The organism is Pseudomonas sp. LAMO17WK12:I5, from assembly GCF_900215165.1.
Classification (GTDB): domain Bacteria; phylum Pseudomonadota; class Gammaproteobacteria; order Pseudomonadales; family Pseudomonadaceae; genus Aquipseudomonas; species Aquipseudomonas putida_A.
The window spans coordinates 1-57,671 of sequence record NZ_OBDS01000005.1 but is presented as its reverse complement, the minus strand read 5'-3'; the positions used below and the strand labels follow the sequence as shown (position 1 = coordinate 57,671).

General features: G+C 60.4%; 45 protein-coding genes (1 of these 45 running past the window's edge). 28 read left to right on the top strand and 17 right to left on the bottom strand.

The genetic code is table 11. The annotated features are described in order from the left end of the window. The 5 genes from CRO59_RS09960 to CRO59_RS09940 all read right to left on the bottom strand — a co-directional run. Positions 1–326 carry the beginning of a lactonase family protein gene (locus CRO59_RS09960; RefSeq protein ID WP_097087150.1) on the bottom strand. The gene continues 850 nt to the left of window position 1, outside the view, so the window shows 326 of its 1,176 coding nt (coding positions 1–326); its start codon is at positions 324–326; its stop codon lies beyond the left edge, outside the window. Then, positions 323–625: a DUF5629 family protein gene (locus CRO59_RS09955; protein ID WP_097087149.1), complete on the bottom strand. Its 303-nt coding sequence runs from the start codon at positions 623–625 to the stop codon at positions 323–325. The genes CRO59_RS09960 and CRO59_RS09955 overlap by 4 nt, the downstream gene beginning before the upstream one ends. Before the next feature lie 169 nt (positions 626–794). Further along, positions 795–2,375 (bottom strand): aldehyde dehydrogenase (NADP(+)), encoded by a 1,581-nt coding sequence (locus CRO59_RS09950; protein ID WP_097087146.1) that lies wholly within the window; start codon positions 2,373–2,375, stop codon positions 795–797. A 9-nt stretch (positions 2,376–2,384) separates the two neighbouring features. After that, positions 2,385–3,377: an AraD1 family protein gene (araD1, locus tag CRO59_RS09945; RefSeq protein WP_097087144.1), complete on the bottom strand. Its 993-nt coding sequence runs from the start codon at positions 3,375–3,377 to the stop codon at positions 2,385–2,387. A 158-nt stretch (positions 3,378–3,535) separates the two neighbouring features. Further along, positions 3,536–4,858 (bottom strand): MFS transporter, encoded by a 1,323-nt coding sequence (locus CRO59_RS09940; protein WP_097087143.1) that lies wholly within the window; start codon positions 4,856–4,858, stop codon positions 3,536–3,538. A gap of 194 nt (positions 4,859–5,052) precedes the next feature. On the opposite strand from CRO59_RS09940, the gene CRO59_RS09935 reads away from it, so the two are divergent. Both CRO59_RS09935 and CRO59_RS09930 read left to right on the top strand, forming a co-directional pair. Beyond that, positions 5,053–6,789 (top strand): IlvD/Edd family dehydratase, encoded by a 1,737-nt coding sequence (locus CRO59_RS09935; protein WP_097087141.1) that lies wholly within the window; start codon positions 5,053–5,055, stop codon positions 6,787–6,789. A gap of 186 nt (positions 6,790–6,975) precedes the next feature. Then, entirely contained in the window at positions 6,976–7,695 is a 720-nt protein-coding gene (locus CRO59_RS09930; protein WP_027613080.1) for a FadR/GntR family transcriptional regulator, read from the top strand. A 181-nt stretch (positions 7,696–7,876) separates the two neighbouring features. Here CRO59_RS09930 and CRO59_RS09925 read toward each other — a convergent pair whose 3' ends face one another. Next, the gene (locus tag CRO59_RS09925; RefSeq protein ID WP_097087139.1) at positions 7,877–10,261 is read right to left on the bottom strand and encodes an RND family transporter; all 2,385 of its coding nucleotides are present in this window, start codon (positions 10,259–10,261) and stop codon (positions 7,877–7,879) included. After that, complete coding sequence (locus CRO59_RS09920; protein WP_027613078.1) at positions 10,258–11,301, bottom strand: YCF48-related protein; 1,044 nt, start codon at positions 11,299–11,301, stop codon at positions 10,258–10,260. Before CRO59_RS09920 ends, CRO59_RS09925 begins: the two co-directional genes overlap by 4 nt. Before the next feature lie 462 nt (positions 11,302–11,763). On the opposite strand from CRO59_RS09920, the gene CRO59_RS09915 reads away from it, so the two are divergent. From CRO59_RS09915 to CRO59_RS09885, 7 genes are read left to right on the top strand one after another with little or no spacing between them, the layout of a single operon-like run. Further along, complete coding sequence (locus CRO59_RS09915; RefSeq protein WP_097087137.1) at positions 11,764–12,354, top strand: amino acid synthesis family protein; 591 nt, start codon at positions 11,764–11,766, stop codon at positions 12,352–12,354. 31 nt (positions 12,355–12,385) lie between these two features. Next, a complete protein-coding gene (locus CRO59_RS09910; protein ID WP_096797226.1) occupies positions 12,386–13,219 on the top strand; it encodes an alpha/beta fold hydrolase in 834 nt (277 codons plus the stop codon). After that, entirely contained in the window at positions 13,216–14,697 is a 1,482-nt protein-coding gene (locus tag CRO59_RS09905) for an aldehyde dehydrogenase (protein ID WP_097087136.1), read from the top strand. The genes CRO59_RS09910 and CRO59_RS09905 overlap by 4 nt, the downstream gene beginning before the upstream one ends. Before the next feature lie 12 nt (positions 14,698–14,709). Then, the gene (locus CRO59_RS09900) at positions 14,710–15,195 is read left to right on the top strand and encodes a flavin reductase family protein (RefSeq protein WP_003225715.1); all 486 of its coding nucleotides are present in this window, start codon (positions 14,710–14,712) and stop codon (positions 15,193–15,195) included. A gap of 46 nt (positions 15,196–15,241) precedes the next feature. Further along, on the top strand, positions 15,242–15,631 hold the full coding sequence (locus CRO59_RS09895) for a carboxymuconolactone decarboxylase family protein (protein ID WP_007968634.1): 390 nt from the start codon (positions 15,242–15,244) through the stop codon (positions 15,629–15,631). A gap of 58 nt (positions 15,632–15,689) precedes the next feature. After that, positions 15,690–16,442 carry a GntR family transcriptional regulator gene (locus CRO59_RS09890; RefSeq protein WP_007968636.1) on the top strand — a complete coding sequence of 251 codons (753 nt, stop codon included), beginning with the start codon at positions 15,690–15,692 and terminating at the stop codon, positions 16,440–16,442. Between the two features lies 1 nt (position 16,443). Then, on the top strand, positions 16,444–17,007 hold the full coding sequence (locus CRO59_RS09885) for an NUDIX hydrolase (protein WP_095136393.1): 564 nt from the start codon (positions 16,444–16,446) through the stop codon (positions 17,005–17,007). A 123-nt stretch (positions 17,008–17,130) separates the two neighbouring features. Here CRO59_RS09885 and CRO59_RS09880 read toward each other — a convergent pair whose 3' ends face one another. Further along, positions 17,131–17,427: a DUF1330 domain-containing protein gene (locus CRO59_RS09880; protein ID WP_097087134.1), complete on the bottom strand. Its 297-nt coding sequence runs from the start codon at positions 17,425–17,427 to the stop codon at positions 17,131–17,133. 69 nt (positions 17,428–17,496) lie between these two features. Between CRO59_RS09880 and ribBA the strand changes: the two genes are divergently transcribed. The 5 genes from ribBA to CRO59_RS09855 all read left to right on the top strand — a co-directional run bounded on the left by ribBA (position 17,497) and on the right by CRO59_RS09855 (position 22,853). Continuing rightward, the gene (gene ribBA / locus CRO59_RS09875; RefSeq protein ID WP_041062555.1) at positions 17,497–18,606 is read left to right on the top strand and encodes a bifunctional 3,4-dihydroxy-2-butanone-4-phosphate synthase/GTP cyclohydrolase II; all 1,110 of its coding nucleotides are present in this window, start codon (positions 17,497–17,499) and stop codon (positions 18,604–18,606) included. Positions 18,607–18,928: 322 nt separating this feature from the next. Beyond that, positions 18,929–19,954, top strand: a complete 1,026-nt coding sequence (locus tag CRO59_RS09870; protein ID WP_097087132.1) for an ABC transporter substrate-binding protein — start codon at positions 18,929–18,931, stop codon at positions 19,952–19,954. Next, positions 19,951–20,865 (top strand): ABC transporter permease, encoded by a 915-nt coding sequence (locus CRO59_RS09865; protein ID WP_097087131.1) that lies wholly within the window; start codon positions 19,951–19,953, stop codon positions 20,863–20,865. The genes CRO59_RS09870 and CRO59_RS09865 overlap by 4 nt, the downstream gene beginning before the upstream one ends. A 6-nt stretch (positions 20,866–20,871) precedes the next feature. Then, complete coding sequence (locus tag CRO59_RS09860; RefSeq protein ID WP_025111627.1) at positions 20,872–21,681, top strand: ABC transporter permease; 810 nt, start codon at positions 20,872–20,874, stop codon at positions 21,679–21,681. A 17-nt stretch (positions 21,682–21,698) separates the two neighbouring features. Next, positions 21,699–22,853 carry an ABC transporter ATP-binding protein gene (locus CRO59_RS09855; RefSeq protein ID WP_097087129.1) on the top strand — a complete coding sequence of 385 codons (1,155 nt, stop codon included), beginning with the start codon at positions 21,699–21,701 and terminating at the stop codon, positions 22,851–22,853. Positions 22,854–22,985: 132 nt separating this feature from the next. On the opposite strand, the gene map is transcribed toward CRO59_RS09855, so the two are convergent. Both map and CRO59_RS09845 read right to left on the bottom strand, forming a co-directional pair. Next, the gene (gene map / locus CRO59_RS09850; RefSeq protein ID WP_097087127.1) at positions 22,986–23,777 is read right to left on the bottom strand and encodes a type I methionyl aminopeptidase; all 792 of its coding nucleotides are present in this window, start codon (positions 23,775–23,777) and stop codon (positions 22,986–22,988) included. Beyond that, complete coding sequence (locus CRO59_RS09845) at positions 23,774–24,001, bottom strand: ParD-like family protein (RefSeq protein ID WP_025111624.1); 228 nt, start codon at positions 23,999–24,001, stop codon at positions 23,774–23,776. The genes map and CRO59_RS09845 overlap by 4 nt, the downstream gene beginning before the upstream one ends. Positions 24,002–24,298: 297 nt before the next feature. Here CRO59_RS09845 and CRO59_RS09840 point away from each other — a divergent pair, with 297 nt between their 5' ends. Then, positions 24,299–25,234 carry a Ppx/GppA family phosphatase gene (locus tag CRO59_RS09840; RefSeq protein WP_097087126.1) on the top strand — a complete coding sequence of 312 codons (936 nt, stop codon included), beginning with the start codon at positions 24,299–24,301 and terminating at the stop codon, positions 25,232–25,234. 125 nt (positions 25,235–25,359) lie between these two features. Here the strand turns inward: CRO59_RS09840 and metE are convergent, their stop codons facing one another. Continuing rightward, positions 25,360–27,648 (bottom strand): 5-methyltetrahydropteroyltriglutamate--homocysteine S-methyltransferase, encoded by a 2,289-nt coding sequence (gene metE, locus CRO59_RS09835; protein WP_097087482.1) that lies wholly within the window; start codon positions 27,646–27,648, stop codon positions 25,360–25,362. A gap of 392 nt (positions 27,649–28,040) precedes the next feature. Between metE and CRO59_RS09830 the strand changes: the two genes are divergently transcribed. The 5 genes from CRO59_RS09830 (at position 28,041) to yecR (ending at position 32,489) form a co-directional block, all read left to right on the top strand. Further along, positions 28,041–29,417, top strand: coding sequence for a cystathionine beta-synthase (locus tag CRO59_RS09830; protein WP_097087124.1), 1,377 nt, complete (start codon positions 28,041–28,043; stop codon positions 29,415–29,417). Next, positions 29,414–30,586 (top strand): cystathionine gamma-synthase, encoded by a 1,173-nt coding sequence (locus CRO59_RS09825; protein ID WP_041062583.1) that lies wholly within the window; start codon positions 29,414–29,416, stop codon positions 30,584–30,586. Before CRO59_RS09830 ends, CRO59_RS09825 begins: the two co-directional genes overlap by 4 nt. Positions 30,587–31,118: 532 nt before the next feature. Then, on the top strand, positions 31,119–31,649 hold the full coding sequence (locus CRO59_RS09820; protein WP_256581061.1) for a phage infection protein: 531 nt from the start codon (positions 31,119–31,121) through the stop codon (positions 31,647–31,649). Between the two features lie 184 nt (positions 31,650–31,833). Beyond that, positions 31,834–32,148, top strand: a complete 315-nt coding sequence (locus CRO59_RS09815) for a hypothetical protein (protein WP_027613061.1) — start codon at positions 31,834–31,836, stop codon at positions 32,146–32,148. A gap of 32 nt (positions 32,149–32,180) precedes the next feature. Beyond that, positions 32,181–32,489 (top strand): YecR family lipoprotein, encoded by a 309-nt coding sequence (gene yecR / locus CRO59_RS09810; RefSeq protein ID WP_027613060.1) that lies wholly within the window; start codon positions 32,181–32,183, stop codon positions 32,487–32,489. Between the two features lies 1 nt (position 32,490). Here yecR and CRO59_RS09805 read toward each other — a convergent pair whose 3' ends face one another. Continuing rightward, entirely contained in the window at positions 32,491–34,116 is a 1,626-nt protein-coding gene (locus tag CRO59_RS09805) for a hybrid sensor histidine kinase/response regulator (RefSeq protein WP_097087122.1), read from the bottom strand. Between the two features lie 113 nt (positions 34,117–34,229). Between CRO59_RS09805 and CRO59_RS09800 the strand changes: the two genes are divergently transcribed. Together CRO59_RS09800 and CRO59_RS09795 are read left to right on the top strand one after the other, a co-directional pair. Continuing rightward, positions 34,230–34,844 carry a response regulator transcription factor gene (locus CRO59_RS09800; protein ID WP_097087120.1) on the top strand — a complete coding sequence of 205 codons (615 nt, stop codon included), beginning with the start codon at positions 34,230–34,232 and terminating at the stop codon, positions 34,842–34,844. 54 nt (positions 34,845–34,898) lie between these two features. Continuing rightward, on the top strand, positions 34,899–35,093 hold the full coding sequence (locus CRO59_RS09795) for a PLD nuclease N-terminal domain-containing protein (protein ID WP_027613057.1): 195 nt from the start codon (positions 34,899–34,901) through the stop codon (positions 35,091–35,093). Positions 35,094–35,176: 83 nt separating this feature from the next. Here the strand turns inward: CRO59_RS09795 and CRO59_RS09790 are convergent, their stop codons facing one another. Beyond that, complete coding sequence (locus CRO59_RS09790) at positions 35,177–36,175, bottom strand: bile acid:sodium symporter family protein (protein ID WP_097087118.1); 999 nt, start codon at positions 36,173–36,175, stop codon at positions 35,177–35,179. Between the two features lie 84 nt (positions 36,176–36,259). Here CRO59_RS09790 and CRO59_RS09785 point away from each other — a divergent pair, with 84 nt between their 5' ends. From CRO59_RS09785 to CRO59_RS09770, 4 genes are all read left to right on the top strand, one after another. Then, positions 36,260–37,048, top strand: coding sequence for a helix-turn-helix domain-containing protein (locus CRO59_RS09785; protein WP_027613055.1), 789 nt, complete (start codon positions 36,260–36,262; stop codon positions 37,046–37,048). A gap of 139 nt (positions 37,049–37,187) precedes the next feature. After that, positions 37,188–38,900, top strand: coding sequence for an amidase (locus CRO59_RS09780; protein ID WP_097087480.1), 1,713 nt, complete (start codon positions 37,188–37,190; stop codon positions 38,898–38,900). A 225-nt stretch (positions 38,901–39,125) separates the two neighbouring features. Beyond that, entirely contained in the window at positions 39,126–39,614 is a 489-nt protein-coding gene (locus tag CRO59_RS09775; RefSeq protein ID WP_097087116.1) for a hypothetical protein, read from the top strand. 273 nt (positions 39,615–39,887) lie between these two features. Beyond that, the gene (locus CRO59_RS09770; RefSeq protein WP_097087114.1) at positions 39,888–40,865 is read left to right on the top strand and encodes a TerC family protein; all 978 of its coding nucleotides are present in this window, start codon (positions 39,888–39,890) and stop codon (positions 40,863–40,865) included. Between the two features lie 245 nt (positions 40,866–41,110). On the opposite strand, the gene CRO59_RS09765 is transcribed toward CRO59_RS09770, so the two are convergent. Further along, positions 41,111–42,211 carry a polyamine ABC transporter substrate-binding protein gene (locus tag CRO59_RS09765; RefSeq protein WP_047598364.1) on the bottom strand — a complete coding sequence of 367 codons (1,101 nt, stop codon included), beginning with the start codon at positions 42,209–42,211 and terminating at the stop codon, positions 41,111–41,113. Positions 42,212–42,508: 297 nt separating this feature from the next. Further along, positions 42,509–43,930: a cytosine permease gene (locus CRO59_RS09755; RefSeq protein WP_027613050.1), complete on the bottom strand. Its 1,422-nt coding sequence runs from the start codon at positions 43,928–43,930 to the stop codon at positions 42,509–42,511. A 324-nt stretch (positions 43,931–44,254) separates the two neighbouring features. Here CRO59_RS09755 and CRO59_RS09750 point away from each other — a divergent pair, with 324 nt between their 5' ends. Both CRO59_RS09750 and CRO59_RS09745 read left to right on the top strand, forming a co-directional pair. Next, positions 44,255–44,740 carry a flavin reductase family protein gene (locus CRO59_RS09750; protein ID WP_003225754.1) on the top strand — a complete coding sequence of 162 codons (486 nt, stop codon included), beginning with the start codon at positions 44,255–44,257 and terminating at the stop codon, positions 44,738–44,740. 159 nt (positions 44,741–44,899) lie between these two features. After that, positions 44,900–45,943, top strand: a complete 1,044-nt coding sequence (locus CRO59_RS09745) for an LLM class flavin-dependent oxidoreductase (protein ID WP_097087111.1) — start codon at positions 44,900–44,902, stop codon at positions 45,941–45,943. 125 nt (positions 45,944–46,068) lie between these two features. Here the strand turns inward: CRO59_RS09745 and CRO59_RS09740 are convergent, their stop codons facing one another. Both CRO59_RS09740 and CRO59_RS09735 read right to left on the bottom strand, forming a co-directional pair. Continuing rightward, a complete protein-coding gene (locus tag CRO59_RS09740; protein ID WP_097087109.1) occupies positions 46,069–46,323 on the bottom strand; it encodes a hypothetical protein in 255 nt (84 codons plus the stop codon). 7 nt (positions 46,324–46,330) lie between these two features. After that, positions 46,331–57,671: filamentous hemagglutinin N-terminal domain-containing protein (locus CRO59_RS09735; protein ID WP_102054064.1), on the bottom strand; the 11,341-nt coding region annotated here is incomplete at its 5' end.

Below are 57,671 nucleotides of genomic sequence, written 5' to 3'. Positions count from 1 at the left end.
AGGGCGTGGGTCTTCGGATCGATCGAGTAGCTGCTGACGCGGCCGACCGGATCTTTCTGGCCGGGGCCGTTTTCGTTGACCACGAACAGTTGCTTCTGGTCTTTGGACAGGGTCAGCCACGACGGGTTTTCGCTCTTCACCACTTGCAGCGGCTTGGCAGCGATCTGTCCGGTGGCGCTATCGAAATTCATTCGATAGATGCCCTGGCTGGTGCCGGCGGTGTAGGAGCCCACCAGCAATTGATAGGTCTCGGCGCTGGCACTGGACAGGCCCATCGCACCGACGCTGCCGGCCATCAGCAGTGGCCAGAATTTACGCATGTTCATTGATTGTCTTCCTCGTCATCGCTGCTGCTGACTACATCACCGAGGCAGACCAGACGGTGCTCGCCGGTGGTCTTGGTGTCGTTGGCGTAGCCAATGATCAGCCAGCTCTGCAGATCTTCGTCAAACGTCGCCGCCGTAACCTGCGCCGGGGTGAACTCCCAATGCTTGGCCGTGCGGCCATCGATACATTCGATGTGCAGGTTGTCGTCTTCGTCGAGGGTGAATTCGAAGGCGTGCAGGCCGTCGATTTCGACCATGCCGCAGTGTTCGAGGGCGTTGAGAAGGGTTTGGGCAGTCATGGCAAACAGTCTTTCTTAGGGGGGAAAGGGCCAATGATAGCTCATTGTCGTGCCCGGCCCTTGTAGGAGTGAGCCTGCTCGCGATGGCGGTGTGTCATCCAACCAAGATGTCGAATGTGAAACCGCTATCGCGAGCAGGCTCACTCCTACAGGGGATTTGCGGTGTGGGTTAGAAGGCGTCGCGCGAGGGCTTGCCATCCACCAGCCGCTGAATGCGCAACGGATTGCCATTCTTCAGCGGTTCCGGCAGCAAGCTGTCGGGGTAGTTCTGGAAGCACACCGGGCGCAGGAACCGGTCGATCGCCAGCGTCCCCACCGAGGTGCCGCGCGCATCCGACGTCGCCGGATACGGCCCGCCATGCACCATCGAATCACACACTTCCACACCCGTCGGATAGCCATTGAGCAGGATCCGTCCGACTTTCTGTTCGAGCAGCGGTGTCAGCTCCGGGAAGCGTTCGAAGTCGGCCAGTTCGCCGATCATCGTCGCCGTCAGCTGGCCGTGCAGTCCATGCAACGCCGCGCTCAGCTCGACCTTGTCGGCCACTTCGACGATCACCGTGGTCGGGCCGAACACTTCTTCCTGCAGCACTTCATCGCCGTTGATCAACAGGCTGACGTCTGCCTTGAACAGTTGCGGCTGCGCCTGACTTCCCTGCTGCGCATTACCCGCCAGATGCTCGATGCCGGAATGCGCCAGCAACTTTTGCAGACCTTTGCCATAACTGCCGAGGGTGCCGGCGTTGAGCATGGTCTGCGCCGGTTGGTCGCCAATCAGCCCGGCGACTTGCTGGACGAAGGCGCTGAACTGCGGCGAGCGAATACCAATGACCAAACCCGGATTGGTGCAGAACTGGCCGCAGCCCTGCACCACCGAAGCGGTCAGGTCGCGGGCAATGGTTTCCGAGCGCTCAGCCAAGGCTTGAGGCAGAACGATCACCGGGTTGATGCTCGACATCTCGGCGAACACCGGGATCGGTTGCGGCCGCGCCGCCGCCATGTCGCACAGTGCCCGACCGCCCTTGAGCGAACCGGTAAAACCCACTGCCTGGATCGCCGGATGCTTGACCAGCCATTCGCCAACGCCACCGCCGTAGATCATGTTGAAAACGCCTGCCGGCATCGCGGTTTTTTCGGCGGCACGAATCAGTGCATCGGCAACAAGTTCAGCGGTTGCCATGTGGCCGCTGTGGGCCTTGAACACCACCGGGCAGCCGGCGGCCAGCGCCGCTGCGGTATCGCCACCGGCCGTGGAGAACGCCAACGGAAAGTTGCTCGCACCGAACACGGCCACCGGGCCGAGACCGATGCGGTATTGGCGCAGATCCGGGCGCGGCAACGGCTGGCGATCCGGCAATGGCAAATCGATTCGCGCGCCGTAGAAATCTCCGCGCCGCAGGACTTTGGCGAACAGGCGCATCTGGCCGCTGGTGCGCCCGCGCTCGCCCTGAATCCGCCCCGCAGGCAGCGCGGTTTCGCGGCAGACCAGCGCGACGAACTCATCACCCAAGGCATCCAGTTCATCGGCAATCGCGTCGAGAAATTGCGCGCGGCGTTCGGCGCTGAGGCTGCGATAAGCGGGGTACGCTGCGGCGGCGGCTTTGGCGGCAGCATCGACTTCGGCTTCAGTCGCTTGAATGAAATCGTACGGCAGCTGTTCGCCAGTAGTCGCGTCGACGCTTTGCAGTTTGACATCGCCTGCTGCGCTGCGCTGTCCGCCGATGTAGTTGTGGCCAAGAATCTGAGTCATGGGAGCTCCTTAAAGGGTGCCGATGCTGTCCGGTTGAAAAGCCGCTGCTGCCGGGGCGATGCTGTTGACCAGCGGCGCGCCGAATTCGGCCTGACTGATTTCAAACTGGTCGCCCGGTTGGGTGCGGATGCCATCGGCGAACGACAGGGTCGCGGTGCCGAAAAAGTGGATGTGCACGTCGCCAGGACGCAGGAACTGGCGGTATTTGAAGTGGTGGTATTCGAGGTTGGCGAGGCTGTGGCACATGTTGGCTTCGCCGCTGAGAAATTCGTTTTGCCACAGCACTTCGCCGTCACGCAGGATGCGGCTGCTGCCGGCCAGATGCTGCGGCAATTCACCGGTGCGCAGTTCCGGGCCGTAGCTGCAACTGCGCAGTTTCGAGTGGGCCAGGTACAGGTAGTTCTTGCGCTCCATGACGTGATCGGAGAACTCGTTGCCCACCGCGAAACCGAGGCGATACGGTTTGCCGTCGTGGCCGATGACGTAGAGCCCGGCCATTTCCGGTTCCTCGCCGGCATCCTCGGCAAACGGTGGCAACGGGAACGCTTCGCCCGGACGCACGACGATGCTGCCGTCGCCCTTGTAGAACCATTCCGGCTGCACGCCCGCCTGCCCCGCCGCCGGTTTGCCGCCCTCCACGCCCCATTTGAAGATGCGCATGGTGTCGGTCATTTGCGCTTCGTCGCCGGCCTGCTGGTGCATTTTGTCCCGCGCCGAGGCGCTGCCCAGGTGCGTGAGGCCGGTGCCGCTGACCAGCAAGTGCGCCGGGTCCGGGTGATCCAGCGGTGGCAGGATGCGCCGGTCTTTGAGCAACTGCGCATAGTCATGACTGATGCCCAGGCCGTGGGTTTGTACTTGCTGCTCCAGAGTGCCGCCGGCCTCGATCGCGGCCAGCGCGAGATCGCGTACGCTGCGGGCGTCCTGCACTTCGCGGATCAGCCCGTTGTCGACCACGCCGACGCGGCGCTCGCCGTCAATCAATTCGAATTGAACCAGATGCATAAATTTCTCCTGTAAACAAAACTTCGAAACACTGCAAAACCCTGTGGGAGCTGGCTTGCCAGCGATAGCAATCTGTCTGACACCACTATGTTGGATGTACCGCCGCCATCGCTGGCAAGCCAGCTCCCACAGGGTTTGCGGTGATGGTTCGTTTGATATCAGGTTCGGGTAGCACCGCGTGCACTGGCGGCGAACTGCTCGACCGGTAGCACGTGTTTGCGCTCAAGCACGCGGTAGACGATTCCGGTAAGAATCAAACCGAACACCATCACCCCACTGAGGAAATACAGCCCCGAAGCCAGATTCCCGGTGTACTCCTTCAGCGCGCCGATCACGAACGGCCCGATGTAGCCACCGAGGTTGCCCACCGAGTTGATCAGCGCGATCCCCGCCGCCGCACTCGCACCGGCAAAGAACCGCCCGGGCAAGGTCCAGAACACCGCGGTGCAGGAAAACAGCGCGAACGCCACCAGGCACAGCGCCGCCAGTTGCGCCACCGGCAGGGTCAGCCACGCGCTGAAGAACAGGCCCAGCGCACCCAGTACATAGAGCACCGCCAGATGGCCGTAGCGATCATTCATGCGGTCGGAGCTGCGCGGCACGATCAGCAGACCGACGATGCCAAAGATGTACGGCACCGCCGAGACAAAACCGGTCACCAGATCGCTGCCACCGAACTGTTTGATCAGCGTCGGCAGCCACAGGCCGAGGCCATAAATACTCAGGGTCACCGGCAGGTAGAACAGCGCCAGCAGCAGCACGCGTTTGTCCTTGAGTGCATGCAGCGGGTTGCCGTGACGGGTCTGGCCGTATTCCTGCAAATCCTTTTTCAGTTCGCCGGTCAGCCAGTCTTTCTCGGCCTGATCCATCCACTTCACGTTTTGCGGGCCATCGGGCAGCCAGCGCAGGACTGGCCAGGTCAGCAGGATCGCCGGGGTGCCGATGACGATGAACAGCCACTGCCAGCCGTGCAGGCCGAGGATGCCGTCCATGCCCAACAAGCCGCCGGACACCGGGCCGGTGATCATCATCGCGATCGGCTGGGAGAGGATGAACAGGCCGAGGATCTTGCCGCGATGGCGCACCGGGAACCATTGGGTGATGTAGTAGAGAACGCCAGGGAAGAACCCCGCCTCCGCCGCGCCGAGCAGAAAGCGCATCACGTAGAAACTGTGCGGCCCCTGGACGAACGCCATGCCGATGGTGATCGCGCCCCAGGTGATCATGATCCGCGCGAACCAGCGCCGCGCACCGAAGCGCTCAAGCATCAGGTTGCTGGGGATTTCGAGAAGAAAGTAGCCGATGAAAAACAGCCCGGCACCGAGACCGTAGGCCGCATCACCGATGCCGATGTCGGCGCCCATGTGCAGCTTGGCGAAGCCGACGGCGGAGCGATCCACATAGGCAATCAGGTACAGCAGGATCAGGAAGGGAATCAGTTTCAGCGTGATGCGGCGGATCAGCCGCAGTTCCTGGCTCATGGGGTCGGTCTCCGATTGTTGTTTTTATAGAACCTCGGGGGACGCCTCTCGCGGAACACCGCCAGGGCCAATCCCTCCGTCGAAAACGACTATATAGTAATACTAATTACCCAACAACACTTCCAAACCGTCGATTTTGCGCTTATGTTTAGCCGTGACTCGCAAACAATAGTCTTACAATAAGAGAATCGATCATGTCTGAGAAGAAACCCACCCTGCGCTCGGCCCAATGGTTTGGCACTGCCGACAAGAACGGCTTCATGTACCGCAGCTGGATGAAGAATCAGGGCATCGCCGACCACCAGTTTCATGGCAAGCCGATCATCGGCATCTGCAACACCTGGTCGGAACTGACCCCGTGCAACGCGCATTTCCGCCAGATTGCGGAGCACGTCAAACGCGGGGTGATCGAGGCTGGCGGCTTTCCGGTGGAATTCCCGGTGTTCTCCAATGGCGAGTCAAACTTGCGCCCCACCGCCATGCTCACCCGCAACCTGGCAAGCATGGACGTCGAAGAAGCGATTCGCGGCAACCCGATTGACGGCGTTGTGCTGTTGACCGGCTGCGACAAGACCACCCCGGCGCTGCTGATGGGCGCGGCCAGTTGCGATGTGCCGGCGATCGTCGTCACCGGCGGGCCGATGCTCAACGGCAAGCACAAGGGTAAAGACATCGGCTCCGGCACGGTGGTCTGGCAGCTCAGCGAGCAGGTCAAGGCCGGCACTATCACCATTGACGACTTCCTCGCGGCCGAGGGCGGCATGTCACGCTCGGCGGGCACCTGTAACACTATGGGCACCGCGTCGACCATGGCCTGCATGGCCGAAGCACTGGGCACGTCCCTGCCGCACAACGCAGCGATTCCGGCGGTGGATGCACGGCGTTATGTGCTGGCGCACATGTCCGGCATGCGCGCGGTGGAGATGGTGCGCGAAGACTTGCGCCTGTCGAAGATCCTGACCAAGGAAGCTTTTGAAAACGCCATTCGGGTCAACGCGGCTATTGGCGGTTCGACCAACGCGGTGATCCACTTGAAAGCCATCGCCGGTCGCATCGGCGTCGAGCTGGATCTGGACGACTGGACCCGCATCGGGCGCGGCATGCCGACCATCGTCGATCTGCAACCGTCCGGGCGTTTCCTGATGGAAGAGTTTTACTACGCCGGTGGCTTGCCGGCGGTGCTGCGTCGTCTCGGCGAGGCCAATCTGATCCCCAATCCGAATGCGCTGACGGTCAACGGCAAGACGCTGGGCGAGAACACCAAGGACGCGCCGATCTACGGCGAGGACGAAGTGATCCGCACCCTCGACAATCCGATCCGCGCTGACGGCGGTATCTGTGTGCTGCGCGGTAATCTGGCACCGCTGGGTGCGGTGCTCAAGCCGTCCGCCGCTACGCCTGAGCTGATGCAGCATCGCGGTCGTGCGGTGGTGTTCGAGAACTTCGACATGTACAAGGCGCGGATCAATGATCCGGAACTGGATGTCGATAAAGATTCGATTCTGGTGATGAAAAACTGCGGGCCGAAGGGTTATCCGGGCATGGCCGAGGTCGGCAACATGGGCTTGCCGGCCAAGCTGCTGGCTCAGGGCGTGACCGATATGGTGCGCATTTCTGATGCGCGAATGAGCGGCACCGCGTATGGCACGGTGGTGTTGCATGTCGCCCCGGAAGCGGCGGCCGGCGGGCCGTTGGCGGTGGTGCAGGAAGGCGACTGGATCGAGCTGGATTGCGCCAGCGGGCGGTTGCATCTGGATATTCCGGATGCCGAACTGGCGGCGCGCATGGCGGATCTGCAGCCACCGCAGCAGCTACTGGTCGGCGGCTATCGTCAGCTGTACATCGACCATGTGCTGCAGGCGGATCAGGGCTGTGATTTCGACTTCCTGGTGGGTTGCCGAGGGGCGGAAGTCCCGCGCCATTCTCACTAACCCCGCAGATCTACTGTAGGAGTGAGCCTGCTCGCGATAAAGGTCCGCCAGTTGTTACACATGCTGACTGACACACCGCCATCGCGAGCAGGCTCACTCCTACATTTGCTATGCATCGGCCTCAAGATCGCCGCACGCCTGCTATGATGCGCGGCATCTCCATCGCTCAGGATCGCGCCGTTCCCCATGGATTACCGCAAACCTTCCGACCGTAAAAGCATGCACTCGCGCATTGTCCAGGAACTGGGCATGCAGATCGTCTCCGGACGTTTTTTGCCCGACGACAAACTGCCCGCCGAAGCGCTGTTGTGCGAGGAATATGCGGTCAGTCGCCCGGTGTTGCGCGAAGCCACGCGAGTGCTGGTGGCCAAGGGGCTGGTGTACTCCAAACCGCGCGTCGGCACGGTGGTCAAGGCCCGTCGCGAGTGGCACATGCTCGACCCGGATGTGCTGCACTGGCTGATGCAAAGCAGTCCGCAGAATGAATTCTTCAATGTGCTGACCAGTGTGCGCAGCATCATCGAACCGGCCGCTGCCGCCCTCGCCGCCCAGCATGCGACCGAGGCCGACATCGCCGCCATCGGCGAGGCCTATCAACGCATGGAATCAGCGCCGACGCCGGAAGCCTTGCTGCAACCGGACCTGGACTTCCACAGCCGCATCGCTGACGCGACCCATAACGATCTGCTGGCGAACCTGTGCAACATGCTTTCAGTGGCGATTGCCGAGGCGTTGAAGCATTCCAACCAGCGCCCGAATCTGCATGAACTGGCGCTGCCGAGGCACAAGGCGATTCTTACGGCGATCGAGAACCGTGATGCGCTGGGTGCAAGGCATGCAACGCTGGTGCAGCTGGATGATGCGCGCAGTGCGCTGAGTGTTGTGCTAGGCACCGAGCTCTCCTGACACACCACAAATCCCCTGTGGGAGCGGGCTTGCTCGCGAATGCGGTGTGTCAGTCGGCACAAACTTATCTGACACACCGCATTCGCGAGCAAGCCCGCTCCCACAGGGGTTCAGCGTGAAGTTCAAGGCATGAAAAAGCCGCAACCCCAAGGTTGCGGCTTCGTCGTTTCAGGCATCCGGATCAGTGAGCAAACAGCGAGTTGCCCTTCTGCCCCGCCAGCTTTTCCGGTTTGATCAGGAACTTCGCCAGCGCCGGCAGCAGCCACAGCGCACCGAACATGTTCCACAGCAGCATGAAGGTCAGCATCAGGCCCATGTCGGCCTGGAACTTGATCGCCGAGAAGATCCAGGTGCACACGCCGATGGCCAGGCACAGACCGGTGAACAGCACCGCTTTGCCGGTGGATTTCAGGGTCTGGTAATAGGCTTCCTGCAACGGCAGCCCGGCGCGCAGGAAACTTTCCAGTCGGCTGTAGATGTAGATGCCGTAGTCCACGCCGATCCCCACGCCCAGCGCCACCACCGGCAAGGTCGCGACTTTGACACCGATGCCCATGAACGCCATCAGCGCGTTGCCCAGCACCGAGGTCAGCACCAGCGGCAGGACGATGCACAGGGTCGCCGCCCATGACCGGAAGGTGATCATGCACATCACCGCGACGCAGATGTACACCAGGATCAGGATGGTCAGCTCGGCCTGTTTGATCACTTCGTTGGTGGCCGCTTCGATCCCGGCGTTACCGGCGGCGAGGATGAACTCCAGACCGTCCTTATTGTTGGCCTTGGCGAACTCCTGCACCGCGTGTACCGCGCGGTCGAGGGTTTCGGCCTTGTGGTCGTTGAGGAAGATCAACACCGGCGCCAGCGAACAGCTGTTGTTGTACAGGCCGTCGGCGCGGGCGATCGAGTTGTTCAGCACATCCGGATTGCGCGACAGGGTTTCCCATTTCAGGTTGCCCTCGTTCATGCCCTTGATCATCTGCTTGGACACGGTCACCAGCGAGATTGCCGACTGCACGCCCTCGGTGTTCTGCATCTTCCACATCAGTTCGTCGATCGGCGCCATGGCTTCGTAGCGCGAGCAGCCTTCGGTGGCGGTCTTGACCATCACCACCAGCACGTCGGAACTGGTGGAGTAGTTGTTGATGATGAAGTTGTTGTCCCTGTTGTAGCGCGAGTCCGGACGCAGCTCCGGTGCACCCTGGTCGAGGTCGCCGATTTTCAGGTTCTGGCTGTACCAGAGGCCACCACCGAAGGCGATCAGCGCCAAAGCGATGGAGATCGGTGCGACTTTCGGGCTGGCGAAGTTCGACAGGAAGCGCCAGAACGGATGCTCGCGATTGGCGTCCTTCTTGCTCTTGGCGATGGCGCGCTTGCTGATGCCGACATAGGAAATCGCTACCGGCAGCAGGATCAGGTTGGTGAACACGATCACCGCCACACCGATGGAGGCGCCAATTGCGAGTTCGCGGATCACGCCGATGTCGATGATCAGCAGAGTGATGAAGCCGACGGCGTCGGCGAGAATCGCGATCATCCCCGGCAGGAACAGTTGCCGGAAGGTACGCCGCGCCGCGGTCAGAGCGTTGTCCGCTTCACTCGATTGCAGGGCGATACCGTTGATCTTCTGCACGCCGTGGGAAATGCCGATGGCGAAGATCAGGAACGGCACCAGCATCGAGTATGGATCCAGCCCGAAACCGAAGAAGTGCATCAGCCCGAGCTGCCAGACCACCGCCACCAGCGTGGTGCTCAACACCGCCACGGTACTGCGCAGGCAGTTGGTGAACCACAGCAGCAGGATCAGGGTGATGACGAAAGCGATGCCGAAGAACATCACCACCATCACCAGCCCGTCGATCAGGTCACCGACCTTCTTGGCGAAGCCGACGATGTGGATCTTGACGTTGGGGTTCTGTGCTTCGAACTTGTTGCGGATCTTGTCTTCAAGTTCATGGGAGAACTGGCGGTAGTCCAGCGCCAGCAGCTTGCCCTGATCCTGCGGGTCCGGGTAGGACTCCAGCAGCGGGATGTCGACGATGCTCGACTTGAAGTCATTGGACACCAGACGCCCGACCTGCCCCGACTTGAGGACGTTGTTGCGCAGCATGTCGAGGCTGTCCGGCGAACCGTCGTAGCTCTGCGGAATCACTTCACCGCCGGCAAAACCTTCCTCGGTCACTTCGGTCCAGCGTACGCTCGGACTCCACAGCGACTTGAGGCCGGAGCGGTCGACGCCGGAGATGTAGAACACCTCGTCGTTGATCTGCCGCAGCGTCTCCATGTACTCCCTAGAGAAGATGTCGCCGTCCTTGGCTTCCACCGAAATCCGTACGGTGTTGCCCAGGTTCGCCAGATCGTTGCGGTGCTCCATCATCTTCTCGATGAACGGATGCTTGAGCGGGATCATTTTTTCGAAACTGGTGGACGGCCGGATCAGCGTGGCCTGCCAGAACAGGAAGATGCTGACCACCAGGCAGATCAGGATCACGGCCGGGCGGTTGTTGAAAATCAGACGTTCGAGGAGCGTCGCTTTGTCCTGCTGAGGAGTGATCAAGGAAGTCATAGCCCCGCCTTCTTATTATTGATTTCGGCGCCGTTGGGCTGCGTGGTGTGCACGCCGCCCTGCCCGGTCAGAATCAGATTACCGTCGCCGGCCGCAGTGACCGAGGACAGCGAGATGCGGTCCGGGCGGTTGAACACGCTGAAGGTTTCGCCGTTGTCGCTGCTGCTGATCACCGAGCCGCCGTTGCCGACGATCACAATCGAGCCGTCGGCGAGCAGCGTGGCGCCGGACAGACCGAACTCCAGCGCACCGCGCGCGGCCTTGAGTTCGACCTGCTGCCAGGTGCTGCCGAAATCGCTGGAGCGGTAGAGGTTGCCGCGCAGGCCGTAGGCCAACAGAGTCTGCGCCTGCGCGGTGCCGATCACGCCGAACAGCGAGCCTTGATACGGGCCCTGGATTTTCTCCCAGGTCTGGCCCCAGTCCGGGGAGCGGAACATGCTGCCCTGCTCGCCGACGATGAACAGCCCGGCGTCCTTGACGGCGGCGATGGCGTTGAGGTGGAACTGATCCTGATTGTCGAGGCGGTCGCTGACGTCTTGCCAGTTCTTGCCGCCGTCGGTGGTTTCCAGCAGCGCACCGTAAGCACCGACCGCAACACCGTGATTAACGTCCTGGAACCAGACGTCGAGCAGCGGTGCTTCGCGCTTGAGGTCTTCGAACTGTTTGCTCCAGGTCAGGCCGCCGTCTTCGCTGGCGAGAATCTGCGCGTCGTGACCGACCGCCCAGCCGTGCTTGTCGTCGACGAAATACACCGCCGTCAGCAGTTGCCGGGTCGGCACCTTGGCCTGGGTCCAGGTCTTGCCCTGGTCATCGGAATAGAGAATGTGCCCGCGATCACCCACCGCCACCAACCGGGTGCCGGCGTGGACTACATCGAGTATCAGGCTTTTGGCGGCTTTGGCCGATTCGGTGGAATACACCCCGTCGGCGGGCGCTTCGGCGGCCAGCACGGGTGCCGACAAGGCAGCACAGCCCAGCAGTGTGAGGGCTGTGGCCAGCAACGCGGTGTTGCGAAACGCCGGCGGGCGGCAACGACTCATAGACCTTCCCCTATTTATTATTGTTAGGCCATTGGGCCTTAGGGCGCCGCAAGGGTGCTCGTGGTAACTGACAGGTCACAAGCATAGCCGTGAAACCCGCAGTCCAGAGCGCCTTGGGAAGCTGGCTCATCCTATCGGGCTTTGGAAACGTCTGACAATCGGCGCCACGTTATCTTTTGTTAACCGAAAGCGGCCCCTGTAACGAATGAATTTCCCTGTGGGAGCGAGCCTGCTCGCGAAGATGCCCTTGCAGTCGCCATCTTCATCGGCTGACCCACCGCATTCGCGAGCAGGCTCGCTCCCACAAGGGTTAGTGGTGTTTGGGGGAATTGTGGTGGCAGATGAATACACCGCCATTCGCCGGATGGATCCGGCAAATCTTGCGTGGGGGGACTTGCACGATCGGTATTATGGTATACCATCAGACGCACAGACACTCTCAATCCCCCTACGGAGCAGCTCATGAGTTTCGAAATTCGCAAGATCGTCAGCTATGTCGAAGAAACCTTCATCGAAGGCGGCAAGGTCACTGACAAGCCAGTGATCATGGTCGGGCTGGCCGTGGTGATGAAGAACCCGTGGGTCGGCAACGGCTTCGTCGAGGATCTCAAACCGCAAATCCGCGCCAACTGCTCCGACCTCGGCGCAATGATGGTCGAGCGTCTGGTGGGCATCATCGGCGGCGCCGAAAAGATCGAGGCGTACGGCAAAGCGGCAGTGGTCGGCGCCGACGGCGAGATCGAACACGCCTCCGCGGTGATCCACACCCTGCGCTTCGGCAATCACTACCGCGAGGCGGTCAAGGCCAAGAGCTACCTGAGCTTCACCAACAAGCGCGGCGGCCCGGGCACTTCGATTCAGATCCCGATGATGCACAAGGATGACGAAGGCCTGCGTTCGCACTACATCACCCTGGAAATGCAGATCGAAGACGCGCCGCGTGCCGACGAAATCGTCGTGGTGCTCGGTTGCGCCGACGGTGGCCGCCTGCACCCGCGCATCGGCAACCGCTACATCGATCTGGAAGAACTGGCCGCCGAAAAAGCCCAGTAATCACAATAAAAAGGCATTGCAGGAGCGCTCCATGATTCGGCTCACCGCTGAACTCACCCCGGCTGGCACCAGTTACCTGGCGACCGGCCAAGGCCAGCCCGTGGTCTTGATCCACGGCGTGGGCCTGAACAAAGAAATGTGGGGCGGCCAGATCGTTGGCCTGTCTGCCCAGTACCAGGTGATCGCCTACGACATGCTCGGCCACGGCGCCAGCCCGCGCCCGGCCAGCGGCACCGGCCTGCTCGGTTACGCCGATCAGTTGCTGGAGCTGCTCGATCACCTGAATCTGCCTCAGGCAGCGGTGATCGGTTTCTCCATGGGCGGTCTGGTGGCGCGGGCGTTTGCCCTGCACTACCCCGAGCGCCTGCAAAGCCTGGTGGTACTGAACAGCGTGTTCAACCGCAGCGAAGAGCAGCGTGCCGGCGTCATCGCGCGCACTGCGCAGGCGGCCGAGCACGGCCCGGATGCCAACGCCGAAGCGGCGCTGTCACGCTGGTTCAGCCGCGAATATCAGGCGGCCAACCCGGCGCAGATCGCGGCCATTCGTCAGACCCTGGCCGGCAATGACCCGCAGGGTTACCTGACCACTTACGAACTGTTCGCCACTCAGGACATGTACCGCGCCGACGACTTGGGCAGCATTCAGGCGCCGACGCTGATCGCCACTGGCGAACTCGACCCCGGTTCGACCCCGGAAATGGCCGAGCAACTGGCACGGCGCATCCCCGGCGCGAAGGTTGCGGTGCTGCCCGAGCAACGGCATATGATGCCGGTAGAGTCGCCGCGGCTGGTCAATCAGACGCTGCTGGAATTCCTCGAATACGCACACTCCCGACAAAACCCTATAAAGGGGATCGTTGCATGACACTCGCACGCTTCCAGATGTGCATCGGCGGAGAATGGGTCGATGCCCTCTCCGGCAAGACCTTCGAAAGCCTCAACCCGGCCAGCGCGCAAGCCTGGGCCGAACTGCCCGATGCCGATGAAGCCGACGTCGAACGCGCCGTGCAAGCGGCGCAGACTGCCTTCGACAGCCCGGCCTGGCGCGGCCTGACCGCCACCGCACGCGGCAAACTGCTGCGGCGTCTCGGTGACCTGATCGCAGAAAACAAGGAACAACTGGCGCAGCTGGAAAGTCGCGACAACGGCAAGCTGATCCGCGAAACCCGTGGTCAGGTCGGCTATCTGCCGGAGTTCTTCCACTACACCGCAGGCCTCGCCGACAAGCTCGAAGGCGGCACCCTGCCGCTGGACAAGCCCGACCTGTTTGCCTACACCGTGCACGAAGCGATGGGTGTGGTTGCCGCGATCATTCCGTGGAACAGCCCGCTGTACCTGACCGCGATCAAACTGGCCCCGGCCCTCGCCGCCGGCAACACCATCGTGATCAAACCGTCCGAGCACGCCTCGGCGACCATCCTTGAGCTGGCACGTCTGGCCCTCGAAGCCGGGATTCCGCCGGGTGTGGTCAACGTTGTCACCGGTTACGGGCCGAGCACCGGCGCCGCCCTCACCCGCCATCCGCTGATCCGCAAGATCGCCTTCACCGGCGGCGCGGCCACGGCCCGGCATGTGGTGCGCAGCAGCGCCGAGAACTTCGCCAAGCTGTCGCTGGAACTCGGCGGCAAATCGCCGAACATCATCTTCGCCGACGCCGATCTGGACAGCGCGATCAACGGCGCGATTGCCGGGATCTATGCGGCCTCGGGCCAGAGCTGCGTGTCCGGCTCACGTTTGTTGGTGCAGGACGAAATCTACGACGAGTTCGTCAACCGCCTGGTCGATCGCGCCCAGCGCATCCGCATCGGCAACCCGCAGGAAGACCACAGCGAAATGGGCCCGATGGCCACCGCGCAGCAACTGGCGGTGGTCGAAGATCTGGTGGCTGACGCCCTTGCTGAAGGCGCGCGGTTGCGCACCGGCGGCAAGCGCCCCACCGATCTGGGTGACGGCTGGTTCTACGAGCCGACGCTGTTCGAGTGCGACCGCAACTCGATGAAGATCATGCAGGAAGAAGTCTTCGGCCCGGTGGCATCGGTGATTCGCTTCAAAGACGAAGCCGAGGCGCTGGCAATCGCCAACGACTCGCAATTCGGCCTCGCCGCCGGCATCTGGACTCGCGACCTGGGCCGCGCCCATCGTCTGGCGCGGGATGTGCGTTCGGGAATCATCTGGGTAAATACCTACCGTGCGGTGTCGGCGATGGCGCCGATCGGCGGCTTCAAGAACAGTGGCTATGGACGCGAAAGCGGCATCGATTCGGTGCTGGCCTACACCGAACTGAAAACGGTGTGGATCAATCTCTCTCAGGCGCCGATGCCTGATCCGTTTGTGATGCGCTAGGAGTCCTGCGACATGATCGAACCCGGCATTTACAAAGACGTCATGAGCTCGTTTCCTTCCGGGGTCACGGTGGTCACCACCCTCGACCCGGAGGGCGCCATCGTCGGCATCACCGCCAGCGCCTTCAGTGCGCTGTCGATTGATCCGGCGCTGGTGCTGTTCTGCCCCAACTACGCTTCCGACACCTACCCGGTGCTGCGCGACAGCAAGAAGTTCGCGATCCATTTGCTGTCCGCCGACCAGACCGCCGAGGCCTACGCCTTCGCCGGTAAAGGCAAGGACAAGGCCAAGCACATCGAGTGGCATTTGAGCGAACTCGGTAACCCGATCCTCGCCAAGGCCACGGCGATCATCGAGTGCGAGTTGTGGCGTGAATACGACGGTGGTGATCACGCGATCATTGTCGGCGCGGTGAAGAACCTGATCCTGCCCGAGCAACCGGTGACACCGATGATTTATCACAAGGGCAAGCTCGGGCCGTTGCCAACCCTGGCCTGATTAACACACCCGCTCCCACAGGGGAAACAGGGTGACAGGAGGAATGATGAGTAACGAAAAGTACGAAAAAGGCCTGAAGATCCGCACCCAGGTGCTGGGCGAAGCCTATGTGCAGCGCTCGATTGAGAACGCCGACGACTTCACCCGCCCGCTGCAGGAAATGGTCACCGAATACTGCTGGGGCCATGTCTGGGGGCGCGAGGGTTTGTCGCTCAAGGAGCGCAGCATGATCAACCTGGCGATGATCTCGGCGCTCAACCGCCCGCACGAACTCAAGCTGCATGTGCGCGGCGCCTTGCGTAACGGCCTGAGTCGTGAGCAAATACGCGAAATTCTGCTTCAGGTCGGTATTTATTGCGGCGTCCCGGCAGCCGTGGACAGTTTCCGGCTCGCCCGTGAAGCCTTCGCCGAAGCCGACGCCGAGGCCTCCAGTTAACCCCTCGGCTGTTTAGATGCCCGTCTGGCATGGACAGCCAACTTAAAGAGCGGACCCCATGAAACGCCAGCCACTCGACGACAGCTTCAAGGTCAATCGCAACCCCGTTACCCTGCGCGAAATCGTGCTGGATAAACTGCGTAGCGCGATCATGAATTTCCAGCTCATGCCCGGTGATCGTCTGGTCGAACGCGATCTGTGCGATCGCCTCGGTGTCAGCCGCACATCGGTGCGCGAAGCCTTGCGTCACCTGGAGTCCGAGGGGCTGGTCGAGTTCGCCGATGCCAAAGGCCCACGGGTGGCGATCATTACTCTCGCCGATGCAGTCGACATCTACGAGCTGCGCTGCGTGCTCGAAGGTCTGATCGTCCAGCTGTTCACCCTGCGTGCCAAGGCCAAGGACATCAAGGCCCTGGAAAAAGCCCTCGACGAGAACCGCAAGGCGCTCAAGGACGGCGAGCTGCAACAGGTGATCGACTCGGTGCAGGGCTTCTACGACGTGCTGCTCGAAGGCTCGGGCAACCATGTCGCGGCCACGCAGCTCCGCCAGTTGCAGGCACGCATCAGCTACTTGCGGGCGACCTCGGTGTCCCAGGAAAACCGGCGCGGCGCCAGTAACCACGAGATGGAGAAAATGGTCGAGGCGATCAAGAGCGGCGATCCACTGGCGGCGCATCAGGCCTGCGTCGATCACGTACGCGCGGCCGCCGCCGTGGCCCTCGACTACCTCAAGCGCAAGCAGGAAGAGACCGGCGCCACGCCGAACATCACCCTGCCGATCGCGCTGAAAGAACCGCGTATAGGTCACTGACATGTTCAGCCCGAGCTTTTGCCCGAAATGCGGTGGCCCTGACCTCGGTCAGCAGGTACCGCCGGGCGATACGCACGAGCGCCTGATGTGCCGCGGTTGCGGCTACATCCACTACGTCAATCCGAAAATCATCGCCGGCTGCATCATCGAGCAGGACGGCAAATACCTCTTGTGCCAACGGGCGATCCCCCCGCGCCCGGGCACCTGGACGCTGCCGGCCGGCTTCATGGAAAGCGGCGAGACCACCGAGCAGGCGGCGCTGCGCGAAGTCTGGGAAGAAAGCGGCGTGCGCGCGGAAATCGTCTCGCCGTATTCGATCTTCAGCGTGCCGAAGATCAGCGAGGTGTACATCATCTTCCGCGCGATCGCGCTGGAGATCACCGGGCAGTTCGGCCCTGAGACCATGGACTACAAGTTCTTCGCCCCCGAAGACATCCCGTGGGAGCAGATCTATTACCCGGCGATCCGGCAAATTCTCGAGCGTTACATCGAGGAGCGTCAGGCCGGGGTGTATGGGATCTACATGGGCAATGATGACAGCGGGAAGATCCACTTTATCCGCTAAAAATCACCGCCCCCCCTGTGGGAGCGGGCTTGCTCGCGAAGGCGGTGTGTCAGTCGATAGAAATGTTGAATGAACGACCGCTTTCGCGAGCAGGCTCGCTCCCACAGTGTTTAGCGGTGTTGCTTAAAGTGGAGCGATGCCTTCTACGATGACGATCTCCGCCCTCGCCCATTCCTCGCGATAACGTTTCGCCTCCTGATACGTCGCCGAGTGGTAGCACCCCACGGCCTTCTCATAGCTCTCGAACTCGATCACCACGCTACGCTGAGGAGTAGCTCTGCCCTCGAGCGCTTCGCTGCGTCCGCCCCGGGCCAGAAATTTCGCGCCGAACGCGGCGAAGGCTGCCGGTGCGCGCTGGGTGTATTGGCTGTAGTGCTCGGCATCGTCGACATCCACGTGGGCAATCCAGTACGCCTTCATAGTGACCTCTTTGTTGAATTTGTATTATGGTATACCAATATTATTTGCAACCAACCCTGAGAGTCCAGCATGGCCTTCAACAGCATCGAAGAAATCCTCGAAGATTATCGCCTCGGCAAAATGGTCCTGCTGGTCGATGACGAAGACCGAGAAAACGAGGGCGACCTGCTGCTGGCCGCCGACTGCTGCACACCCGAGGCGATCAGCTTCATGGCGCGTGAGGCGCGCGGGCTGATTTGCCTGACACTGACTGACGAGCACTGCCAGCGCCTGGGCCTTGAGCAAATGGTGCCGAGCAACGGCAGCGTGTTCAGTACCGCGTTTACCGTGTCGATTGAAGCGGCGGTCGGGGTCACCACTGGCATTTCTGCAGCTGACCGCGCCCGCACGGTCGCGGCCGCTGTGGCCAAAGACGCCCGCGCCGAAGACTTGGTGCAGCCTGGGCACATCTTCCCGCTGCGCGCCAAGGAAGGCGGCGTGCTGACCCGCGCCGGCCACACCGAAGCCGGCTGCGACCTCGCCCGCCTCGCCGGTTTCACCCCAGCCTCGGTGATCGTCGAGGTGATGAACGACGACGGCACCATGGCCCGCCGCCCGGATCTGGAAGTGTTCGCGCGCAAGCACGGGATCAGAATCGGCACCATCGCCGACCTGATCCACTATCGCCTGAGCACCGAGCACACCATCGAACGCATTGGCGAGCGTGAGTTGCCGACGGTGCACGGCACTTTTCGTCTGATCACCTTTGAAGACCGCATCGAGGGTGGCGTGCACATGGCGATGGTGATGGGCGATCTGCGTCGCGAAGAGCCGACGCTGGTGCGTGTGCATGTGATTGATCCGCTGCGTGATCTGGTCGGCGCCGAGTACAGCGGGCCAAGCAACTGGACGCTGTGGGCGGCGTTGCAACGGGTCGCGGCGGAAGGTCATGGGGTTGTGGTGGTGTTGGCCAATCATGAATCGTCGCAGGCGCTGCTCGAGCGCGTGCCGCAACTGACCCAGCCGCCGCGGCAGTTCAGCCGCTCGCAATCACGGATTTATTCGGAGGTGGGTACCGGGGCGCAGATTCTGCAGAACCTGGGGGTGGGCAAGCTGCGCCACTTGGGTCCGCCGCTGAAGTATGCAGGGTTGACCGGGTATGACCTGGAAGTGGTCGAGAGCATCCCCTTCAGCGAATAACCCCGGGTAAAACCACGTTCCACTGTGGGAGGGGGCTTGCTCCCGAAGGCGGCGTATCAGTCGACATCAATGTTGAATGACCCAACGCATTCGCGAGCAAGCCCGCTCCCACAATGGGTTTTGCGTTTCAGGCCGATTTCCTCGAACTACAAAAAAGGAGTGGCGCCAGATAACCGGTAAGGCAAAGTGCTTGCACAAAGTTTGGAATACCATAATATGATATTCCATAGACCGAGCGACCTGAAAAACCGTCCGGCTACTGCTCCCGACAGGCGGGCAACAACGCAAGCCCGCTCAAAAACACAACAATGAGGGCGTAAAAATGGTGTTGAACAAAGCTGCAACCGCAATCCTTTTTGCGGGACTGCTGAGCGTGACCGGCCAGGCTGCAATGGCCGCCGAAAGCGTGAACTTCGTCAGCTGGGGCGGTAGCACCCAGGATGCGCAGAAACAGGCCTGGGCCGATCCGTTCAGCAAGGCCAGCGGCATCACCGTGGTGCAGGACGGCCCGACCGACTACGGCAAACTCAAGGCCATGGTCGAGAGCGGCAACGTGCAATGGGACGTGGTCGATGTCGAAGCCGACTTTGCCCTGCGCGCCGCTTCCGAGGGCCTGCTCGAACCCCTCGATTTCAAAGTCATCCAGCGCGACAAGATCGACCCGCGCTTCGTCAGCGATCACGGCGTCGGCTCGTTCTTCTTCTCCTTCGTTCTCGGCTACAACGAGGGCAAGCTCGGCGCCAACAAGCCGCAAGACTGGAGCGCCCTGTTCGACACCAAGACCTACCCCGGCAAACGCGCCCTGTACAAATGGCCCAGCCCCGGCGTGCTCGAACTGGCGCTGCTGGCCGACGGCGTAGCGCCTGACAAGCTCTACCCGCTGGATCTGGATCGCGCCTTCAAGAAACTCGACACCATCAAGAAAGACATCGTCTGGTGGGGCGGCGGCGCGCAGTCGCAACAACTGCTGGCCTCCGGTGAAGCGAGCATGGGCCAGTTCTGGAACGGCCGGATTCATGCCCTGCAAGAAGATGGCGCACCCGTCGGTGTGAGCTGGAAACAGAACCTGGTCATGGCCGACATTCTGGTGATTCCAAAGGGTTCGAAAAACAAGGACGCGGCGATGAAGTTTCTGGCCAACGCCAGCAGTGCCAAAGGCCAGGCCGACTTCTCCAACCTGACCGCCTACGCCCCGGTCAACGTCGACAGCGTGGCGCGCCTGGACTCGGTGCTGGCCCCGAACCTGCCGACGGCTTACGCCAAGGATCAGATCACTCTTGATTTCGCGTACTGGGCCAAGAACGGTCAAGCCATCGCGACACGGTGGAACGAATGGCTGGTCAAATGAAAATGGCGGCTGCTGCGCCTCGTCCTGCAACGGTGACCGGGAGCGCCACCGGCGCTACCGGCTCGACCCACACCTTCAGACAACGCTGGAAAGGTGCCGGCAACCTGGTCCCGGCACTGCTGTTCCTCGGCCTGTTCTTTCTCGCGCCGTTGATTGGCCTGCTGTTGCGCGGCGTGCTCGAACCGACCCCGGGCCTTGGCAACTATGAACAACTGTTCGCCAACTCGGCGTATGCGCGGGTGCTGCTCAACACCTTCTCGGTGGCCGGGCTGGTGACGATTTTCAGCCTGTTGCTGGGCTTTCCGCTGGCTTGGGCGATCACGTTGGTGCCGCGCGGCTGGGGCCGCTGGATCCTCAATATCGTGCTGCTATCGATGTGGACCAGCCTGCTCGCCCGCACCTATTCGTGGCTGGTGCTGCTGCAAGCTTCGGGGGTGATCAACAAGGCGCTGATGGCGCTGGGCATCATCGATCAGCCGCTGGAAATGGTGCACAACCTGACCGGCGTGGTGATCGGCATGAGCTACATCATGATCCCGTTCATCGTGCTGCCGTTGCAGGCGACCATGCAGGCCATCGACCCGATGATCCTGCAGGCCGGCTCGATCTGCGGCGCCAGCCCGTGGACCAACTTCTTCCGGGTGTTCCTGCCGCTGTGCCGGCCGGGTCTGGCCTCCGGTGGTTTGATGGTGTTCGTGATGTCGCTCGGGTACTACGTCACCCCGGCGCTGCTGGGTGGGGCGCAGAACATGATGCTGCCGGAGTTCATCATTCAGCAGGTGCAATCGTTCCTCAACTGGGGCCTGGCCAGTGCCGGCGCCGCGTTGCTGATCGCGATCACCCTGGTGCTGTTCTACTTCTACCTGAAGCTTCAGCCGGAATCCCCGGTTGGCGCCAGCAACGCGAGGTAAGCCGAGATGCTCCTGACTCCCAATGCCATGAGCCGGCGGATGCGTTTCGGCTTGTATGCAACCACCGGACTGATCGGTTTGTTCCTGCTGTTGCCGATCGTGTTCATCGTCCTGCTGTCGTTCGGCTCGTCGCAGTGGCTGGTGTTCCCACCGCCGGGCTGGACGCTGAAATGGTACGGCCAGTTCTTCTCCAACGCCGACTGGATGAACGCTGCGGCGGCCAGCCTCAAGGTTGCCGTGCTGACCACGATTTGCGCCGTGGCCCTCGGTCTGCCAACCGCGTTTGCTCTGGTGCGCGGGCGCTTCCCCGGTCGGGAAATGCTCTACGGCCTGTTCACCCTGCCGATGATCGTGCCGCTGGTGATCATCGCCGTGGCGGTGTACGCGCTGTTTCTCAAGCTCGGTTACACCGGGACCATGTTTGCGTTTGTGGTCAGCCATGTGATCGTCGCGCTGCCGTTCACCATCATCTCGATCATCAACTCGCTGAAGCTGTTCGATCAGTCGATTGAAGACGCGGCGGTGATCTGCGGCGCCTCACGCCTGCAAGCGGTGTTCAAGGTGACGTTCCCGGCGATCCGTCCGGGTATGGTTGCCGGCGCCCTCTTCGCCTTTCTGGTTTCGTGGGACGAAGTGGTGCTCAGCGTGATGATGGCCAGCCCGACCCTGCAAACCCTTCCCGTGAAAATGTGGACCACTTTGCGCCAGGACCTGACCCCGGTGATCGCCGTCGCTTCGACGCTGCTGATCGGCCTGTCGGTATTGGTCATGGTGATCGCCGCCGCGCTGCGCCGGCGCAACGAAATCAGCGCCTGAGCGCCCAGGAGTACGACATGAGTGCCGTGATCAAAGACGCATCCCAGCAGAACGACAAACCCCTGGTCAGCCTGCGCAATCTGAACAAGCACTACGGTGACTTTGCCGCCGTCGACAACATCTCGCTGGACATCAAGGACGGCGAGTTCCTGACCTTCCTCGGCTCCAGCGGCTCGGGCAAAAGCACCACGCTGTCGATGCTCGCCGGGTTCGAAACCCCGAGCTGCGGCGAGATCCTGGTCAACGGTCAGTCGCTGGTCAACGTGCCGCCGCACAAGCGCGACATTGGCATGGTGTTCCAGCGCTATTCGCTGTTCCCGCATCTGTCGGTGCGCGACAACATCGCCTTTCCGCTGGCGATCCGCAAACTCGCCGCCGCCGAACGTGACAAGCGTGTCGATGCGATGTTGAAACTGGTGCAGCTCGAACAATTCGCCCATCGCCGCCCTTCGCAACTCTCTGGCGGGCAACAGCAACGCGTCGCCATCGCCCGGGCGCTGGTCTACGAGCCACGCATTCTGCTGATGGACGAACCGCTCGGTGCGCTGGATAAAAAACTGCGTGAAGACTTGCAGGATGAACTGCGCCAGCTGCATCGACGCCTGGGCATCACCATCGTCTACGTGACCCACGATCAGGAAGAAGCCATGCGCCTGTCGCAGCGCATCGCGATTTTCAGTCACGGCAAGATTGTTGGTTTGGGCAGCGGTTATGACCTTTATCAGAATCCGCCGAATGCGTTTGTCGCGTCGTTCCTCGGCAACTCGAACTTCCTCAAGCTCAAGGCCCAAGGCAACGCGGCGGCGAGTTTCGAGGGGCAGTCGTTGTCGATTCGCCTGACTGCTGGCTTGCACACCGAGCAGGATGTGCTGCTGATGGTGCGGCCGGAAAAAGCTGTGGCGCTGAGCGTGCAGCAGGCGAGCGATGGGCCGTTGGCCGCTGGTTGGAATGAAGTGTCGGCCAAGGTCGTGGAGGTGCTGTTTCTCGGCGAAAGCCAGACGTGCAGCGTGGTCACTTCGGGCGGTACTTCAATGACGGTGAAAGCGCTGTCGGCGGCGGGCATGCCGCTCAAGGCTGGCGATTCGGTGCGAGTGCGCTGGGCGACGGCGGACGCCTGCGTCTACACCGAATGGGCTGAAAGCGACCTCAACAAAGCGGCCGGTTCTCACTGAGGATCTCGGCAGCACCGCAAATCCCCCTGTGGGAGCGGGCTTGCTCGCGAAGGCGACGTGTCAGTCACTGTTTATGTTGATTGACACACCGCATTCGCGAGCAAGCCCGCTCCCACAGGGGTCTGGTGGTGTTCAGGCGATCGGGGTGAAACCTTCCACTGCGTCCGGCCACGCCGTGAGAATTTCGAAGCCGGTTTCGGTCACCGCGACCATATGCTCCCACTGCGCCGACAGCGAGCCATCCTTGGTCAGCACCGTCCAGCCGTCCGGCATGTTCTTCACATGGCGCTTGCCGGCATTGAGCATCGGCTCGACGGTGAAGATCATCCCCGCCTTGAGCTTCATGCCCTGATTGGGAAAACCGTAATGCAGGATCTGCGGTTCATCGTGATACACCTTGCCAATGCCATGCCCGCAGTATTCACGCACCACACTGAAACCTTCTTTCTCCGCCAGGCTCTGGATCGCATGGCCGATGTCACCCAGCGTCGCGCCCGGACGCACCATGCGGATGCCCGCACACATCGCGTCGTAGGTGGTCTTGATCAGGTGTTGTGCTTCAGGCGTCGCCTCGCCGACCACGTACATGCGGCTGGTGTCGCCGAACCAGCCATCCTTGATCACCGCGATGTCGAGGTTGACGATGTCGCCATCCTTCAGCGGCGTGCCCGACGGGATGCCGTGGCACACCACGTCGTTGACCGAGGCGCAGACGGTTTTCGGGAAACCGTGATAACCGACGTTGGCCGGAATCGCTTTCTGCACGTTGACGATGTAGTCGTTGCACAACCGATCCAGCTCATCTGTCGTCACCCCGGCCTTCACATGCGGCACCAGCATCGCCAGTACTTCGGCGGCGAGTTTGCCCGCCGCGCGCGACTTCGCGATTTCCTCGGGGGTATTGATCTTGATCTGATTTCTCATGCGCTGACGGCTTCCTGAGTCAGTTGATGCAGATCCAGCCCGCCGTTCTGTTCGGCGCGGATCAGCAAGCGGCAAATGGCGCTGTGGTCGAGGTTGGGGTGCAGCTCGGCGAGCATGCCGATGCGCATCCAGTGCTCGGCCTGCGCGTTGATCGAGCGGCTGAGCGCGGTGCTGGAGATGCGCAGGTTCTCGTGCATGTCTTCTGAAATCTTTACGATGCCCATATCCAAATCCGATACGAAGTGTATATGGATCGTATATTAGCCAAGGGACGCTCACGATTGCAAACCTTGCGCACGGCTTGCCAAATCGCGGGCAAAAAAAAGCTGCCCAAAGAGGCAGCAAAAACTTTAAGAACACGCGATGTGTTGGGGTCAGGATAGTCGCCGGATAATGACAGTGTCATGACAGCCAACAATTCACTGAACCGCCCCTGCCCCGTCATCAGGATGTCATCAAGCGCATCGCAGAATCCTCGCAAACCGTCTTGAGCATTCGACGGATGTTTCGCAGGGATTCCCATGAAAGAAGACGCATCGCTGTTTGCCGCCATCGACCTGGGCTCGAATGCGTTTCGCCTGATGATCGGCCAGTCGGTTCGCAGTCGAAAAGGCTTCATGATTCAGGAAGTCAAAACCCTGCGTGAACCGGTGCGGCTGGCCGAAGGCTTCGACGGCGGTGCACTGGACGAAATGGCGCTGGATCGTGGCTGGCAGGCGCTGGCGCGGTTCGGCAAGAAACTGCGCGGCTTCGAGGCCGGCAAGGTGCGGGCCGTGGCGACCAGCGCGGTGCGCGAGGCCGACAATGCGCAGTTGTTTCTGCACAGTGCCGAACGCCATCTGGGTTTTCGCATCGACGTCATCTCCGGCCATGAAGAGGCGCAACTGGTGTATGCCGGCGTCGCTCATACCCTGCCGGGGGCGGAGGACATGCGGCTGGTGGTCGACATCGGTGGTGGTTCCACCGAGCTGATTCTCGGCCAGGGGTCGCAACCGCTGCTCACCGAAAGCATCGCCATCGGCAGCGGCAGCCTGGGCGCACGCTATTTCCCTGACGGGCGCATTGCTCCCGGCGCACTGCAAGAAGCCGAACGCGTGGCGATCCTGCAATTCGAAAAAGTCGCCCGCCGCTATCGCGCGCAGGGCTGGCAGCAGACTATTGGCTCGTCGGGCACGGCGCGGATGCTGGCGAAAGTGCTCAAGGCCAATCGGCTCAATGACTTCGGCCAGGACGGCATTACCTATGGCGGACTGTTGCGTTTGTCGCTGTTGCTGCTGAAGGTGAAGAACGTTCAGCAATTGAAGCTGGCAGGCTTGCAGCCGCATCGCCAGAGCATTTTGCCCGGCGGTTTGGTATTGATGCTGGCGGCGTTCAAGGCATTCGGGATTTCGCAGATGGCGCCGTCGGAACCGGGGCTGCGCCTCGGTGTACTGCACGGTTTGATGAGCCGTCACTGACACCCTACACACTCCAATGTGGGAGCGGGCTTGCTCGCGAAGGCGGAGTGTCAGTCGAAAATTATTTAACTGACACTCCGCTTTCGCGAGCAAGCCCGCTCCCACAGGGTTTTTGGGTTGTCTTCTCAGGCCAGTTCTTTGCGCAACTGGCGGGCGGCGGTGACCATGTGTACCAACGCCGCTTCAGTCTCCGGCCAGCCACGGGTTTTCAGACCACAGTCCGGGTTGACCCACAACCGCTCGGCCGGAATTCGCTGCGCCGCCTTGCGCAGCAAGTTGGCCATTTCCGAGGCATCTGGCACTCGCGGCGAGTGGATGTCGTAGACGCCCGGACCGATCTCGTTCGGGTAGGCAAAGGCTTCGAAAGCGTCGAGCAACTCCATGTCCGAGCGCGAGGTTTCGATGGTGATCACGTCGGCATCCATCGCCGCGATGGCTTCGATCACATCGTTGAACTCGCTGTAGCACATATGCGTGTGGATCTGCGTTTCGTCACGCACACCCGATGCGCACAAACGGAAAACTTCGGTGGCCCAGTCCAGATAGTGCTGCCACTGCGCGCGGCGCAGCGGCAGACCTTCGCGGAATGCGGCTTCGTCGATCTGAACGATCCTGATCCCGGCGGCTTCCAGGTCCACCACTTCGTCACGGAGCGCCAGCGCCAGTTGCCGCGCCTGCACCTCACGGGACACGTCTTCGCGCGGGAACGACCACATCAGCATAGTCACCGGGCCGGTCAGCATGCCTTTCATGACCTTGTCGGTCAGGCCTTGCGCGTAGCGGATCCAGTCCACGGTCATGGCTTGCGGACGACTCAGATCACCGAAGATCACCGCCGGTTTCACACAACGCGAACCGTAGCTCTGCACCCAGCCGAAACGGGTGAACACGTAGCCATCGAGTTGCTCGGCGAAGTACTCGACCATGTCGTTGCGCTCGGCTTCACCGTGCACCAGCACGTCGAGGCCCAGTTGCTCCTGGATCTCCACCGCATGGCGGATTTCGCTGTACATGGCTTCGGTGTATTCAGCTTCGCTCAACTTGCCCTGCTTGAATGACTGACGCGCCAGACGGATCGACGCGGTCTGCGGGAACGAGCCGATAGTGGTGGTCGGGAACAGCGGCAGATCGAGGCCGGCGCGCTGCTTGGCGATGCGCTGGGTAAACGGCGATTGGCGCTGGCTGTCCTGCGCGGTAATGGCCGCCACACGGGCCTGCACTGCCGGTTTGTGAATACGTGGCGAGGCGGCGCGGCTGGTCTGTACCGAGCGACTTTGGGTCAAGGCGCGGAGCACGTTCGGCGCTTCCGGCTCGTTGACCGCCTGCGCCAGCACGGCGACTTCCTCGCACTTCTGCACGGCAAACGCCAACCAGCTTTTCAGCTCGGCATCGAGTTGGTCTTCGCGGTTCAGATCCACCGGGCTGTGCAGCAGCGAGCACGATGGCGCGACCCACAGCCGATCCCCCAGACGTTCATGCGCGTGCTGCAAAGTCGCCAGCGCGTTTTCCAGATCGCAGCGCCAGACATTGCGGCCGTTGACCACACCCAGCGACAGCACTTTGTAGGCCGGCAGGCGATCAAGGATGGTCGGGTACTGTTCCGCTGCGCGCACCAGATCGATGTGCAGACCATCGACTGGCAGATTGGCGGCCAGCCCGAGGTTTTCTTCCAGACCACCGAAGTAAGTGGCGAGCAGTTTCTTCAGCGGATCACGCTTGATCTGGTTGTAGGCACGCTCGAAAGCATTCTTCCACTCCTGCGGCAAGTCGAGCACCAGAATCGGCTCGTCGATCTGCACCCATTCCACACCGAGTGCGGCCAGCCGGGCGAAGATCTGCCCGTACAGCGGCAGCAGGCGATCAAGCAATTCCAGCTTGTCGAACTCGGCACCTTTGGCCTTGCCCAGCCACAGATAAGTCAGGGGGCCGATGATCACCGGTTTGACGTTATGCCCCAGTGCGCGGGCTTCTTCGACTTCTTCGAACAACTGTTCCCAGCCGAGCTGGAACTGCTGATCAACGCTGAATTCCGGGACCAGGTAGTGGTAGTTGGTGTCGAACCACTTGGTCATTTCCTGCGCATGCGCACCGCCACAGCAACTGTCGCTGACGCCACGGGCCATGCTGAACAGGGTCTGCAGGCTGGCTTTGCCGTCATGTGGACGGAAACGCTCGGGAATCACGCCGAACATCAGCGAGTGGGTCAGGACCTGGTCGTACCAGGCGAAATCGCCCACCGGCAGCAGCTCGATGCCGGCGTTCTTCTGCAAGTCCCAGTGGGCCTTGCGTAATTCACGACCCACTTCACGCAGGCCGGCCTCGTTCAGTTCTCCTTTCCAGAACGCCTCTTGCGCTTTTTTCAGTTCGCGGTCGCGACCAATGCGCGGAAATCCGAGGGAATGGGCCAGTGCCATGACAAACAACTCCAATGTCTTGTTGATGGCGGCCATTGTCAGGATCAGCCTCTAGTGAGACAAACTCATTTTAATCTTGATGATCACGAGTTTCTCTCATGATCAGATGTGAGCTGTTTTTCCGCTGAAAACACGGTTTGCCCTGCAGGATATTCATCCGCAGATCAAGCTGCAGGCGAAGCTCACGACGCCCTTTCAATACTCGATGGCGCCTTGATGTAAACCCTCTGAAACCGGGCGCTTGCAGGCTGCGATTCTGTTCTATGGTTAGATCGAAATGGCTGGCGCAGCGGCGGGTTAAAGGTTGCGACGGATCATGTCTAAGCCTATGTTGCACGCGAGCTTTTCCCCGCGAATGGAACGCGATCAACACCACTACAAGAGGTGAAGAAATGTCAAAGGATTCACGCCCTGCCGTACTTGGGCTGATCGGCAATACGCCGCTGGTACAAGTTACCCGCTTCGATACCGGCCTCTGCACACTGTTTCTCAAACTGGAATCACAAAACCCCGGCGGCTCGATCAAGGACCGCGTCGGTCTGGCGATGATTGATGCCGCTGAACGCGACGGGCGCCTGCAACCGGGTGGCACCATCGTCGAGGCCACCGCCGGCAACACCGGTCTGGGTCTGGCGCTGGTCGGCCGGGCCAAAGGCTACCGCGTGGTGCTGGTAGTCCCGGACAAGATGTCCACCGAGAAAGTCCTGCACTTGAAAGCCATGGGCGCCGAGGTGCACATCACCCGCTCCGACGTAGGCAAGGGCCACCCCGAGTATTACCAGGACGTGGCCGCACGCCTGGCCAAAGACATTCCCGGCGCGTTCTTCGCCGACCAGTTCAACAACCCCGCCAACCCGCTGGCACACGAGTGCAGCACCGCGCCGGAGATCTGGGCCCAGACCGAGCATGATCTGGATGCGATCGTGGTTGGCGTCGGTTCCGCCGGCACCCTGACCGGCCTGAGCCGTTTCTTCAAACGGGTACAACCGGATCTGCAAATGGTCCTCGCCGACCCGGTCGGTTCGGTGATGGCTCAGTACAGCCGCGACGGCACAATGCCAACGCCCGGGTCGTGGGCGGTGGAAGGCATCGGCGAAGATTTCATTCCGTCGATCACCGACCTCAGCAGCGTGCGTCACGCCTACTCGATCAGCGATGAAGAAAGCTTCGATCACGCCCGCCAGTTGCTCAAGGCCGAAGGCATTCTCGGGGGGTCGTCCACCGGCACCCTGCTCGCCGCCGCGCTGCGTTACTGCCGCGAACAGACCGAGCCGAAACGCGTGGTCAGCTTCGTCTGCGACACCGGCACGCGCTATCTGTCCAAGGTTTACAACGACCAGTGGATGACCGATCAAGGCCTGTTGCAGCGCAAACGTTACGGCGACCTGCGCGACCTGATCGCCCGGCGTTTCGAAGATGGCCGCGTGATCAGCGTCGGCCCCGACGACACCCTGCTGACCGCGTTTCAGCGCATGCGCCTGGCGGATGTCTCGCAGCTGCCGGTGCTGGTTGAAGGCAAACAACTGGTCGGCGTGATCGACGAATCCGACATCCTGCTGCCCGTGCACGAGGACGCCGCGCGCTTCAGTCAATCGGTGTCCAGCGTGATGACCGACAAACTGCAAACCCTCGCGCCCGGTGCCAACCTCGCCGAGCTGGAAGCGGTGCTCAGTCGCGGCCTCGTCGCGATCATTGCCGATGCTTCGGGCTTCCACGGCCTGATTACCCGCACCGACATGCTCAACCAATTACGGAGATCCCTCGCATGAGTCAGCACGACGATAAATCCCAAGGCTTCGCGACCCGGGTGATCCATGCCGGGCAGACGCCTGACCCGACCACCGGTGCGCTGATGCCGCCGATCTACGCCAACTCGACGTACCTGCAAGACAGCCCCGGCGTGCACAAGGGCTTCGACTACGGGCGCTCGCACAACCCGACGCGTTTTGCCCTGGAGCGTTGCGTGGCGGATCTGGAAGGTGGCACCCGCGCCTTTGCTTTCGCTTCCGGGCTGGCGACGATTTCCACCGTGCTCGAACTGATCGATGCCGGTTCGCACGTGATCTCCGGCAATGACCTGTACGGCGGCACGTTCCGCCTGTTCGACAAGGTCCGTCAGCGCAGTGCCGGGCATCGTTTCAGCTATGTCGATCTGACTGACCTGGCGGCGTTCGAAGCGGCGCTGCAGGATGACACCCGCCTGGTCATTGTCGAGTCGCCGACCAACCCGCTGCTGAGCCTCTCGGATCTGGCCGCGATTGCGCGCATCTGCCGCGCACGCGGGATCATCAGCGTTGCCGACAACACCTTCGCCAGCCCCTATATCCAGCGCCCGCTGGAGCTGGGTTTCGACATCGTGCTGCACTCGACCACCAAGTACCTGAACGGTCACTCCGACGTGATCGGTGGTATCGCGGTGGTTGGGCAGAATGCCGAACTGGCGGACAAACTCGGCTTCCTGCAGAACGCCGTCGGCGCGATTTCCGGGCCGTTCGACGCGTTCCTGACCTTGCGCGGGGTCAAGACCCTGGCGCTGCGCATGGAGCGTCACTGCAGCAACGCGCTGGAACTGGCCAAGTGGCTGGAGCAGCAACCGCAGGTCAAACGTGTCTACTACCCGGGCCTGCCATCGCACCCGCAGCATGAGTTGGCAAAACGGCAGATGCATGGTTTTGGCGGGATGATCTCGGTGGATCTGAACAGTGATCTGGAGGGCGCACGGCGCTTTCTGGAAAACGTGAAGATCTTTGCCCTGGCCGAGAGCCTGGGCGGCGTTGAAAGCCTGATCGAGCATCCGGCGATCATGACTCACGCGACCATTCCCGCTGAAACCCGCGCCAAACTGGGGATCGGCGATGGCCTGGTGCGTCTGTCGGTGGGGGTCGAAGATCTCGAAGACCTGCGCGCCGATCTGGCGTACGCGCTGACCAAAATCTGATCCTGCAACAACGACAAAGCCCGCAGCAATGCGGGCTTTGGTGTTCGAGTAGGCGGCCAGTGCTGGTCTCTGGCTTACAAGGTTTATCGGGCCTCTCACAGTACAAAAGCAACCATGGAAAAAGAGCGGTGCTTTGCTGCCTCACACGGCATAAGGGCTGGATCTCAGCGCGGAGATCTTTCTAACCGTGTACCCTTCGGAACGCGCCCCACGTCCCCTTGCTATCCGCTTGCGCATCAGTCTGCGTCTTCGCCTACACCTTTGAGGCTAGCAAAAGCCATCGCGTCCCGGGCGGTGTTTTTAGACTGATTTCCTTCAAGCGCCCCTGCGCAAGGAAGTTAACCGACTATCGCTTGCATGTTGTCGCACCTGCGCCTGCATTTTGCCGATCTATACTTTTCAGTTCGCTAACGCGGTTTCATGCAAAAACGTCGACACCCGTGCGCCCATCGAGCGCGCCCGTGCCAATCGCCAATCTGGTCAACCCCGGGCCAACGGAATGCTGTGTGGCTGATGGGTCGTGGAGAAAATCATGAAACACACGCTTTTGTCAGGCGCCATTCTTGCGGTCGCGGCGACCGTGATGTTGCCAACGGTTTGGGCTGCGCAGCCGCAGGCGGTGGCCTCTGATGGTTCGGATCATGTCGGAGCCGCTGCAGTGGCGTCCGATGGCTCTGATCATGTCGGTGCTGGCGCAGTGGCTTCCGATGGTTCCGATCACGTCGGCGCTGGTGCAGTCGCCTCGGACGGTTCCGATCATGTCGGCGCTGGAGCAGTCGCCTCGGACGGTTCCGATCATGTCGGCGCTGGTGCAGTCGCCTCGGACGGTTCCGATCATGTCGGCGCTGGTGCAGTCGCCTCGGATGGTTCCGATCACGTCGGGGCTGGCGCAGTAGCCTCCGATGGCTCCGATCACGTCGGCGCAGGCGCACTGGCTTCCGACGGCACCGACAAGGTCGGCGCCAATCGCTATGCCTACTCACGCGTCGGTGTCGGTTCTGATCGCGTCGCTTCGGCGCTGATGACCGGCAGCTATTCCGACCAGTTCAACTCACCTCAGTAATCGGTGCGGGGCGACCCGTTGGGTCGCCTCTCCCACTGCGGCACTAGCACATTTGTGCTAATCGACCGCCCCGCCACCCGGCGTTATATTCCCTCGCAACCCCCGATGCTCCCCAACATTGCCGCTGTGCAGTGCGCGGGATCGTCGTGCCTGGAAATCAGAACAACACCAAGGAAGAAACACCATGAAACTGCATTCCAACCTCTGCAAAGTGGCAATCGTCAGCGCCTTGTTGCTTGGCGCCAGCGGCTGCCAGACCGCCAAACCTACCGAAGCCAGCATGAAAGAACGGGCCCAGACGGTCATCGGTAAACCGGTGTCGAAAATCGACAACATCCGCAGCGACAGCACCCTCACCTACTACACCGCCTACACCCCCGCCGGCGAGTACAACTGCGAGTTGCCCAGCGGCGCGATTATCGCCGTGGCGAGCATGGGCATCATGACCCCGCCGCTGTCGTGCCTGCCCAAAGGCGCCTCACCGATTCCGTTCCAGTAATCCCTCCTCCCGCTAAAGGACTACGTTCCATCATGAAAATCCTGATCGCAACTCTCACTCTCACCGCCCTCGCTCTGACAGGCTGCGCCACGCCCAAACAATGGGAAGCCACCGGTGGCAGCAAGAACGACGGCGTGGTTCAGGTCTCCTATGAACTGGGCCAGTTCGAAAGCGGCCAGACCAACGCCGCGCAAGGCCTGACTGTGGCGATGGAGCGCTGCAAGACCTGGGGTTACAAGAACGCCGAGGTGACCGGTTCCGAGAAGAACATCTGCCGCACCATGGGCCAGTTCAACTGCCTGCAAACCACCATCACTCAGGACTACCTCTGCAAGCGTTGAGTCAAACCTGCTCGGCCGGCTCGATTTGCCGGTCGCGCAGGCTGCGCAAGGTCGCGCGCAGCTCGGCCGGGCGTACCGGTTTGGACAGGATGGCAATTTGGCGGTCGTGCAAGGCCGCCTGTATTTTTTCCATGTCATGCCCGGTGATGATCATCGCCGGCACCGCAAAACCACGCTGGCGCCGCACCTCGTCAATGCACTCGATGCCCGTGGAATGTGGACCCAGATCGTAATCGGCGACGATGATGTCGCAATCGGTGACCAGCCCCTGCCCGCTCAATTCGCCTTGCACCACGCAGCCCCAGCGCTCGAGCAGCGCCGAGGTCGCCAGCAAGACGTTGCGATCATCCTCCACCAGACACACCTTCAGCCCGGTCAACAGGCCGGCCTGCCGCACATCGTCACGCATGACCGGCAACTGCGGCGCCACGGCCACCGGCAAGCCATACAGGGAGACCGCCGTGCCGCGCCCAAGCTGCGAGCGCAAGGCCACATCGACGCCGATCAACTGCCCCAGACGCTTGACGATCGACAGCCCGAGGCCGACGCCTTCCACGTCCTTGTCGCGCACCTGACGCACCCGATAAAACTCCTCGAAGACCTTCGGCAGATGCTCCTCGGCAATGCCGTTGCCACGGTCATAAATCACGATGGCCAGCCCGCTGCCACGCTTGCGCACGCCGATCAGTACCGGGCGTTGCGCGCCGTATTTGAAGCAATTGGAAAGCACGTTCTGCACCATGGTCGCGAGCAACGCCGGATCGCTCTCTACCCAGTGCTGGCACGGACGCAGGCGCAATTCCACACCGGCCCAGCGCGCCGCCTCGGCGTTCTGGCGGATCAGGTCGGCCAGCCACTCGCCGAGATTGAACACCTGCAGCCTCGGCAGAATGCGCCCGTTGTCGAGGGTGTAGAGGTCAAGAATCGAACGGAACAACTGCGAGACGTTGAGCAACGAACGGTCGATGTTGTCGACCAGTTGCCGCTCCTGCTCGCCCAGACGCGATTCACGCAGGCACGCGGTGAACAGACCGATGGAGTGAATCGGCTGGCGCAGATCATGGCTGGCCTGGGCGAGAAACCGCGACTTTTCCAGATTGGCCGCGACCGCCTCTTCGGAGGCCTTGCGCGTGCGCTCCAGCAGCAAGTGCGCGTAGAACGGAATCACCGTGCTGGTGAGCATCAACATCAGCACCATGTACGGCTGCGCCTGCCACACCGGCGTCAACCGATAGACCGCCAGCAACGCCAGCAGCGCCAACCCCGTGGCAATCGCCAGATAGCGCGAGCCATAGCGCATGCCGTTGCCCAGGTTGACCCAGATGATCACCGCGTAAAGCGGCAACGCCGCTTCACCGCCGAGCACCAGGCCGAAACAGGTGCCGGTGTAATCGTGGATCATCGCGAATATTCGTCGCGCCGGGTAATGCCCCGGCCAGCGCGCGATGGCCTGGCGCAGGACAATCGACGCCAGCAGAAACAGCGAGATGTAGACCACCACCGGCAGATAGGTATCGAAGCGCTGCCCCGGCAAAACACCGAGCGCGCAGATGTAAACCATGGCAATGCTGGCGATGATGATCCGCAGATTGGCCTGATCCAGCTCGGTGTTTTTCTCGAACTTCATGGGCAACGTCCTTGTGCGACAGTCGTCAGATTCAGCAGCGGCCGGCAGGCAATCTGCGCTTGCGGTGCTAAGGTGCATGCCGTAAACCACGCTGATCCAGGGAGGGTCACGTCATGACATGCCGCATCATCATAGCCGACGATCACCCGTTGTTTCGCGAAGCCATGCGGCGCACCGTGCAGCGTTTGTTGCCCGAGGCGGCTATCGAGGAGGCCGGCGACCTCGACGCCGTGCTGGCCTTGCTGCCCGACGGCAGCGAGCCGGACACACTGATTCTCGACCTGCGCTTCCCCGGCCTGACCTGCATCAGCCAACTCGCCGAACTGCGCCGAAAACTGCCGCGCACCACGCTGATCGTGGTGTCGATGGTCGACGACGAGGCATTGATCGGCGAAGTGATGGCGGCCGGCATCGACGGTTTCATCGGCAAGAACATCGCCCCGGATGAGATCGGCGAGGCGATTCTGGCGATCCGCGAAGGCGAAGTGCTGGTCAGGTACGCGCCTTCCGGGCTGCTGCCGCTGGAGACCGGCACCGCCCTCACCCCGCGTCAGCAGGATGTGTTACGGCTGATCGCCCAAGGCAAGACCAACAAGGAGATCGCCCGGGAACTGGATATCTCGCCGTTCACCGTGCGCATCCACGTGTCGTCGCTGTTGCGAACGCTCAATGTGCCGTCGCGGGCAGCCGCTGCGGTGAAGTATTCGGGAGGCAGCGGCACAATTTAAATGAACCCTGCGCGCTTGGACTCACCTAACTGAAAGACCATCAGGAGGTAGCCCATGCAAATTGAACCCGTCTGGATCGTACTCGCCGTCGTTCTTGTGATCGTTGAATTGTGGGCGATCAACCGCGTGCGCAAGAGCGCAGGCAAAGGCAGCAACAAAGGCGTGTGGATTATCGCCATCGTGTTCGTGCCGTTGTTTGGCCTGATTGCCTGGGCACTGGCCGGCCCGAAACACGTGACTCAGGACTGAAGGATTCTTGCGCTGTAATGCTCTGCGCGGTCAACTGTGGGAGCGAGCCTGCTCGCGATGGCTGACCGCCGGGCATCACTGCATTATGGATCAACCTGCGCCATCAGCTCCGGCACCGATTCCGGACGCTTGGCATAGCGCTGCGCCAACACCGCGCAGACCATCAATTGAATCTGATGGAACAGCATCAGCGGCAGAATCAACACACCAATCGTGCTGCCGGCAAACAACACCTGCGCCATCGGCACGCCGGTGGCCAGGCTCTTTTTCGAGCCGCAGAACAGAATGGTGATGCGGTCTTCCTGGCTGAAACCGAACGCCTTGCCCAGCAAGGTCGATGCCAACAGCACCAGCGCCAGCAGAATGCAGCAGACCACCACCAGCCCCAGCAGATCGACTACCGGAATCTGATGCCAGATACCTTCGTTGACCGCCTCGCTGAACGCGCCGTACACCACCAGCAGAATCGAGCCCTGATCGACAAACTTCAGCCAGTTCTTGTTGCGCCCCACCCACGCGCCGATCCAGCGCCGAGCGATCTGCCCGGCGATAAACGGCAGCAGAAGTTGCACGCTGATTTTCAGGATCGCATCCAGGGTCGAGCCACCGTCGCCGTGCACGTTCAGCAGCAGCGTCACCAGTAATGGCGTGAGGAAGATCCCGAACAGGCTCGACGCCGCTGCACTGCAGATCGCCGCCGGGATATTGCCTCGTGCCAGCGAGGTGAAGGCAATTGCCGACTGCACGGTGGCCGGCAACGCGCAGAGATACAGCATGCCCATGTACAGCTTGTCGCCAATCAGTGGCGACAACAGTGGTTTTAGCGCCAGCCCGAGCAGCGGGAACAGCACAAAGGTCAGGCCGAACACCAACAGGTGCAGGCGCCAGTGGCCGGCACCAGCGATGATTGATTCACGCGACAGTTTGGCGCCGTGGAGGAAGAACAGCAGCGCGATGGCAATGTTGGTCAGCCAGCCAAACCCCACCGCGACCTGCCCGCTGGCCGGCAGGAAACTGGCCAGCAGCACGACGCTGATCAGGGTCAGGGTGAAGTTGTCGGGCAGGAATCTTGGGCGGGTCATGGTTTGCTCATCCGGGGGTTGCCAGTACGTGATTGCGACTCTAACGTGAGTGGGAATTACCGACTAACGCCGAAGAGCCAACAGATGCCGCCTAAAGGACATGAGAAAAGCTTCCGGCGCAGCATTCCCGGGCTGCCCAGCCTGCCCCGTGCGCTGTACGGGCGCACCGAATCGCTGCCCAATCGCGCACTGACCCGGCGTCACAGCCACCCGTGGGTGCAATTGTCGTACGCGATTCAGGGCGTGCTCGAAGTGCAGACCGGCGCCGGGCGTTTCGTCGCGCCACCCGAGCGCGCGGTGTGGATTCCGGCGGGCGTGCCGCACCGAGTGTTCAGCTCGCCGCACACCGAAATGCGCAGCCTGTACATCGACTGCAGCGTGGCCGGCTGGGCGCTGGAGCGCTGTCATGTGTTGGGCGTCAGCGACCTGCTGCGCGAACTGATCCGCGCGTTCAGTCTGGTCCCGGTGGAATATGACGAGGGTGGCGCACATGGTCGGTTGGCCCAGGTGATCCTCGATCAACTGGCCGAGGCGCCGCAGATCGACCTGATGCTGCCACTGCCCCAGGACAGCCGCCTGCGACAGATCTATCAAAGCCTGGAGCAACATCCGGAACAGCAGACCACACTGCAGCACTGGAGCGAAAAATTCGGTGTCACCGAAAAAACCCTCAGCCGCCTGTTTTTACGCGACACCGGCCTGACCTTCCGCGCCTGGCGCCAGCGCTTGCGATTGCTCGGCGCACTGACCCCGCTGGAACGTGGCGAACGCGTCACCGACGTGGCTCTGGCCTGCGGTTATGACTCGACCTCGGCGTTCATCGCAGCCTTCCGCCAACAGTTTGGCGAGACACCGGGGGAATTTTTTCGCTGAGTTTTGTCGATATTTATCGAATTAGCACATGCCATTCGGCAAAGTTCAGGGTAGAGTTTCGCCCATCGGTAATTCTTCACACGTTTCGACGATAACCATAATGACCCACCCCTTTAGCGAACCTGTCGGCGGTAACAGCATGATCGAAGTCACTGAAGTCTCCATTGCTCAATTACGCGCGGCGCTCGAAGCCGGCCAGACCACCGCGGTTGAACTGGTGCAGGCCTATCTGGCCCGGATCGACGCCTACGACGGCCCGAACACCGCCACCGCACTGAATGCCGTGGTGGTGCGCAATCCCGAAGCAATGGCCGAAGCCCGGGCGTCCGACGCGCGACGGGCCAAGGGCGAAATCCTCGGCCCGCTCGACGGCATCCCCTACACCGCCAAGGACAGCTATCTGGTCAAGGGGCTGACCGCCGCCTCGGGCAGCCCGGCCTTCGCCGATCTGGTGGCGCATCGCGACGCCTTCACCATCGAACGCCTGCGTGCCGCCGGGGCGATCTGCCTGGGCAAGACCAACATGCCGCCGATGGCCAATGGCGGCATGCAGCGTGGCGTCTATGGCCGGGCCGAAAGCCCGTATAACGCTGCTTATCTGACTGCGCCGTTTGCTTCCGGCTCGTCCAACGGTGCCGGCACCGCGACCGCGGCGAGCTTCTCGGCGTTCGGTCTGGCGGAAGAAACCTGGTCGAGCGGTCGCGGCCCGGCATCGAACAACGGTTTGTGCGCCTACACGCCATCGCGCGGAGTAATTTCGGTGCGCGGCAACTGGCCGCTGACGCCGACCATGGACGTGGTGGTGCCGTACGCCCGGACCATGGCCGATCTGCTTGAAGTGCTCGACGTTGTGGTCGCCGAAGACCCCGACACCCGTGGCGATCTGTGGCGCCTGCAGCCGTGGGTGCCGATCCCGAGCGTTGCCTCGGTACGCCCGGCGTCCTACGCCGAACTGGCAGTGAAACCCAATGCACTGGCCGGTAAACGCCTCGGTGTGCCGAAGATGTACATCAATGCCGACCCCGAAGCCGGCACCAGCGAAGCCCCAGGCATCGGCGGCCCGACCGGGCAGCGGATCAACACCCGCGCTTCGGTGATCGACCTGTGGAACCAGGCCCGCACCGCGCTGGAAGCGGCCGGCGCCGAAGTCATCGAAGTGGATTTTCCGCTGGTTTCCAACTGCGAAGGCGACCGCCCCGGCGCGCCGACCGTGTTCAATCGCGGCATCGTCTCCAAGGAATTCCTGCACCACGAACTGTGGGATCTGTCGGCCTGGGCCTTCGATGATTTCCTGCGCGCCAACGACGATCCGAAGCTCAATCGCCTGGCCGATGTCGACGGGCCGAAAATCTTCCCGCACGACCCGGGTACCCTGCCCAACCGTGAAGGCGATCTGGCCGCCGGCATGGACGAATACGTGCGCATGGCCCAACGCGGCATCACCCCGTGGGACCAGATCCCGACCCTGCCCGATGGCCTGCGCGGTCTGGAAAAGACCCGCAAGCTTGATCTGGAAGACTGGATGGATACGCTGAAACTCGACGCGGTGCTGTTCCCGACCAACGCCGACGTCGGCCCGGCAGATGCCGATATCAATCCGGAATCGGCAGACATCGCCTGGAGCAATGGCGTCTGGGTCGCCAATGGCAATCTGGCGATCCGGCATCTCGGTGTGCCGACTGTCACCGTACCGATGGGGATCATGGCCGACATCGGCATGCCGGTTGGTCTGACTTTCGCCGGTCGTGCTTACGATGACTCGAATCTGTTGCGTCTGGCCTCGGCGTTTGAGGCTACCGGATCGAAGCGTCAGGTGCCGCCGCGTACTCCGCCGTTGGCTGCCCGCAAGTAACAAGGTGGGTTGGATTGAGGCTCGAAAGGGTCTCAATCCGCTTTCGGCGGCCTTGCCCTGTCACTCATCTCTGCATCAATACAACCCTGCCAACACACTCTCCCATAACTGGCAACTGACAGTTCTGACAGTAGCGGTCGAACAGGACGGCGAGTAACGTTCTCGCTCGACAGACTTTCCATTTGGAAAATCCCTGAAACCGTTCAGCACTGAAGGAACGCAACCATGAGCAATGCCAATCTGTTTAAACAACTTGGCGTCGATGAAAACTTGAAGCCATTACTCATAAAAGTAGAAAAACAACCCGTTGGCAAATACTACAAGGCCGAATTCAATCCTGATTTTCCGCCCATTCCGAGTTTCAGGCCGGAGCTGTTTATTTATGCATCCTTGGTTCCCGGATCAGTCAGCATCATCGGCCGATATCACGAAGCAGACGTTTTTTACCAGATTACTATCATCATTGATCAGAAGCTCGAAAGTGGCACATATCCAATTAAGAAAGGTGACGAAAGCCCTGTGCGTGCCAGCGTCATTGCTTCTGGAGGGATCATTTCGAGTGACAACGGCGAAATCAAACTTAAGCGAGACGACAAAAACAAATCAATATACGCAGAGTTTGATTTCCAAATAGAGTCCGGTGGCACGCCGCACAAAGTAAAAGGCAGATTAGAACTGCTGGCGTCGGGTCCTCTTGACAAACCTGCACAATAAAAAAGTCAGTCGCAATGACATATTAATGCCAAACGGGTAGGTGCCTGCCCGCAGTGTTTGGCAGCTCTGCCTTCCAAATCAACTCGCACTGAAATTTCTCTCGTATAAACGCATCAATGCCGCTTGCCATTGCAAAGATGCCTGCCGCAAAAACGCCAGACACTTCGTTTTTATCGAACTTTGCCTCAGGAATATACGATTTTTCCTTGGCATTCACTCCTCGCTAGCATGTCCCGGTCTGCCTCCAACGACATAAAAGACAGGGAGATTGCCATGCCCACTGACAATATCAATATCGGCGAACCGTGGATGTGGGGCGCGTTTATCGTCTTCGTCCTCGCCATGCTTGCACTGGACCTGTTCGTCTTCGGCGGACGCAAGGCACACCGCGTTTCAGTGCGGGAAGCATCCTGTTGGGTGATCGCCTGGTGCGCACTGGCCTTGGCCTTCGCCGGCTTGCTCTGGTGGTACTTGAACGGCGAGTTCGGCGCCGAAATTGCCCAGCGCAAGACGCTGGAATTCCTCACCGGTTATTTGATCGAGCAGTCACTGTCGATCGACAACATGTTCGTCTTCGTAATGATCTTCAGCTACTTCGCGGTGCCACCGGAATTGCAGCGCCGGGTGCTGCTGTACGGCGTACTCGGGGCGATCGTGATGCGCGCGGCGATGATCTTCGCCGGGGTGTGGCTGGTGTCGCAGTTCGAGTGGCTGTTGTATGCCTTCGGGGTGTTCCTGATCATCACCGGGATCAAGATGCTGATCTTCGCCGAGCAGCAACCGGACCTCGACAAAAACCCGCTGCTGCGCTGGGTGCGCGGGCACATGCGGATCACCCAGGGCTTTCATGGCGAGCGCTTTTTCGTGCTGCAGAACGGCGTGCGCTGGGCCACGCCGATGTTCCTCGTGCTGGTGCTGATCGAGGCCAGCGACCTGATGTTCGCGGTCGACAGCATCCCGGCGATCTTCGCCGTCACCACCGACCCGTTCATTGTGTTCACCTCGAACATCTTCGCGATCATGGGCCTGCGTGCGTTGTACTTCCTGCTGGCAGACATGGCCGATCGCTTTCATTTGCTCAAGTATGGACTGGCGATTGTGTTGGTGTTCATCGGCGGCAAGATGACGCTGATGCCATGGTTTCACATGCCGGTGGAGTGGTCGCTGGCGGTGGTGGGCGGGGTGATTCTGGGGTCGGTGGTGTTGAGTCTGATCGTCACTCGCAAGGAAGACCTCCAACGCACCGAATGACACAACATCTGCAGGCGTGAGCCTGCTCGCGATGGCGGCGTGACATTAATGAAAATGTCAGCTGATCGGACGCCTTCGCGAGCAAGCCCGCTCCCACAGTGGATTGACGGTGAATGAAAGATCTGCGACTAGCCGAGAACCAGGGTGGGAGTGGGCTTGCTCACGAAGGGGCCGGCACATCCAGCATCAATGTCGGCTGACACGACGCATCGCGAGCAGGCTCACTCCTACAGGTGACCGCGGCGTTACTTGTCGGACTTGATGCTGGTCCACACCCGCGTGCGTACGCGTTCGAGTTTTTGCGGCAGTGGCTGGACGACATAGAGGGTTTTCAGAGCCTCAGGCGTTGGCGTCAGGTTCGGGTTGCCGGTGATGTCTTTGTTCACCAGCGGCATCGAGTCCTTGTTCACGTTCGGGTAGCCGAGGAAGTCGCTGATCGGCGCAATGACTTTCGGATCGAGCAAGGTGTTGAGGAATTCATGCGCCTCTTCGACATTCTTCGCGCTTTTCGGAATGGCGAAAGTATCAAACCAGATCGGCGCGCCTTCCTTCGGCAAACGCCAATCGACCACCACACCGTTACCCGCCTCTTTCGCGCGGTTGCCGAACTGATAGAAGCTGCCGGAGTATCCGATGGCCACGCAGATGTCGCCATTGGCGATGTCGGTCATGTATTTGGCCGAGTTGAAGTAGGTCACGTACGGACGAATCTTCAGCATCAGATCCTTGGCCTTTTCATAGTCGGCCGGGTTCTGGCTGTTCGGATCGAGACCGAGGTAATGCAGGGCCAGCGGCAGAATTTCCGACGGCGAATCGAGCATCGCCACGCCGCAGGATTTGAGCTTCTCCATGTTCTCCGGCTTGAACACCAGATCCCAGCTGTCCACCGGCGCGTTGTCGCCGAGCGCTGCCTTGACTTTGGCCGGGTTGAAACCGATCAGTACCGTGCCGTACATGTAGGGCACGCCGTACTGGTTGCCAGGGTCATTGGCGTCGAGCAGTTTGAGCAGCGCCGGATCCTGATGACTCCAGTTCGGCAGTTTTGACTTGTCGAGTTTCTGGAATACCCCGGCCTTGATCTGAGTGTCGATGAACTGGTTCGACGGCACCACCAGGTCGTAGCCGGAGTTGCCGGTAAGCAACTTGGCCTCCAGCGATTCGTTGGTGTCAAAGGTGTCCCAGGTCACTTTGATGCCGGTCTTCGCGGCGAAATCCTTGGGCACCGACGGCAGGATGTAATCCGCCCAGTTGTACACCCGCAGCTCGCGCTGTTCGGCGTGTACCGCGCTGGCCAGCAGCGTCAGCCCACACACGGTGGCACCCAGAATGCGTTTCATCGTGACCATGGTTGTTTCCCCAGAATGCGACGTGAGATCGATGGTTTTTATGTTCTGTACACGGCAGCGGCTGTAAAGGTAGCCAAGGGCAAGGAAGGTCCAGCGTTTCGTTGTGGCTTTGATTCTTGCCGACCGCGGGGTCGCGGCACAGTGGGGGATGGGCCAAAAGGGGATCGAAATGGCCAATTTGAATGACCACTGGAATGCGGAAGCTGGACGGGGATCACTTGTGGTGAGGGGATTCATCCCCGATGGGGCGCGAAGCGGCCCCCTTTTACATCTCAAAGGGGCCCGCACTCGCTGATTTCACGACTGCTTCGCAGCCGATCGGGGATAAATCCCCTCGCCACGTTGCTTCTGCGTCTGCCCGCGTGTGGCGAGGCAATAATACAGCGGCACCGTCACCACCAGGCCAAACAGCCACGACAGATCCGCACCGTCCACCAGATTGGCGTACGGCCCGACATACAACGAGGTATTGGCGAACGGCAGCTGCACAATGATCCCGATGAAATAGGCAATGATTGCGTGCGGATTGAAGCGCCCGTAAATGCCGCCGTCCGCGCGAAAAATCGAGCTAATGTCATACGCGCCGCGCTTGATCAGGTAGAAATCGATCAGATTGATCGACGCCCACGGCACCAACACCAGCAGCAACGCCAGAATCAGCCCGATGAACTGCGAAATGAAATTCGCCGAGGCACCCAGCGCCACCACGCAGCACCCCGCCAGCACCACGCTCGACAACAGCACACGCACCTTGATGCTCGGCGTCCACTGACTGGCAAAGGTCTGGATCGAGGTGATGATCGACAGCACCGCGCCGTACAGATTCAGCGCGTTGTGGCTGATGATATTGAGCAGAAACAACACCATCAGAATCGGCCCGAGCCACCCGGTGGATTGCTTGACCGCGGCCATCGCCTCGGTGCCTTCAGGCGTTGCCAAAACCGCCACCGCGCCAAAGCTGAACGACAGAATTGTCCCCAGCGTCGCCCCCAGATAAGTGGCCCAGAACGGTTTGGCGATACCGATATCCGCCGGCAGATAACGCGAATAATCGGACACGTACGGCGAGAAGCTGATCTGCCAGATGATCCCCAGCGACACCGTCGCCAGCCAGCCCGACAGGTTGAAGCTGCCGCGCGTCAGGAAGTCTGCCGGCAAGTCGTGGGCGAAGATGTAGATGAAACCGGCGAGCAGCGCGCTGCCCATCACCCAGGTGCCGATGCGGTTCAGCGTGTGGATGAAGTTGTAGCCGATCACGCCAATCGCCGTGGCCGCCAGTGCGCCGATCAGAATGCTCAGCGGCGCCGGTACCGACGGTGCGATGCCGACAATCGACTTACCGGCCAGCACGATGTTGGAAATGAAGAAACCGATGTAAATCAGCGCCGCAAAAAACACGATCAGCAGTGCGCCGTAACGCCCGAACTGACCACGACTCTGAACCATTTGCGGAATGCCCATGCGCGGCCCCTGCGCCGAGGCCAGTGCGATCACCACGCCGCCGATCAGGTGCCCCAGCGCAATCGCCAGCAGCCCCCAGAGCAAGTCGAGATGGAACACCTGAACCACCATGGCGCCGGTGACGATGGGCAGTGGCGCGATGTTGGTGCTGAACCATAAGGTGAAAAGGTCGCGGGCCTTCCCGTGGCGTTCCGCGAGTGGGACGTAGTCGACCGTGTGATTTTCGATCAACGGATCTTGCCGGGACATCTGGGACATATGCATGAACTCGAGTTTGTCTGTTCTTATCTTTGTATGAAGCCAAACCGGGGGGACTCTGCGGTCGCCCCTCAGATGCAGACCATATTATGGTATTCCAAACATTTCACAAGACTGATCCGTAGTTTACGGCGCTAGCTGATCCGCCATCCTCACTGATACTGCGGCCTGCAGGCCAGCCAGAAGCCCAATAAACGCTGAGTTTCCGACGAAAGCACCACGTTTATCGGTTCAGCCTAAAAGCCCTTGCAAAGAAAAAATACTGGTATACCATCAGACCAACAAATACATAAAAATCGCGTCACAACACCCGAGGACCGTCCAATGATCGATGCTGCCATCTATAAACAAGTCATGGGCTCGTTTCCGTCCGGCGTCACTGTCATCACCACGCTGGACGATGACGGCCAGATCGTCGGCCTCACCGCCAGCGCCTTCAGTTCACTGTCGATGGACCCGGCCCTGGTGCTGTTCTGCCCCAACTACAGCTCCGACTCCTACCCTGTGCTGATCAAGAACAAGCGCTTCGCGATCCACGTCCTGTCCGGCGGCCAGCAAAGCGAAGCCTATGCCTTCGCCCGTAAAGGCAAGGACAAGGCGCAGGGTATCGAGTGGACGTTGAGCGAGCTGGGCAACCCGATCCTGGCCAATGCGACGGCTATCATCGAGTGTGAGTTGTGGCGCGAATATGAAGGTGGTGACCACGCGATCATGGTCGGCGCGGTGAAGAATCTGATCGTCCCGGAGCAGCACACCGGGCCGCTGGTGTATTGCCACGGCAAGATGGGCGCCCTGCCCGTTCTGGCCTGAGCAAAACTTCAACCCCACACAAATCCACTGTGGGAGGGGGCTTGCTCCCGAAGGCGATGTGTCAGCCACCAGAGATGTCGATTGATCCAGCGCTTTCGGGAGCAAGCCCCCTCCCACACAGTTTTGTAGCCTCAACAATAAAAGATCCGAGGAAGCGTCATGAAATTTTCCCTGTTCATCCACATGGAACGCTGGGACGAAAGCGTCAGCCACCGCCAACTGTTCGAAGACCTGACCGAACTGACCCTGATGGCCGAGGCCGGCGGTTTCAGCACCGTGTGGATCGGCGAACACCACGCGATGGAATACACCATCTCGCCGAGCCCGATGCCACTGCTGGCCTACCTCGCCGCCAAAACCACCACCATCCACCTCGGCGCCGGCACCATCATCGCGCCGTTCTGGCACCCGCTGCGGGTGGCCGGTGAATGCGCCTTGCTCGACGTCATCAGCAACGGACGCATGGAAGTCGGCCTGGCCCGTGGCGCCTATCAGGTCGAATTCGATCGCATGGCCGGCGGCATGCCCGCTTCCAGCGGCGGTCAGGCCCTGCGCGAAATGGTCCCGGTGGTCCGCGCCCTGTGGCAAGGCGACTACGCCCACGACGGCGACATCTGGAAATTCCCGACCTCGACCAGCGTGCCGAAGCCGATTCAGAAGCCCAACCCACCGATGTGGATCGCCGCCCGCGACCCCGACTCGCACAACTTCGCCGTGGCCAACGGCTGCAACGTCATGGTCACGCCGCTGATGAAAGGCGACGAAGAAGTCGTCGACCTGAAGAACAAATTCCAGACCGCGCTCGACAACAACCCAGACGTCCCGCGTCCGCAACTGATGGTGCTGCGCCACACCCATGTGCACTCGGCGGACGACCCGGACGGCTGGAAAATCGGCGCCAAGGCGATCTCACGTTTCTACCGCACCTTCGATGCCTGGTTCGGCAACAAGGAAACCCCGGTCAACGGCTTCCTCGCTCCGAGTCCGGAAGAGAAGTTTGCCGGGCGTCCGGAGTTTGAGCTGGAGAGCCTGCACAAGACGGCGATGATTGGTACGCCGGAGGAAATTATTCCGCGGATCAAGTATTACCAGGAACTGGGGGTGGATGAATTCAGTTTCTGGTGTGACAACAGTCTGCCGCATGCGGAGAAGAAGAAGTCGCTGGAGTTGTTTATCAGGGATGTGGTGCCGGCGTTTCGGTGATATTTCTTCTAATCTCAATCATGAAAACGCCCGAATCTCTTCGGGCGTTTTTATTTTTCACCATGGTTCCTGGCGACACGTCGACCAGTTGCTATCTGAACGAAAGCATTGTCGCGCTCTTGGCTTCACTCATAAACGCTAGCCGCTGAAAGGATCTTGGCAAAGGTTTTCCAGCTTGGTCGCAGAACGTCAACGTCGCCAGAGTTAAAAGCATAACCGTCCATTGAATGGACCCAAGCCTCCATCGCGTCTAAAAACCTTTCAAGTGTCGAATTTTCCCACTCATCCGGTTGTCGCAACAGAGTTTCACGAAACGCATGGAGGAAATTCGCGAAATCCTCTTTGGTTTCAATTTCTTCTACTTGATCATCGAGATCCATACGTATCCTATTTACAAATGTCACGAACACAAATAATCACACCTTTGTTCAGCGTGGTCATTTTCTTTTTGACTTCTTTACGTATCTCCGCCGCCGTAGCCGGAACGATCTTAACCGGAACGCCAGCAGCTGAGGCTGCAAGTAAGCGACGGTTGTCAAGGCTGTAAATCAAACCATCCTTCTCGAACACACGGATCGGTGGTATTTCGGACGGCGAGATTATCCCCTTCCTTAACGCATCAATGGTTGAATCCAGAACCGTACCATTCCTGAAAACACCTGAAACACTGTCTTGCGTAAAGCGGATATCGTTGGGGTTCGCATAGCCTGTGAGGTTATCCGGTAATTCTGCAGGCATTTTCATGCCGGTCTTTGGGGCGCGACTAGCTGCAGCTTTACCAGCTATGAAGGTTGCCATAGTCCCGACAATCGCCTGAACCTTCGGATCGGATATATCAAGACCAAGCGACTGCACAAATGCTTCAGCAGAAGGTCTGGCTATTTCTGCCGTGGGTACAACACTCGCATCAATGTTGAGCTGGTGAAAGGCGGCAAAAGCTTGCTTCAGATCAGACGGCAAATCGGTATCGTAATCGCCGCGCTGGTAGCCTAGAACAGTGTTGTAAATATCAAGCGCTGCCTTCTGACAACTTTTTGTATCAACTGCGCATACTTCTCTTAGCACTTTCTCGTTGGCGAGATGTTTTTCAAAATACTTTGAAGCGACGCCTTCACAGCTGTTCGTCGCTTTGCATGCCTGCAGCTCCTCTGCAAGCTCTTGCATTTGAGCGTGATTCAAATAGTTATATTGCGTTGCATTCGACGTGACATCGGAAGCGATGGATGCATCTCCACCGGTAATCGCGGCGGTCAATACTCCTACTAATTGAGACGCAGCCAGAAGATTACCGACTCCTTTCAGATATTCAGGGCTGGATGGATCTACGCCTTTCGGCAGGATTTTGTCGGCCAGAAAATCAACCAGCGCCTCATTCGCCCCCGCTGCAATCGCACCGGTACGGAAATCGCCACCCATCGCTTCGGCCATCAAACCGCCCAGCGCGGCATGCATCACAACCTTGGTGACTTTGCCTTGGTCGAATACGGTGATATCACCAATCTTATTAGCTGCAACCGCGCCACCGATGGCAACGACGGAGCCAAGTGCTGAAGAAACCAGATTGTCCTGAAGACTCCCGCCCATGACCGCCGTTTTCGCCAAGGCATCAAACGTCGCCTTCATAGCTACGCTCTGGACACTGTCCAGATCGAAGTTCAGATCTGTGGGGTTGTATCCGAACTTCGAGGCAATACCTGCCGTGATTGCAGCGAAAACGTAACTTTTGAAACTCTCTGAAGCGATCACATCCTTGAAGGTATCGCCCAAGTTGCCCTTGTTGTTGATTGCACTGGTGGCAGCCTGCCCTACCGCTGCAGAAAACGCCGCCGTGGCTGCCGCAGATGCAGCCGCGGCAATGGTAGCAGCCGTAGATGCGGAAGCACCCGCAGCGATTGCCGCAGACGAAGCCGCTTGACCTGCAGTAGCCCCTATCGTCGCGGCTGTTCCGGTTCCTGCTGTCAGCACAGAAACAATGATGACCACCGCCAGCATGGCTGCCGGCCCCATTCCGGAGTTGCTGTATTTGAACGATTCGTGGGTTTCCTTGACCATGCGCCAGTCAACATCACCGCGTTTCTCGGCGTCTTTCAACCAGGCGAGCCCCGGGTCTGCTTTGACCATGGCGTCGATCGTTTGACTGACCGACTTTTGGTTGATGTCGCGCAGGTCGATATTCAAGCCGTCAATAGCATTGATTACCAGATTGCCATTAGCTGTGAGTTCGGTCTGACGCAGTGTTTCGTCGGTATTCCCTCGCCCCTTCGCAGAACTCCAAACCGAGCTTGAACTGCTCTTCTCGTGACTCTCCTGATGCAGATCCTTGACGCCTTCGAAAGTAACGGAGCCGCCACTGGTGATGGTCAGATCATTGCCACTTTCCAGTTTGGCGGCCTGGTAATGTTGATCGCCATTACTCACCAGGACCATGTCACCACCCGAGGTGATCACACTGCCAATGTTGTCGACCTTGGTCACCTCATCACGCTTGGTCTTACTGGAACCGAAAGAGCCCTTTTTCTTCTTGTCGTACAGCGAATAATCAGTGTCCTGGGCCGCGAGAATATTCAGGTTGTTACCCGCTACCAGATACGCCTCGTCGCCCGCCGTGACCCGGCTGGAGACGACGGTCAGATCTTCGCCAGAACTAAGCGCCACACTGCCGCCTGCCGTCACCCCCGACATGACCTGGCTGACATGATCTTCCTGAACGGTAAGTTTCTTGTCCTTGGACAAAGAGTGCTGTTCGTCCGCCGCAGAACTGATGATCAAGTTTTCGGCAGCGCTCATCGAGACATCGCGCTTAGCATCAATCTGGCTGGCGATCACTGCCAAGTCGCGACCGGCCTGCGCTGTGAAATCGCGTCCCGCATTGACGTTCGCACCCAGTTGAGTGACGTCACTGCTGTTGTGTTTGCTGTCGTGAAATACGCTGTTAGTGACTTGTGTCGCTGCGATATTGAGATCGCGCTCGGCATCAAGATCCATGTCTCGACCGCTTTGCAGCACACCACCGGAGATATTAATGTCGCGGCCGGACATGATGCTCAGGTCATTGGTGGCTTCGATACGTGCAGCTGTATCGGCGAAATCGTGATGCTGAGTACCGAAACGTGTACTGCTGTCGGATGAAGTAACAGTGCGCTCGTTGATTACATCTCCACTGAGTGTGTTCAGCGACACTTCACGCCCGGTGATGACGCCCCCGGATTTATTGATAATGTCGTTGGTCGCCAACAGATCCAGACGATTCCCAGCCTGAATAAGTCCACTATTTATCAGATTATTACCCGCCGTCGCCGACAGATTATTCGTCGCCTTCAACGTCCCGACGTTATCCAGGTTCTCACCGGCAATCAGCGTCACATCATTACCGGCAATCAGCGCCCCGGTAGGACCCAGACGACCATTGGCCTGCGCCAGATAAACCACCGGCACTAGCACTTTTTCGCCGTTCACTTCGTGCTCTTCGAGCCAGACGATATCGTGGGTCAGCGCGGCGACTTGCTGCGAGGTGAGGCCGACGCCTACCGACAGGTTGAGGGCGTCCTTGCTGGCGATGGCGTTGTTCATCAGGTACTTGAACATGCCCTCGTTGGAGGTCTGACCGTCGATGAACGCCTGGCCGGTGCGGGCGGTGACGGCTTGCTGGATCAGGCGTTGCTCGTAGAGGCCGTCGCCGAGGCGCTTGGCGCTCTGGTCGGGGTCGTAGCCGAGTTTTTCCAGCAGGTAGTCGGAGCTCATGAACGACTTGAGGTCGGTCAGCACCGGGTTGGTTTCGATCAGGTATTTGTGCGCGTTGGACGGCGCCTTGGTGTCCGGCAGACCGGTGACGCGGGTCACCGGACGGGTGTCGATCGACTCCTTGGCGTCGTTGCCGCGGTCTTTCATGCCCGGGCCGGCGGCGTTCACCGGCACGTTGACGTCGACCGTACTGGCCACGGCCTGCACGATGCTTGGGGTGCGGTGGAACGTATCCACTGCGCGCGTGCTGTCGGAGACCGCGGGCGGCGCGTCAATAAAAAGATTACGCGGGCCGCCAGTGCTGGCAGCCACGACGTGCTCTTCTGTGGCGACGGTTTGCCCACCCACGGTCCAGATCAGCGCCGGGCCGGTCGTGGCGACTGGCGCGGTATCCGTGGCGCCCTGCCCGCTCAGGCGGAACAGACCGTTATCCCCGGTTGGAAGGGAGAAGCCGGGCAGGGACAGCGGGTTGACCTGCTGCTGGGCGAGGTCCGGCGGCAGTTGGCTGTTAAGGTGCACCAGCAACGGTTTACCTGTACCACCGCCTTGTGTGTTTTGGCGACGGTCGACTCCTGCACTGAAGCCGTAGTCTTGATGGATAACGCTGTTGGTCAGGTTCTGGGACGCGGTGATATTCACCTTGCCCCCCGCCTGCACCACAGCGCTCTGCACAGCCCCGCCATCACGGGAAATTTCGATGTCACTTTCCGGCGTCAAATTGGCAAGAGCGGCTGGAATCGAAAGCAAATTGTTCGGGTCGTATTCTGATTTCTGACCCGTGGCCGGATGCTGATAGGCACCGTACTTCATGAGTTTCTGGCCGGTTTCCGCATCGACCAGAATATCGCGTACCTCTTCGCTCCCCTTGCGGAAAAACGTTTCCTTCGCATGCTTGCCAGTACGGAACTGCCCGGCATCATCCATGTAGTGGAACGTCAGCGGTCCATTATCATTGCGCTGGTTGTACTCCCAGACATCCCCACGCATGAAGCGTGAATACGTGCCGTCAGTAATGCCCGGCATCTTGTAGATCCGCGTGCGCTCGATAGTGCCGGCGGAAGCACCGACGTTGCTGAAGTTGGCAGCATTGACGGTGATGTCACGAGCAGCCACCACTTCACTGCGACTGTTGAGGAAGTCTCCACCGTTGAAAGTAAAGTTCCCACCGGACGTCAATTTCGCGCCGGGAGACTGATCGGACACGCCCCCTTCGTAAATTTCTTTCAGGCCAAAATCGACGTAATAGGTATCACCGCTGCAGTCATTGCACTTGGTTGCAATGAACCCGGAGACCAACTTTCGCGATACTTCAAACTTTTCTCCACGGTTGTTCAGTGTCGCGGCGTTGATCGACATATTGCCAACGCTTTCCATAGTCCCGGAAATGTTTTCCAGAATATTGGCCCGCTCTACACCTCCGTAACCCTTGATAGTCAGGTCGCCCAAACTGTAGAAGTCACCGTAGCTATTAGTGAGGCTAGTGACCTCAAGGTTGGTGTTCTCACCACTGAAAATCAGGCCACGATCATTCACCAGGTTCGGCGTCTTGATCGTTACCGACTGAGCGCCGCCCAAGGTGCCTGTATTGTTGAGGCTGCCGGCTTCAACGGTAAGATCTGCGTTGGATGTCAGACGTCCGGCGTTGTTGAGCAAGCCGCCAATCTTGATCTGCATATCGCCACCACTGGCGATACTGGAAACAGAATCGAGCGTCAATTGTGCTGCTGTGAGATTAATTCCGCCGACGCTCGACAGGCGTCCATTGCCGCTATAACTACCGCCCAGTTGCATATCGATGACGCCATCACTGGCGATCAAACCATTATTTATCCAATTACCACCGCGCGCCTGCAGCGACTCAGATGCGAGCAACTGTCCACTGGCAGTCTGGCTGAACTGCCGAACATTGACGTTCAAACGTCCAGCCTGGATGACACTGCTGTTGTTCCAGGTATCAGCATTGAGTTCCAGCAGCCCACCGGTGGTGATGCTGCCCCCCGCACCGATCACATTGGCCGTGGAGATCTCGAACTTGCCGCGGCCGACGTGGTTGAGTTGCCCGCCGTCATTGAGGAAGCTGCCGACGTTGACGGTCATGTCGGTGTTGGCGGTTTCCAGCACGCCGTTACGGTTGTCGAGTTGGCCGCCGATCTGCAAATCGGTCTTGCCCCAGTTGCCCAGCGAACGCAGACGACCATTCTGGTTGTTGACGCTGGCCGCCCTGACGGTGAGTTGCGTGTTGCTTTCAATGACGCCCGCAACGTTGCTCAGCGCGCCGCTGAGGCCGAAGTCGATGCGCTCACCGGCAATCTGCCCGGCACCGTTGTCCAGGTTGGTGCCGCTGACGCTCACCAGACCTTTGGCATAAAGCACACCGTTGCGGTTATTGAATCCGGCCGTGGTGATGTTCGCGTCTGTCGCTTGCGCGGAGATGCGTCCGCCGTTGTTGTCCAGCCCCGCCAATGCCGTCAGCTTCAGACCCTGCGCCTGAATGATGCCGCCCTGGCGGTTGTTGTTGAGGTCGTAGCCATTACGCAGCACACCCACCGTCCGCGCTTCGAATGCGCCTTTGATGCTGGACAGGATGCCGCCGCGGTTATCGATGTTGGCGGCGTTGACGCTCACATCACCGTTTTGTGCGATGACCTTGCCGCTCTGGTTGTCGAGGTCGCCGCTGACATCGAGGGTCAGGCCGGTTTCACTTTGCAGCGCGCCTTTGCCGTTGTTCAGGCTCGCCGCCTTCAGTTGCAGCGCGGAGTTCTGGCTGTAGATCAAGCCGTCAGCATTGTTGCGCACTGCGCCGCTGGCGGTGATCTGTAGCAGATCATTGGCGGCGATGGTGCCCTTGTTGCTGTTGTCCAGCGTGCCGGTCGACAGGTCCAGATTCTTCTGGCTGGCGAGTTGGCCGTTCTGGTTGCTCAGATCAGTCACGCCCTTGATCAGCACGGGGCCCGCGCCAGCCAGTCGGCCACCGTTGTTGTTGAGGTCGCCGCTGAGGTTGAGGGTGATCGCGTCGTTGCTGGCGATCTGGCCGCCACTGTTGTCCAGTCGCGAAACCGTGGCGGTGATTGCTTGTTGCGCATTGATCGCGCCGCCGACGTTGGTCAGCGCCATGCTCAGCAGATCCAGCGCACCGTCGCTGGCGATCAAGCCGCCCTGACTGTTATTGAGCGCGCCGCTTAGCGTGAGCGTCTGCCCTGCTCCGCTGCTCAGAATGCCTTTGTTGCTGTTATCGAGGCTGCCGGCCTTGACCGTCAGGCTGCCCTCGGCGACCAGCGCACCGGCACCACTGTTTAGCAAAGCGTCCTTGAGCTCGACCGCGACATCGCCGAGCTTGCTGGAGAGTGTGCCGCTGTCGCGGTTGTCGAGGCTGTTGCCGCTGACACTCAACCCTTGCCAGCCGGACAGCAAACCCTTCTGGTTGGTGATCGAGGTGCCGCGCAGCAAGAGTTTTTCGCCGCTGATCAACTTGCCCGCGTTGTTGTTCACGGCACGAGCGATGACGTCAAAACTCAGGTTGCTGGAGATCTCACCGCGCTGGTTGTTCAGGTCGCGCAGACGCTTGAGGGTCAGCGGGCCTTTGGCGGTGAGCAGGCCGCTCTGGTTGTCGAGGTCACCGTTGGCCAGCTCCAGCGTGATGGCTTGGTCGCCCAACAGGCGGCCGCCGTTCTGGGTCAACGACGTCAGGGTCAGATCGATGTCACCCGCGGCGGAGACTTCACCGCCATTGCTGGAGTCGAGACTGGTCGCGGTCAGCTTCAGATTGCCCTTGCTGTTGATCAAACCACTGTCACGGTTGTTCAGCGCCATCGCATTGAGCGTGACCGCGCTGACACCCAGCAGCGTGCCGCTTTGGTTGTTCAGATCGGCGCTGCTGATGTTCAGCGCCTGCGCAGCACTGATCAGGCCGCTGGCATCGTTGCGCAACAGGCCATCGACCGTAAGTTCAAGATCGCCACGGCTGACCAGGCTGCCACCGCTGTTGTTCAGGCTGCCTGCCCGGACATCAATCGACGCCGCGCCGATCAGGCCCTTGACGTTGTCCAGCGCGTTGGCAATGCGCAGGGTCAGGCCCTGATTGCTCAGGAGTTTGCCGTTGCTGTTGTCCAGGCTTTGCGCGGTCAGGGTGAACGCTTCAGTGCTGGAGATCGTGCCGCCCTGGTTGTTGACGCCGTTGAGTTGCTTGAGCAGCAGAGTGCCGGGCGCGCTGATCACGCCGTTGATGTTGTTCAACTGGCCTTGGTTCAGGTCCAGGCTAAGGCGCGTGTTGCTGAGTAGCTTGCCGCCCTGTTGATCGAAGCCTGTCACCGATGCGGTCAGTGCGCCCTGGCTGCCGATACTGCCGGCATCGCTGTTGGTTACCTGGCCGGCGACGAGATTGAGCGTGTCGGCGCTGCTCAGCGAACCGCTGCTGTTATCGAAGTCACCGGTCGTGACCGTGACCGCGCCTTTGCCACTGAGGGTGCCCTTCTGCCGGTTATCCAGGCCAGTACTTTTCAGCACGAGGGCGCCATCGGTGACGATCCTGCCTGCCTGGTTATCGATGTTGCCGCTGCTGTCGAGAGTGATATCTGCAGCGCTGGACAGGCTGCCACCGGTATTGCTCAGTTGCGCAGTATTGACGGTCAGCGCGCCTTCGCTGCTGACTTTGCCGAGTTGGTTGGTGAAGTCGCCGCTGAGGTTCAGCAGCATGTCCTGCTGGCTGAGCAATTCACCGCCGCTGTTGTCCAGCGTACGACCTTGCAGCTTCAGCAGCGTGCCCGTGTCGATCAGGCCCTTGTTGCGGTTGAGCAACTGATCGACCGTGAGCGTCAGTGCGTTGCTGGTGAAGACCTTGCCGCCATCGCTGTTATCGAGTTTTTTACCGGTCAGCAGCAGATCGCTGTTGGTGGTGATTTCGCCGCCACGGTTGTCCAGCGCATCGACCGTCAGGGTCATGGCTTTGGTCGAACCGAGCAAGCCACCCTGGCGGTTGTCGAGGGTCTCGGCGCTCAGTTTGAGCATACCGGTGGCGATCAGTTTACCGTTCTGGTTGTTCAGGTTTTTGACCTGAACACTGGCATCGGACTTGCCGGCAATGCTGCCCTGCTGGTTGATCAGCGTATCAGCGGTCAGCGTCAGTTCACCGTCGGCGATGAGTGTGCCGGACTGGTTGTTCAAGGTCTTGTAGGTGGTCAGCAGCAATGGGCCGCGACTACTGATCAAGCCATCCTGGTTGTCGAGGCTCACGGAATGGCTGTCGAGTGCCGCCGCAGAAATTACGCCTTTGAGGTTATTCAGCGCTTGAGCAATACGCAGCGTCAGCCCTTGCTGGCTGATCAGCTTGCCGTTGCTGTTATCCAGGTCATTGGCGGCGAGGGTGAATGCTTGCTGGCTGGAGATCTCGCCGCTGTGGTTGTTCACGCCATTGAGGTTTTTCAGCAGCAGGGTGCCGGGCGCGTTGATCAAACCGTTCTGGTTGTTCAATTGGCCGTGGTTCAAATCAAGGGTCAGGTCGGATTTGCTGAACAGTTCGCCGCCCTGCTGATCCAGCCCGGTGACCGATACGTTCAACGCTTGCTGGCTGGCAATCCGGCCAGTGGCGTTGTTGACCTGAGCGGCCTTGAGCGTCAGAGACGCTTCACTGGTGAGTTTGCCGCCCAGGCTGTTATCGAAATCACCGGTATCGACATGACTGGCGCCTTTGGCGCTGATCAAACCTTTCTGGCTGTTATCGAGGCTGGCGCTGGTCAGGGTCAAGGAGCTGTCGGTGTTGATCGAACCCGCCCGATTGAGCACCGCGCCACGACTGGTTACCGACAATACGCCGGCTGTGCTCAGGCCACCGGCGCTGTTGTCGAACCGGCCAAGATTGGCCGTCAGCGTGCCCTCGCTGCTGATAGTGCCCTGCGCGTTGATCAAGGCATCGTCGAGGGTAATCACCAGACCGTTGAGACTGTTGAAGCGACCGCCGCTGTTATCCAGGCTGCTGCCGGTCAGCGTGGTTGCGCCCTTGGCGCTGATCAGGCCTTGATTCAGGTTGATCAGTTTCGCCACGGCGAGGCCCAGGTCGGTGCCGGCCAGCAGCTTGCCGCTGTCGCTGTTGTCCAGGCGCTGGCCCTTGATGTTCAACAGCAGACTGCTGGAGATTTCGCCGTTGCGGTTGTCGATGTCGTCGACTGTCAGGGTCAGCGCTTTTGTGGTGCCGACCAGACCGCCATTGCGGTTGTCGAGCGTCTTGCCGGTCAGGCTCAGATTGCCCTGAGCGACCAGCGCACCACCCTGCTGTTGCAGCAACCCGATGGCCGCAGTCAGATCACCTTGGCTGGAGATCCGACCTGCGGCGTTTTGCACTTCGCCCGCGTTGAGGCTCACCGGACCGACCGCACTGATGAGTCCGCCGCTATTGTCCAGACGTGTACCGGCGTAAGCGATACCGGACTTGCCGGTGATCTGGCCCTTGTCGCGGTTGTCCAGACGATCGACGTTGAGCGTCAGTTGCTGATCAGCCTGGATCACGCCTGTGCGGTTGTCTGACGTATCGCTGCGCAGTGCCAGTGTGGTTTTGCCGATGACTTTGCCGTCGCGGTTGTCGAGGCTGCCGGCTTGCGCATCGATGGCGCCCTTGGCGGTGATCTCGCCTTTGTTGCGGTTGTCGAGTGCGCCGCGCAGACGCACGGTCAGGCTACCGTCGCTGACGAGCACACCGCCATCGCGGTTATCCAGGCTGGCCGCCTGCAGACTCACCCACTGGCCGGAGCCGAGCACGCCGTCACGGTTGTCCAGCGCGCCGCTGAGGTCGATATTCAGCCCCAGATCGCCGAGGATCTGACCGCTGCGGTTGTTCACCGTTGCCGCGTTGAGCCGGGTGAGGCCGCTGCTGGAAAACTCGCCGTTGCTGTTGTCCAGTTGACCGAAACTACCGGTCAGATGGCCCGAGCTATGGATCACCCCTTGAGTGTTGAATAGCTGATTGGCGGTGACGTTCAGCGTCGCGTTGCCGAGCACGCGTCCCGCATTGCGGTTGTCCAGTGTGCCCGCCATGATCGCCGTGGTTTGTCCGCTGAGCGTACCGCCCTGGTTGCTCAGGGTTTGCGCGGCGCTGACGGTGAGATTGCGGCCGGCGATGAGGCTTTTGCCAGTGTTGTCGAGGTTTTGCGCACTCAGGCTCAGATCAGCGTTGGCGTTACGGCTGCCGTCGGCGTTGACCCCGGCCTCGATGACTCCGGCGTTGGTCAGCTGACCACCGGCACTGAGGTTGATACTGTCGCGGGCAGCCAGGGTCTGGTGGTTGGTCAGATTGCCTTGGGTTTGCACGATCAATGTCGTGCCGGCATACACCGGCCCGCGCGCATCGAGACTGGCCGCCTTGACGTTGACCGCACCGGTCGCCGAGGTATCAACCAGGCTCAATTGACCATTGGCATCAAGCTGAATATCGCCACCGCTGGCGATCAGTTTACCGTCGAGCTTCACGCCGACCCCGGCCTCGGTGCCCACCAGTTTGATCGCCCCGGCATACATCCCGCCCAGCGCCGAGGAGTCAATCGCCAGTTGCGGTTTGGTGCTGCCGTCATCGGCACGGGCCGTGGCATTCAGGGTTTGTGCGTTGACGTCGTTGCGCCCGGCAACAATCGTCAGATTCTGCGCCTGAATTTCGGCGTTGATCTTCGCGCTACGGGTGATGATTTCAAAGCGGTCGACGTTGGTCGCGTTAAGCCCGGTGCCTTCAATGGCCACAGAACCCTGATCAACCTGAAAACGATCCAGCCGCCCCGCGCCATCCAGCACCGGTTTGCCGGTGGTCAGCGTCACGCGCGGCGCGTTGATGAAGCCGCAGCCATTACAGGTGATGCCATACGGGTTGGCGACGATCACTCGCGCTGACTGCCCTGCCACTTCGGTGTAACCGCGCAACTGGCTCGGGTTGCCGCTGATGACTTCGTTGAGAATCGCTTGCGCCGAGCCGCTGTTTTTCAGGTTCGGGTTGCCAATGATGTGCCCGGCC

Coding starts and splice junctions, on each gene's coding strand:
- CRO59_RS09955 (WP_097087149.1), bottom strand. CDS start 625: ATGACTGCCCAAACCCTTCTCAACGCCCTCGAACACTGCGGCATGGTC.
- CRO59_RS09950 (WP_097087146.1), bottom strand. CDS start 2,375: ATGACTCAGATTCTTGGCCACAACTACATCGGCGGACAGCGCAGCGCA.
- araD1 (WP_097087144.1), bottom strand. CDS start 3,377: ATGCATCTGGTTCAATTCGAATTGATTGACGGCGAGCGCCGCGTCGGC.
- CRO59_RS09940 (WP_097087143.1), bottom strand. CDS start 4,858: ATGAGCCAGGAACTGCGGCTGATCCGCCGCATCACGCTGAAACTGATT.
- CRO59_RS09935 (WP_097087141.1), top strand. CDS start 5,053: ATGTCTGAGAAGAAACCCACCCTGCGCTCGGCCCAATGGTTTGGCACT.
- CRO59_RS09930 (WP_027613080.1), top strand. CDS start 6,976: ATGGATTACCGCAAACCTTCCGACCGTAAAAGCATGCACTCGCGCATT.
- CRO59_RS09925 (WP_097087139.1), bottom strand. CDS start 10,261: ATGACTTCCTTGATCACTCCTCAGCAGGACAAAGCGACGCTCCTCGAA.
- CRO59_RS09920 (WP_027613078.1), bottom strand. CDS start 11,301: ATGAGTCGTTGCCGCCCGCCGGCGTTTCGCAACACCGCGTTGCTGGCC.
- CRO59_RS09915 (WP_097087137.1), top strand. CDS start 11,764: ATGAGTTTCGAAATTCGCAAGATCGTCAGCTATGTCGAAGAAACCTTC.
- CRO59_RS09910 (WP_096797226.1), top strand. CDS start 12,386: ATGATTCGGCTCACCGCTGAACTCACCCCGGCTGGCACCAGTTACCTG.
- CRO59_RS09905 (WP_097087136.1), top strand. CDS start 13,216: ATGACACTCGCACGCTTCCAGATGTGCATCGGCGGAGAATGGGTCGAT.
- CRO59_RS09900 (WP_003225715.1), top strand. CDS start 14,710: ATGATCGAACCCGGCATTTACAAAGACGTCATGAGCTCGTTTCCTTCC.
- CRO59_RS09895 (WP_007968634.1), top strand. CDS start 15,242: ATGAGTAACGAAAAGTACGAAAAAGGCCTGAAGATCCGCACCCAGGTG.
- CRO59_RS09890 (WP_007968636.1), top strand. CDS start 15,690: ATGAAACGCCAGCCACTCGACGACAGCTTCAAGGTCAATCGCAACCCC.
- CRO59_RS09885 (WP_095136393.1), top strand. CDS start 16,444: ATGTTCAGCCCGAGCTTTTGCCCGAAATGCGGTGGCCCTGACCTCGGT.
- CRO59_RS09880 (WP_097087134.1), bottom strand. CDS start 17,427: ATGAAGGCGTACTGGATTGCCCACGTGGATGTCGACGATGCCGAGCAC.
- ribBA (WP_041062555.1), top strand. CDS start 17,497: ATGGCCTTCAACAGCATCGAAGAAATCCTCGAAGATTATCGCCTCGGC.
- CRO59_RS09870 (WP_097087132.1), top strand. CDS start 18,929: ATGGTGTTGAACAAAGCTGCAACCGCAATCCTTTTTGCGGGACTGCTG.
- CRO59_RS09865 (WP_097087131.1), top strand. CDS start 19,951: ATGAAAATGGCGGCTGCTGCGCCTCGTCCTGCAACGGTGACCGGGAGC.
- CRO59_RS09860 (WP_025111627.1), top strand. CDS start 20,872: ATGCTCCTGACTCCCAATGCCATGAGCCGGCGGATGCGTTTCGGCTTG.
- CRO59_RS09855 (WP_097087129.1), top strand. CDS start 21,699: ATGAGTGCCGTGATCAAAGACGCATCCCAGCAGAACGACAAACCCCTG.
- map (WP_097087127.1), bottom strand. CDS start 23,777: ATGAGAAATCAGATCAAGATCAATACCCCCGAGGAAATCGCGAAGTCG.
- CRO59_RS09845 (WP_025111624.1), bottom strand. CDS start 24,001: ATGGGCATCGTAAAGATTTCAGAAGACATGCACGAGAACCTGCGCATC.
- CRO59_RS09840 (WP_097087126.1), top strand. CDS start 24,299: ATGAAAGAAGACGCATCGCTGTTTGCCGCCATCGACCTGGGCTCGAAT.
- metE (WP_097087482.1), bottom strand. CDS start 27,648: ATGGCACTGGCCCATTCCCTCGGATTTCCGCGCATTGGTCGCGACCGC.
- CRO59_RS09830 (WP_097087124.1), top strand. CDS start 28,041: ATGTCAAAGGATTCACGCCCTGCCGTACTTGGGCTGATCGGCAATACG.
- CRO59_RS09825 (WP_041062583.1), top strand. CDS start 29,414: ATGAGTCAGCACGACGATAAATCCCAAGGCTTCGCGACCCGGGTGATC.
- CRO59_RS09820 (WP_256581061.1), top strand. CDS start 31,119: ATGAAACACACGCTTTTGTCAGGCGCCATTCTTGCGGTCGCGGCGACC.
- CRO59_RS09815 (WP_027613061.1), top strand. CDS start 31,834: ATGAAACTGCATTCCAACCTCTGCAAAGTGGCAATCGTCAGCGCCTTG.
- yecR (WP_027613060.1), top strand. CDS start 32,181: ATGAAAATCCTGATCGCAACTCTCACTCTCACCGCCCTCGCTCTGACA.
- CRO59_RS09805 (WP_097087122.1), bottom strand. CDS start 34,116: ATGAAGTTCGAGAAAAACACCGAGCTGGATCAGGCCAATCTGCGGATC.
- CRO59_RS09800 (WP_097087120.1), top strand. CDS start 34,230: ATGACATGCCGCATCATCATAGCCGACGATCACCCGTTGTTTCGCGAA.
- CRO59_RS09795 (WP_027613057.1), top strand. CDS start 34,899: ATGCAAATTGAACCCGTCTGGATCGTACTCGCCGTCGTTCTTGTGATC.
- CRO59_RS09790 (WP_097087118.1), bottom strand. CDS start 36,175: ATGACCCGCCCAAGATTCCTGCCCGACAACTTCACCCTGACCCTGATC.
- CRO59_RS09785 (WP_027613055.1), top strand. CDS start 36,260: ATGCCGCCTAAAGGACATGAGAAAAGCTTCCGGCGCAGCATTCCCGGG.
- CRO59_RS09780 (WP_097087480.1), top strand. CDS start 37,188: ATGATCGAAGTCACTGAAGTCTCCATTGCTCAATTACGCGCGGCGCTC.
- CRO59_RS09775 (WP_097087116.1), top strand. CDS start 39,126: ATGAGCAATGCCAATCTGTTTAAACAACTTGGCGTCGATGAAAACTTG.
- CRO59_RS09770 (WP_097087114.1), top strand. CDS start 39,888: ATGCCCACTGACAATATCAATATCGGCGAACCGTGGATGTGGGGCGCG.
- CRO59_RS09765 (WP_047598364.1), bottom strand. CDS start 42,211: ATGGTCACGATGAAACGCATTCTGGGTGCCACCGTGTGTGGGCTGACG.
- CRO59_RS09755 (WP_027613050.1), bottom strand. CDS start 43,930: ATGTCCCAGATGTCCCGGCAAGATCCGTTGATCGAAAATCACACGGTC.
- CRO59_RS09750 (WP_003225754.1), top strand. CDS start 44,255: ATGATCGATGCTGCCATCTATAAACAAGTCATGGGCTCGTTTCCGTCC.
- CRO59_RS09745 (WP_097087111.1), top strand. CDS start 44,900: ATGAAATTTTCCCTGTTCATCCACATGGAACGCTGGGACGAAAGCGTC.
- CRO59_RS09740 (WP_097087109.1), bottom strand. CDS start 46,323: ATGGATCTCGATGATCAAGTAGAAGAAATTGAAACCAAAGAGGATTTC.